Consider the following 56,187-nt stretch of genomic DNA (forward strand, 5'->3'; position numbering starts at 1 on the left):
ATCGGGAGCGCGCGCGGACGCTGATCGCCGACCACGCCGAGCGCTCGAAGATCACCATGCGACGCGCGATGCAGGACACCGCCGCGAGCAAGCGTCCGGCGTTCGTGAGTCCCGGCCGGTTCGCGGGCAAGGTCGTCGTCGTGACCGGCGCCGCCCAGGGCATCGGCGAGTGGGTCGCCCGACGGATCGCCGCCGAGAGCGGCACACTCGTCCTCGCCGACCGGTCCGAACTCGTCGAGTCCTTCGCGCAGGAGCTCTCCGCGGAGACCACCGCGACGGGTGTGATGGCCGACCTCGAGACCTGGGACGGCGCTGCGAAGGTCGTCGACGCGGCGATCGCCGAGCACGGTCGGGTGGACGTCGCCATCCACGTCGTCGGCGGCACCATCTGGGCCAAGCCGTTCGCCGAGTACCCGCCCGAACAGATCGAGAAGGAGCTGTCTCGGTCGCTCTACCCGACGCTGTGGTCGTGCCGCGCCGTCATCGGACCGATGATCGAGCAGGGCTCGGGCACCATCGTGAACGTCTCCTCGGTCGCGACGCGGGGCGTCCATCGGGTGCCCTACGCCGCCGCGAAGGGTGGCGTCAACGCGATCACGTCGGCGCTCGCCCTCGAAGGGGCTCCCCACGGGGTGCGCGTCGTCGCGACCGCACCCGGCGGGACCGACGCCCCACCGCGGCGCATCCCCCGGGGTCCGGCGCCGCAGACAGATAAGGAGAAGGCCTGGTATCAGGCCCTCGTCGACCAGACGGTCGAGTCGTCCCTGTTGAAGCGCTACGGCACGCTCGACGAGCAAGCCGCTGCGATCTGCTTCCTCGCTTCGGACGAGGCGTCCTACATCACCGGCACGGTGCTGCCGGTCGCCGGCGGGGACCTCGGCTGACCCGCTCGCTCATCCGGCAGACCCCGCGAGGCGGGCTGACTACCCTCGCCGTCATGGACGCGAGGTCGACGCCGGTGGGCCTCGACGGTCCGCTCACCGCCCTGCGGGAGCGACTGGCCACAGCTCGCGCACGGTCGACGTGCGTCGTGGTCGATGCCGACGCCGGCGTCGGACTCACCACGCTCCTGCGGGCGTTCGTCGACGGTCTCGGCGGTGACGACGGCGTCCACACCGCCCGCGGGCTGGCGTGGGAGACCTCGGTGACCGAAGCTGTCCTGCACCAGCTCGTCAGGGGTGACGTGGACGGCCACGACGACCTCGTCGGCCGGCTCGGGTGCCGTTCGCGCCAGGTCACCGCGGTCGTCGTCGACGACGCCCACCTCGCGGACGCGTCGTCGCTGCGACACCTGGCCGGGGCGGTCCGGCACGACCCCGACGCGCATCTCCTCCTCGTCCTCGGGCGCCATCGGCTGCCCGACGCCGACCCCGTGGTGCTGACCGTGCTCGACGCCGCGGGAGACACCGTCGTGGACCTGCCACCGCTGTCCCCCGACGACGTCGCGGAACTGGCAGGCAGGCACGGGGTCGCGCTGCGCCCGTCCACCGCCGCCCACCTCACGCGCCACACCCGCGGAGCTCCCCGCGCGGTGGTCGCGCTGCTCCGCGAACTCCCCCGCGAGACGTGGGCACAGTCGACGGGACCGCTGCCTGCGCCGCGCCACATTCGGGCCGTGGTCCAGGCAACGCTCGACGCGGCTGACGCCCCGACCCGGCGTCTCGTCGAGACAGTCGCCGTCCTCGGCGAGCCGACACCTCTTCCCGTCGTCGCCGAGATCCTCGGGCTCTCGGATCCGCTCGCCGTGGTCGACGCCGCGGCCGGCGCCGGGCTGATCACCGCGCGCGACGGTCCCGGCGGCACCGACCTCGACGCAGCCGACCCGATGGCGCGGGCCGCAGTGCTCGAGGGCATGACGCGAACGGCCGTCGCCGCGGCACACACGACGATCGCCGAGGCGGTCGCCGCGTCCGACCCGTCGCGGGCATTGGCGCACCGGGCTCGGGCGACACCACTGCCCGATCCGAATCTCGCCGCGCGCCTGACGTCGGCGGCCGACCACAGTGGCGCCACCGGCGCATGGTCGACCGCAGCCACGCTGTTCGGTCTCGCGAGCCGTCTGACCACCGACATCCAGGACCGCGAGTCGACGTTCCTGCGGGCCGTCGACGCACAGATCAGCGCCGGCGACATCGCCTCGGCCGCCGACCATCTCGCCGCCGTCGAGAGTCTCCGCGAGACTCCACTGCGGAACTCGGTGCTGGGGTATCTCGCCATCCTGCGCGGCCGACCGGAGGAGGCGTCGGCGCGTCTGCGGCGAGCGTGGGAGATGGTGCGGCCCGCGCATGACCCCGAGTCGGCCGCGACCGTCTGTCACCGGCAGGTCCTGCACAGCCTCGCGCGGTGCGACGGGCGGCGACTGGTGCGATGGGCCGACGAGGCGGTGACGCTGGTCGGCGCCGACCACCCGGTGGCCGTCGAGGTGGGGGCGATCCGCGGCCTCGGACTCGGGGCCACCGGCCGCATGCGCGAGGCACTCGTCGGCTACGAGAACCTCTGGGACCACAACCGTGTCGGACCGGTCGGTCAGCGCGTCCAGATGGGGGCGGGATGGCTGCATCTCGCCGCCGACGACGTCGCGCGGGCCCGGACCGAACTGGAGACCGCGATCCCCACCGACCATCTCGGCGGGTCGACCCGCATCGCGTTGTGGGCCCACTCGTGGCTGGCGCGAACGTGTTTCGTCACCGGGGACTGGCCGGCCGCGATGCGTGCGGCGCAGGCCGGTCTGGCCCTCGCCGACCGGACCGGTACCCGGCTGATGGTGCCGCTGCTGTCGTGGACGGTCGCCCAGATCGGCGCACTGCGCGGCGACTGGGAGACGGCCGAGAGGGCACTCCGCCAGGGTGATTCGGGTTCCCAGGACTACGAGATCATGCGCGTGCCGGCGGCTCTGGCCCGCGCAGCGGTGGCCGAGGCCCGCGCCGACTACGCGGCGGTGCTGCGCGCCCTGTCACCGCTGACGGAGAGCTGGGCGCCCGAGGACATCGTCGAGCCGGGGTTCTGGCCGTGGCCCGACGTGTACGGCAACGCGCTCGTGATGGAGGGCCGCCTCGACGACGCGGAGACGTTCCTCTCCCCGCACGAACGACGGGCGCGGGATCGCGGTCACCGGTCGGCGCAGGCGCGCCTGGCCTACGTCCGTGGCCGGCTGCTGGGCGCGCGCGGCGAGATCGACGCCGCCGTCGACGTCTTCGACGACGCGCTCGCCACCCTCGTCGACCTCCCCCTGCTCCACGATCGGGCCCGCGTCGCGTTCGCCTACGGGCAGACACTGCGGCGTGCGGGTCGGCGGCGTGACGCCGACGTGGTGATCACCGAGGCACGCGATCACTTCCGCGCACTCGGTGCGATCACCTACGTCGCCCGCTGCGACCGGGAGCTGAAAGCCGGTGGGGTGCGCGCGGTCATCGCCGACCGACCACACGACGCGCTGACACCGCAGGAGGACGCCGTCGCCGCCCTCGTCGCCACCGGGATGACCAACCGCGAGGTCGCCGCCGAGCTGTTCCTGTCGGTGAAGACCGTGCAGTACCACCTCACCCGCGTCTACGCGAAGCTGGGCATCCGCTCCCGTGCCGAGCTCGCCGCGCGCCGCGCGCAGGACGGCACGACGGAGCCCGTCACCGTCGAGCCTGGATAGGCTCCGGCGCATGGCCGACGAGTTCGTGCAGTCCCTCGCCCGCGGGTTGTCGGTGATCACCGCCTTCGACGCCGAGCATCCCGCGATGACGCTGAGTGCCGTCGCCGCGCGGGCAGGGTTGACCCGGGCCACCGCGCGTCGATTGCTGCACACGCTCGTCGAGCTGGGCTACGTCCGCGTCGACGGCACCGACTTCGCCCTGACCCCCCAGGTGCTGCGCCTCGGGACCGCCTATCTCGCGGGGCTCGGTCTGCCGGAGGTCGCGCAACCGCACCTCGCGGAACTGTCCGCACGGGTCGGTGAGTCGACGTCGGCGGCGATCCTCGACGGCGACGACATCGTCTACATCGCGCGCGTCGCGTCGAGCCACCGGCTGATGCGGGTCGGGATCACCGTCGGCACACGGTTCCCCGCGTGGGCGACGTCGATGGGACGCGTCCTGCTCGCCGACCGGCCCGGCGACCCCCTCGCCGACGTCGAGCTGCGGCCTCTCACGCCCCGCACCGTGACCGATCCAGATCGGCTGCGCGGCATCCTCGCCGACGTCCACACGCACGGGTACGCCGTCGTCGACGAGGAACTCGAGGTCGGACTGCGGTCGATCGCGGTCCCCGTCCGCACCGCAGACGGTGTCGTCGCCGCGGTGAACATCTCGCTCAACGCCGGGTCGCAGGATCCGGAGACTCACCTCGACGACCTCCGCGCCACCGCGACGGCGATCTCCGACGACCTCGCGGCCCTGGCGCGATGAGCCGGCCGTTTGCTACCGTGTTCGCATAGCGTACGTGCGTTCGCACAGCGAACACGAGACCAGTGAGGTGCCGATGACCGACGCCTTCCTCCACACCGCGGTCCGGACACCGTTCGGTCGCTTCGGCGGTGCGCTGTCCGGCTCCCGCCCCGACGATCTCGCGGCAGGCGTCGTGCGTGCCGTCGTGGATCGCACCAACGGCCTCGACGGCGCCGACGTCGACGAGGTCGTCCTCGGGTGCGCCAACCAGGCCGGTGAGGACAACCGCAACGTCGCACGGATGGCAGTGCTGCTCGCCGATCTCCCGACGTCGGTGCCGGCGACGACCGTCAACCGCCTCTGCGGATCGAGCCTCGACGCCGCGATCCTCGCGTCCCGTGCCATCGAGACCGGCGATGCGTCGGTCGTCGTCGCGGGCGGTGTCGAGTCCATGACGCGCGCACCGTGGGTGCTGCCGAAGCCGTCGCGCGCCTTCCCCGCCGGGGACGTCACCGCCGTGTCGACGACGCTGGGGTGGCGCCTGGTGAACAGCCGCATGCCCGCCGAGTGGACCGCCTCGCTCGGCGAGTGCAACGAGCAACTCGCCGAGCGGTTCTCCATCTCCCGGGACCGGCAGGACGCGTTCGCGGCCCGCTCGCACCTACTCTCTGCGCAGGCGTGGGACGAGGGGTTCTACGACGACCTCGTCGTGGCCGTCGAGGGCGTGGACCTCGACCGCGACGAGTGCATCCGCCCCGACACCACCGTCGACACCCTCGCCGGCCTGCGGACGGCGTTCCGCCGCGACGGCACCATCACCGCCGGCAACGCCAGCCCGCTCAACGACGGCGCCTCGGCCGTCGTGCTCGCCGCCGAGGGCGCACTCCCCGGCGATCCGCTGGCGCGTGTCGCCGGTCGCGCCGCGCACGCGCTCACCCCGCAGGACTTCGGCATCGCGCCGATCGACGCCGCCGAGAAGGCGTTGTCGCGCGCCGGGATCGGCTGGTCGGACGTGGGAGCGGTCGAGCTCAACGAGGCCTTCGCCGTCCAGTCCCTGGCCTGTGTGGACGCCTGGGGCATCGACCCGGAGATCGTCAACACCCGCGGTGGCGCCATCGCGATCGGGCATCCACTCGGCGCGTCCGGCACCCGCATCCTCGGCACGCTCGCACACCGCCTGCGTGACGAGAAGCAGCGGTGGGGTGTGGCCGCCATCTGCATCGGCGTCGGCCAGGCCCTAGCCGTCGTCCTCGAGAACGCCACCTACACGGGGAGGCCCGCATGAGCATCACCGAGATCTGCGCCGACACCGCCGAGGCGGTCGCCGGCATCACCGACGGCTCCACGGTCCTCGTCGGCGGCTTCGGGATGGCCGGCATGCCCGTCGCCTTGATCGATGCACTGATCGACCAGGGCGCCTCCGACCTGACCGTCGTCTCCAACAACGCCGGCAACGGTGACACGGGGCTCTCGGCGCTGCTGGCGAAACGTCGTGTCCGCAAGGTCATCTGCTCGTTCCCGCGCCAGTCCGACTCGTGGGTGTTCGACGGCCTGTACCGCGACGGCGCCATCGAGCTCGAGGTGGTACCCCAGGGCACACTCGCCGAACGGATGCGCGCGGCCGGCGCCGGCATCGGCGCCTTCTTCTGCCCCACCGGTGTCGGCACGCTGCTCGCCGAGGGCAAGGAGACCCGCGAGATCGACGGCCGCACACACGTCCTCGAGTACCCGATCCGCGGCGACGTCGCCCTCATCCGGGCGCACACCGCCGACCGCATGGGCAACCTCGTCTACCGCAAGACGGCGCGCAACTTCGGTCCGGTGATGGCCACCGCCGCTGCCCGGACCATCGTCGAGGTCACCGACATCGTCGAGACCGGTTCCCTCGATCCCGAATCCGTCGTCACCCCGTCGATCTACGTCGACCGCATCGTGGAGGTGCCCCGATGACCGACAGTCCCCGCACGAAGGACGAGATCGCCGCGGCGATCGCCGCCGACATCCCGCGCGGTTCGTTCGTCAACCTCGGCATCGGTCAACCGACGCTGGTCGCCGACCATCTCTCCGCCGACTCGGGCATCGTGCTGCACACCGAGAACGGGATGCTCAACATGGGACCGGCCGCCAGCGGGGACGACGTCGACCCCGACCTCACCAACGCGGGCAAGATCCCCGTCACCGAGCTGCCCGGCGCCTCGTATTTCCACCACGCCGACTCGTTCGCCATGATGCGCGGCGGCCACCTCGATGTCTGCGTGCTCGGCGCGTTCCAGGTGTCGACGAGCGGCGACCTCGCGAACTGGCACACCGGGAAACCGGACGCGATCCCCGCCGTCGGTGGGGCGATGGACCTCGCGATCGGGGCCAAGCAGGTGTTCGTGATGATGACCCTGCTCGCCAAGGACGGCTCCTCGAAGCTGGTGCGCGAGTGCAGCTATCCGCTCACCGGCGTCGGCTGTGTCACCCGCGTCTACACCGACGTCGCCACCTTCGACGTCGGGCCGGACGGTGCGCATGTCCGAGACCTGCACGGGATGACGCTCGACGAGCTGCGAGACGCGGTCGGACTCGAGCTGGAGCTCGCGTCGTGACCGGGACGGACGGAGGCGCGATCATTTCGCCCAGTGGAATCACCCGCTCGCCCCGCGGGTCGTCGGTGCCTAGGTTCCCCTCATGACCACAGCAGCAGAGTCGCCCTCGGTGTCGACGCCGGGATCGCCGGACCGTCTGACGCAGAAGCACATCGACGGCGAGATCGCCGCGCTCGCCGGGGACACCTCGGGGCCGCAGCCGCGCCTGGACTACGCGCCCTACCGCAGCAGCCTCCTGCGCCACCCGCGCGTCGCACCGGTCGACGTCGACCCGGAGGGCGTGGAGCTGTGGGCGCCGGTGTTCGGACACCGGGACGTGTCGCCGCTCGAGAGCGACCTCACGATCGCCCACCGCGGTGAGCCGATCGGTGAGCGGATGGTCGTCACCGGTCGCGTGATCGACGGTGACGGCCGACCGGTCGCGGGCCAGCTGGTCGAGGTCTGGCAGGCCAACGCCGCCGGCCGCTACGTCCACCAGCGTGACCAGCACCCGGCCCCGCTGGACCCCAACTTCACCGGGACCGGCCGCTGCCTCACCGACGCCGACGGCACCTACCGCTTCGTCACCATCAAGCCCGGGCCCTACCCCTGGCGCAACCACGAGAACGCCTGGCGGCCGGCACACATCCACTTCTCGCTGTTCGGCACCGACTTCACCCAGCGGCTGATCACCCAGATGTACTTCCCCGGCGACCCGCTGATCGCGCTCGACCCGATCTGCCAGGCCATCACCGACCCCGCCGCGCGGGACCGACTGGTCGCCACCTACGACCACGACGTGACACGCCCCGAACTGAGCACGGGGTACCGGTGGGACATCGTCCTGACCGGGTCGGCCCGGACGGTCTTCGAGGAGGACGAGCAGTGAGCGCACCGACCCCGGGCCAGACCGTCGGACCCTTCTTCGGCTACGCACTCCCCTACGCCGGCGGCGAGCACCTCGTGCCGGTCGGTCGCGCGGACGCGATCCGCCTGACCGGCCGCGTCCTCGACGGCCACGGCGAGCCCGTCCCCGACGCCCTCGTCGAGATCTGGCAGCGCGATGCGGACGGGTCGACGCCACAGGTCGAGGGCTCGCTCGCGCGGGACGGCTGGACCTTCACCGGTTTCGGTCGCGCGCCGACCGACGCGACCGGCCGGTTCACCTTCACCACGCTGCGCCCCGGGCGGCCGACCACCGGGGGTGCGTCGTTCATCGCGGTCGCGGTGATGGCGCGCGGCCTCCTCGATCGCCTGCTCACCCGCGTCTACCTCCCCGACGACCCCGCCCTCGACGACGACCCCCTGCTGTCCTCGCTGCCCGCCGAACGGCGCGCGACACTGATCGCCACGGCGGACGACGCGGGGTACGTCTTCGACATCCGACTCCAGGGCGCGGACGAGACAGTGTTCCTGCACCACGGCGCCGCGCACTGATGACCGGTCTCCTGTGGCCGGGTGACCACCGCGCCGGAGACGCTTTCTCCGACGCATCCGTGGTCGCCGCCGCGGTGCGCGTCGAGTCGGTGTGGCTGTCCGCGCTCGGTGAGATCGGCGTCGCCCCACGGTTCGCCGACGGGATCGTCGACGAGGCGGGTGCAGCTCTCGCCGACGATGCCGAGATCGCGGCACTCGCGGCCGCGGGCGAGAACGCGGGCAACCCGATCGTCCCGCTGCTCTCCCGCCTCCGGGACCTTCTCGCCGACCGCGATCCCGACGCGGCACGGTGGCTGCACGCAGGCCTGACGAGTCAGGACGTCCTCGACACCGCACTGATGATCGTCACCCGCGACACCGTCCGCGCGATCCGCGCGGAACTCGATGGCGTGATCACCGCGCTCGCCGGCCACCTCGACCGCCACCGATCCACACCCATGATCGGCCGCACACTGACCCAGCCCGCCGTCGAGATCACCGCCGGGGTCAAGATCGCCGCCTGGTGCGACGGCGTCCTCGACGCCGACGACGATCTCACCGCCCTGCGCTTCCCGGCCTCGCTCTCCGGCGCAGCCGGCTCACGGTCGGGAACAGTCGCCCTCGGCGTCGCGGCACCTCGCGACCTCGCGGACACCGTCGCGGCCGGACTCGGCCTGGCCACCACACATCCCTGGCACACGACCCGCGCGCCGATCACCCGCGCCGCCGACGCGCTCCAGGGCTGCACCGCGGCCCTCGGTCGCATCGCCACCGACGTCATCACGGGGTCGCGACCGGAGATCGGCGAGTTCACCGAACCCACCGCCGCGGGCCGGGGCGGATCGTCGGCGATGCCACAGAAGGTGAACCCCGTCCTGTCGGTGCTCATCCGACGGACGGCACTGACCGCTCCCGCGCTCGCGGCACTGATTCACACCGCCGCCGCCGACGCCGGCGACGAACGCCCACCCGGCGCATGGCACGTCGAATGGGAACCCCTGCAGTCGCTGGCCCGGCACACCCTGGCCGCCGCCCGACAGGCCGCCGAACTCACCGCCGGATTGCAGATCCACGCCGACGCGATGGCCGGTCGGGTCGCGCGACACCGCGACGACATCGACGCCGAACATCGCACGCTCGGTCGACTCGTCGGTCGCGACGACATCGACGCCCGTGGCGACGCCGACGCCATCGTCGACGCCACCCTGACCCGCATCCGACAGCGAGAGGATCACCCGTGACCGCACTGCGTCTGAGCACCGTCGATCTGAGCGATCACCAGCCAGGGCGGCCGATCGTCGTCCTCGGACCGTCGCTCGGGACGTCGGTCACCGCACTCTGGGGCACCTGCGCCGCACTGCTCGCCGACCACGCGGACGTCGTCGGCTGGGACCTGCCCGGCCACGGCACCGGGACACCGGTCGACGCCGCGTTCTCCGTCGAGGACCTCGCCGACGCGGTGGCCGCGATCGTTGACGACCTGCGCGACACCCGCGGCCACGTGCCGATCCACTACGCCGGCGACTCGGTCGGGGGCGCTGTCGGACTCGCTCTCGCACTGCGTCATCCGCACCTGCTCTCCACCGCGACGCTGGCGTGCACCGGCGCGCGGATCGGCACCGAGGAGAGCTGGAGGGACCGGGCGGCCACCGTCCGGTCGGGAGGTGTCGAGGCCGTCGTCGAGGGGTCCCTCGAGCGGTGGTTCGGGCCGGGGTTCCGCGACCGCGAACCCGCCGCGGTCGCGGATCTCATCGCGGCCCTGCGCGCCTGCGACGCGGAGAGCTACGCGCGGGTGTGCGAGGCGCTCGGCGCCTTCGACATCCGGGAGTCCCTGCCCCGCATCGTGACCCCGATCCGCCTGATCGCCGGCCGCGACGACGTCGCCACCCCGGTCGACGGCATGGAATTCGTCGCCGAGCGCGTCCCGAGCGGACGTCTGCGGGTGCTCGACGGCGTCGGTCATCTCGCGCCGATCGAGGCGCCGCAGATCGTCGCCGACGAGATCGTCGCCGGACTCGACGCCGCGGGCTCGGCGACCGCGGCGCAGACGTACGCGCGCGGGATGAGCGTCCGACGGCAGGTGGCCGGCGAGGACTGGGTCGACCGGGCCGTCGCGGCGACGACGCCGTTCACCGCGGACTTCCAGGACTTCATCACGCGCTACGCGTGGGGATCGGTCTGGACCCGCCCCGGCCTCGACCGTCGCAGCCGCTCGATGATCACCATCACCGCCCTCGTCGCGCGGGGTCACCAGCACGAGCTGGCCATGCACATCCGGGCCGGCCTCACCAACGGGTTGTCGCGGGAAGAAATCCGCGAGGTGCTGATGAACGCCGCGATCTACTGCGGCGTGCCCGACGCCAACACCGCGTTCCGCATCGCGCAGTCGGTGTTCGACGAGCTCGACGCCACCTGAGGCGCGACTTCCACTCAGCGGAAGCCGCGGGTGGACTCAGGCCGACCCGACAGGTGTGATCCAGGTCATGCTCCCCGTGTTGACGCCCTCGCAGAACCAGCTCGGCCGCGACGTCGCCCGATTCGTGCCCGCGGCGTCCGAGGTGCCGGGGATGCAGGAGTTGCCGCCCGCGCACCGGGAGATCTGGGAGCGCGCAGTGCCCTACCTCGACACCCGCGGCAACGACGGCCACACCATCTACGCCTACGGCCTGGCGCGCGCGCTGGTCGACCTGCATCCTGACGCCGATCCCGAGGTCGTGCTGCCGGCGATCCTGCTCCACGACACCGGGTGGTCCCAGGTCCCGTCCGACGACGTCCTCTCCGCCATCGAACCCGGCGCCGGACGGCCCGACCTGGTGATCCTCCACGAGAAGGAGGGGGCCCGGATCGCGACCGACATCCTCACCGAGCTGGGACATGACGCGGACCGGACCGCGCGAATCGTCGAGATCATCGACGGTCACGACTCCCGACGGACCGCCTTGTCGCTCGACGACTCGCTGATGAAGGACGCCGACAAGCTGTGGCGCCTCACGCCACACGGCGTCGACCTCGTCATGGACTGGTTCGGCCTCGACCGGAACGCCGCACACCGTCTCATCGGCTCCCGAGTGCACGAGCACCTCTTCACCGACGCCGCCCGGACGATGGCTCGCGGGTTCGCCGCGATCGCCTCGATCGACACCCTCGACCAGCGCGTCGCGCTCGGCCGCTGACGTGCGGACATCGGAACCCGGGCGCAGCGTCGCCGGTCGTGTCCTGAGCCTCCTCGAGGCGTTCGAGACGCGCGGGTCGGCCCTCACCCTCACCCAGCTGGCCGAGGCCGCGGGACTGCCCGCGTCGACGGCGCATCGCCTCGTCGGCGAACTCGTCGAGTGGGGGGCGCTCACCCGCGACGAACAGGGGCGCTACCACGTCGGGATGCGGCTGTGGGAGCTGTCTCAGAGCGCCGACCGGCGGTTGCGCGACACCGCGCGTCCCTTCCTGCAGGACCTGTTCTCGCTCACCGGCGAGACCGCTCACCTCGCGGTGCGCGTCGAGAACGACGCGTTGTACGTCGACCGGGTCTACGGGTCGCGCCGGGTCCCCCGCGCGTCGCGGATCGGCGGGCGACTCCCGTTGCACGCGACCGCCGTCGGGAAAGTACTGCTCGCCGGCGAGGAGCCGTGGTTTTGCGACGCCTACCTCGCGCGGGCGCTCGAGGCACCCACCCGCCGCACCCACGTCGACCCTGCCGGGCTGAGCAGCGAGCTGCGCCGCATCGCCGACGCGGGCCACGCGATCACGGCCGAGGAGGTGCGCGTCGGAGCGTCGTCGATCGCGGTGCCCGTGGTCGTCGGCGGCGTCGTCGTCGCGGCCATCGGCCTGGTCGTCGGGTCCCACGACTCGTCGCGGATGACGCGCCACCTGCCGACGTTGCACGGCGTCGCCGACCGCGTCGGGACGGCTCTGTCTCACCTCCCCGCGGGCTACACGCGCCCCGCAGCTCACTTCCGCTGAACGGAAAGCGGCCGTTGTGACCGCAGCCACACCCTTCGACACTCGACGAGTCAGATCACAGAAGCGAACTGGAGTTCTCGTGACCGCACAGACGATGGGATGCCCGGCCCACCACGGGTACGAACCGTTCCGTCAGGACGACCCGTTCCCCTCGTACGCCGCCCTGCGCCGCGACGAGCCGGTGATGTACGACGAGCGCATCGGGTACTGGGTGGTCACCCGCTACGACGACGTCAAGGCCGTGTTCGGTGACTGGGACACCTTCAGCAGCGAGAACGCGCAGGCACCCGTCCGCAAGCGCGGCCCCGAGGCCACCCGGATCATGACCGAGGGCGGCTTCACCGCGTACTCCGGACTGTCGGCTCGCATCCCGCCGGACCACACCCGGATCCGCAAGATCGCGCAGAAGGCCTTCACCCCGCGGCGCTACCGGGTCCTCGAGCCCAGCATCCGCGCGCACGTCGTCTCCCAGGTCGAGGCCATGCTCGCCCGCGCGACACCCGGCGGCGACATCGTCCGCGACCTCGCCTACGACGTCCCCACCGTCACGATCCTCACGCTGCTCGGCGCGGACGTGACCCAGGTGGAGCAGTTCAAGCGGTGGTCCGACTCGCGCGCCGCGATGACGTGGGGTGACCTGTCCGACGAGGAGCAGATCCCGCACGCGCACAACCTCGTCGAGTACTGGGCCGAGTGCCGACGCCTCGTGGCGCAGGCACACGAGACCGGTCCCGACAGCCTCATCGGCGATCTCGTCCGCGCACAACAGGCCGGCGACGAGATCACCGACCACGAGATCGCCTCGCTCGCCTACAGCATGCTGTTCGCCGGCCACGAGACGACGACGACGCTGATCGCCAACTCGGTCCGGGAACTGCTGTCGCACCCCGATGAATGGGCGGAGGTCGTCGCCGATCCCGACCGCATCCCCGGCGCCGTCGACGAGGTGCTCCGCCACAGCGGGTCGATCGTCGCCTGGCGGCGAAAAGCGCTGCGCGACGCCCAGATCGGTGGCGTCGACATCCCGGAGGGTGCCGAGATCCTGCTGGTGATGGGGTCGGCGAACCGGGACGAGGACCGGTTCGAGGACGGCGAGACCTTCGACATCACCCGCGCGAACGCCCGCGAGCACCTGTCGTTCGGCTTCGGCATCCACTTCTGCCTCGGCAACCTGCTGGCCAAGCTGCAGGCGAAGGTCGCCCTCGAGGAACTCGTCCGGCTCGCACCGGATCTCCGTCTCACCGATGACGCCGACATCCGCTTCGGCGACAACCTGTCCTTCCGGGCCCCGACGACGGTCCCGGTCACATGGGAGGCACGGTCATGACCGTCCACATCCAGTTCTTCGACGCCGGACTGCCCGGTGACATCGACCTGCTCGGCGGCAAGTGCGCCTCCCTGGTCACCATGACCGCCGCCGGGATGCCCGTCCCACCCGGGTTCGCCGTCACGACAGCGGCCTACGACGCGTTCGTCACCGGATCAGGGCTACGCGCCATCATCGACGACGAGCTCACCGGCCTCGACCCCGCCGACGTCGCGGGCGTCGACGCGGTCTCGTCCCGCATCCGCGACGCGATCTGCGCGGCGGAGGTGCCCGCCGACCTCCGCGCCGCGACGATCGCGGCCTACGAGGACCTGCAGAGCCGCTTCGCGACCACGGTGCCGGTGGCGGTGCGGTCGTCGGCCACCGCCGAGGATCTCCCCGACGCGAGCTTCGCCGGCCAGCAGGACACCTATCTGTGGCTGACCGACCTCGACAGCGTCCTGCACCACATCCGGCGCTGCTGGGCGTCGCTCTACACCAGTCGCGCCATCACCTACCGGCTGAAGAACGGTATCACCGAGGACGGCCTCTCGATGGCCGTCGCCGTCCAGAAGATGGTGTCGGCGAGGACCGCCGGCGTGGCCATGACGCTGAACCCGACGACCGGCGACCGCTCCAAGATCGCCATCGACGCCTCCTGGGGCGTGGGCGAATCCGTCGTCTCCGGCACCGTGACCCCCGACAACCTCCTGCTGGACAAGGTGATGCTGTCCGTCGTCACCGAGCGCATCGGCGACAAGCACGTCGAGCTCGTCCCCGACGTCGACGCCGGACGGCTCGTCGAACGCGAGGTCGAGCCGGACCGCCGGAGCGTCCGGTGTCTGTCCGACGAGCAGGTCACCGCGGTGGCGGCGATGGCCAAGCGCGCCGAGAAGCACTACGGCTGCCCGCAGGACATCGAGTGGGCGTTCGACCGCGACCTCCCTGCCGGGGAGGACCTCGTGTTGCTGCAGTCCCGACCGGAGACCGTGCACTCCTGTGCGGCCGCCGTGGCACCGGCGCATTCGGCCCCGGCCGGCACCGGCTTCTCCTTCTCCGGGTTGTCGACCGGCCTGTTCGGCCGACCCACGACCTGACCTGTTCCGCACCAGCCCACTCACACACCACGACAGGACACCTGATGACCACCACGCAACCCGCCCAGGCCGCGATGAAGTCGTTCCCGCGCCCCTCCTCACTGCCCGTCCCCGAGGGGGCGGAGGGGTGGGAGAAGCTGTACCCCTACAACCTGGCGTTCCAGAACGTCGACGGCCCCGACGACGAGAAGTTCTGGTTCTGCGACAGCCAGCACTGGCCGACGGTGTACAAGCCGTTCGAGACCATCGGCGGCGAGTTCGCGGTGAAGTGCTTGGGGCAGTACAACACCCGCCACCTGATGATCCCGCCGGCCAACGGCATCGAGTTCAAGATCCACCTCGGCTACCTCTACATGAGCCCGGTCGCCGTGCCCGAGGACCAGATCGCCGCGCGTGTCCCCGAGTTCGAGAAGCGCGTCGGACACTACTTCCAGAACTGGGACAGCCTCCTCGAGCAGTGGAAGATCAAGGTGCGCGCCACCATCGACGAGATGGAGGCGCTGACCTTCGCCCCGCTGCCCGACATGGTGCCGTTCGACGACATCGTCTCCGGCAAGGCCAAGGACGGCTCCGAGGTCCTCATGGAGAACTACGACCGCCTGATCCAGCTCTGTTATCAGAACTGGCAGTACCACTTCGAGTTCCTCAACCTCGGGTACATCGCCTACCTCGACTTCTTCACCTTCGCCAAGCAGGTGTTCCCCGACATCCCCGACCTCGCCGTCGCGAAGATGGTGCAGGGCGTCGACATGGAGCTGTTCCGTCCCGACGACGAGCTGAAGAAGCTCGCGGCCCTCGCCGTCCGGATCGGCCTGCACGACGAGTTCGACGACACCGATGACGTGGCGGGGACGCTGGCGCGCATCGCATCCCACGCCCAGGGGCAGCAGTGGATCGACGCCTGGACCGCGGCCCAGGACCCGTGGTTCAACTTCACCGTCGGCAACGGCTTCTACGGCCACGACAAGTACTGGATCGAGCACCTGGAGATCCCGCTCGGGTTCATCAAGGACTACATCCGTCGGCTCGAGGACGGACAGGACATCATGCGTCCCGTCGAGACCCTCGTCGCCGAGCGCGAGCGCATCGTCGAGGAGTACCGATCGATGCTCGACGGTGAGAACCTCGCCGCATTCGACGCCAAGCGCGGCCTCGCCGCCACCGCCTACCCGTACGTCGAGAACCACAACTTCTACATCGAGCACTGGACGATGGGTGTGTTCTGGCGGAAGGTCCGTGAGCTGTCACGGGTGTTCGTCGCCGACCGGTTCTGGGCCGACGAGAACGACATGCTGTTCCTCACCCGCAGCGAGGTGCGCGACGCGCTGTTCGACCTCGTCACCGGGTGGGCGGTCGGTGTCACCCCGACGGGTCCGAGTTACTGGCCGAAGGAGATCGAGCGGCGACGCGGCATCGTCGACGCCCTGTCCACGCAGCGGCCGCAGCCCGCGCTGAACACACCGCCGGCGCAGATCACCGAGCCGTTCACCCAGATGCTCTGGGGCATCACCACCGAACAGGTGCAGCAGTGGCTCGCCGACGACGAGGACTCCGACGGTGCCATCACCGGCATGGCGGCCTCCCCCGGTGTCGTGGAGGGACGGGCCCGGGTCGTGTACCACGCGGACCAGCTGAGCGAGGTGCAGGCCGGCGAGATCCTCGTCGCCACCATCACCGCCCCGTCGTGGGGTCCGGTGTTCGGGAAGATCACCGCGACCGTCACCGACATCGGCGGGATGATGAGCCACGCGGCCATCGTGTGCCGCGAGTACGGCCTCCCCGCGGTGACCGGGACCGGCAACGGTTCCACCACCATCACCACCGGTCAGCTCATCCGCGTCGACGGCACCCGCGGCCGCGTCGAGATCCTCGAGGACTGAGCGGTGGTCGATCCCGAGGGGCCCGACCCCCGCCCGACCGGCCGGCGCACGGTCCTCGTGACCGGCGCCGCCGGCGGTCTCGGCCGCGCCTTCGCGCTGGGGTTCGCCGCCCGCGGTCACGCGGTCGCGGTGGCCGACACCAACGTCGACGGCGTCGCAGAGACCGCACGGCTCGTGGCCGATCACGGTGTCCCGTCCTGGCACGGACGGGTCGACGTCACCGACAGCGAGTCGACGCGCGAGGTCGCCGCGGCGGTCGCCGAGTTCGGCGGCGGCCACATCGACGTCGTGGTGAACAACGCAGCGCTCTACGCCGGCGTCACCCGCGCCCCGCTCGAGGAGATCGACGGCGACGAGTGGGACCGTGTCATGGCGGTGAACACCAAGGGCCCCTGGCTGATGACGCGGGCCGCGAGCCCACACCTCTCCGACGGTGCCCGCGTGGTGAACCTGTCGTCGGCGACGGTCTTCTCGGGGTCCGAGCAGTGGGCCCACTACGTCGCGTCGAAAGGCGCTGTCATCGCACTGACCCGCGTGATGGCCAAGGAACTCGGACGCCGGTCGATCACCGTCAACGCGATCGCGCCCGGCTTCACCCTGACCGAGGCCAGCTACGGGCTCATGAAGGACGCCGAGACCTACGGCGTCGACCGGGGCGCACTGCGCCGTGCCGGTCACCCCGACGACATCGTCGGTGCCGCACTGTTCCTCGCCGGCCCCGACGCCGCCTACATCAGCGGCCAGACGCTCGTCGTCGACGGCGGCCGCCAGTTCATCTGAGGAGACCTCATGCCCACGATCACCTTCACCGACCCCGACGGCACCGCCAGCTCCATCGACGCCACCCCCGGCGACTCGGTCATGGAGACCGCCGTGCGCAACGGCGTCACCGGGATCGTCGCCGAGTGCGGCGGATCCCTGTCCTGCGCCACGTGCCACGTGTTCGTCGACCCCTCCGACGCCGCAGATCTCCCCCCGATGGAGGAGATGGAGGACGAGATGCTCTGGGGCACCGCCGTCGACCGCGGCGACACCTCGCGTCTCTCGTGCCAGATCCGCGTCACCGACGGCATGGACCTGCACGTCGCCCTCCCCGAGACCCAGGTGTGACGCCGTGTCCGCCCCAGGGATGCTCATCGTCGGCTCGTCGCAGGCGGGCGTGCAGCTCGCCGTGTCGCTGCGCGCACTCGGCTACGCCGACCCCGTGACGCTTCTCGGCGACGAGGACCACCGCCCCTACCAACGGCCCGCGCTGTCCAAGGAGTTCCTCCAGGACGCCGTCGGCAAGGAGTCGCTCATCTTCCGCTCGGCGGAGTACTGGCGTGACAACGGGATCGACGTCGTCAAGGGACACCGGATCGACACCGTCGCCACCCGCGCCGACGGCTCCGGTCTCGCGACCGCCCGGGACGGACGTGAGTTCTCCTTCGACCGGCTCGCGCTGACCGTCGGTGCCCGGGCGCGGCGCCTCTCGGTTCCCGGTGCCGACCTCGACGGCGTGCTGTACCTCCGCACCGCCGACGACGCGCTGGCGCTCAAGGCGCGGGTCCCCGAGGTGCGACGTGCGGTGGTGATCGGCGGCGGGTTCATCGGCCTCGAGACCGCCGCCAGCCTGCACACCCTGGGTATCGAGGTCACGGTCATCGAGTTCGCGGACCGGCTCGTCGCGCGGGCCGTCGGCGCGGCGACGTCGGACTTCCTGTTCCGTCATCACACCGACGCCGGCATCGACATCCGTCTCGGCACGGCCGTCGAACAGGTCGTCGGGCGGGACGGGCAGGTGAGCGGGGTGATCGCCGGCGGTGTCGAGATCCCTGCCGACGTCGTGCTCGTCGGCATCGGGGTCATCCCGAACACCGCGCTCGCCGAGCAGATGGGACTCGCGGTCGACGACGGAATCGTCGTCGACGACCACGCCGTCACCTCCGACGGACACACCCTGGCCGTCGGTGACTGCGCGAACCTGCCCGACCCGTCGCCCGGTGCGCCGGCGGGACGACGTGTGCGGTTCGAGAGCGTGAACCACGCGATCGAGCAGGCCAAGGTCGCCGCGTACGCGGCGGTCGGACGGTCGCAGGAGTACGCGTCCGTGCCCTGGTTCTGGTCGACCCAGGGTGTACTCAAGCTGCAGATCGCCGGCGTGTCCGGCGGCCACGACACCGTCGTCGACCGCAGCGCCCCGGACCCCCGCAAGCACTCTGTCCTCTACTACCGCGGTGACCGGCTCGTCGCCGCCGAGTGCGTGAACACGCCGCTGGACTTCATCGCCGTGAAGAAGGCGCTCGCCCAGCAGATCTCGCTGCCACCGGCGACCGTGACCGACCCGGCCACGCCCCTGTCCGCGGTCCTGGCTGCCGCCTCCGGAAGGAAAGCATCATGACCGTCGAGCTCACCGCGACGACACATCCGCTGCCCCCGACACCCATCCCGGCCGACGGGCCGGTGGACACGTCGCCGATCTGTGGCACACCGTCGCTGCAGACCGACCTCGATCCCGTGTGGGCGGCGGTGGTCGCGTGCACCCGGGTGCGGGGCAACGACATCCACCTGCCCATCTCGCTCGCGTTCGCCGAGCGCCTCGTCGCCGCCCACCCGGAGGCGAACGCGATGCTGGTGCGGGTGGCCATCCTCCTCCACGACACGGGCTGGGCTCGGGTCGACGAGAGCAAGATCATCTCCGAGGGCTTCTCCGGCGACTGGCGCAAGGCGGAGATCCGCTTCGAGCACGAGCGCAAGGGGTGCGAGATCGCCCGAGAGGTGTTGCCGCCACTGGGATACGACGCGCGGTTCGTCGACGAGGTGGTCGCGATCATCGACGGCCATGACACGCGGGCCGAGGCGCACTCCCTCGAGGACGCCCTCGTCCGTGACGCCGACCGTCTGTGGCGTTTCGACCACGCAGGCATCGCCCTCGCGTCGGGCTGGTTCGGTCTCGACCCGGCGACCTACTGCGATCGCCTGCGCGCGGAGATCATCCCCGAACTGCTCACCGAAGCGGGCACCGCGATGGGTCTTGCGCACCTCGACCGCTCGGTGGCGCTGTTGAAGACGGCGGTGCTGCGATGACCGAGTGGACCCACGTCGACGACCTGTTCGTCGACGGTCGGTGGACCCCTGTTCTCGGAACCGACCGCCTCGAGGTCACCGATCCCGCACGCGGTGACGTGTGGGGCAGTGTGCCGCAGGCGAACCCCGCCGATCTGGACGTCGTCGTCGGCGCAGCCCGCGCCGCCTTCGACACCGGGCCATGGCCACGGATGCGCGCAGCCGACCGTGCCGAGATCCTCCTGCGCGCCGCCGACGAGATCGAGAAGCGCTCCGCCGAGATCTCGACCACCGTGACCCGCGAGAACGGCTCCCCGATCGCCGAGACCTCCGGCGCCGCCGCGAACGCCGCGGGACTGTTCCGGGCTGTCGCCGGCCTGGCCGAGCACCTCGACCGCGAGGACGTCCGCCCGTTCCCGTCGGGCGAGAACGAGACCCTGGTGCGCCGCGACCCCGTGGGGGTGTGTGCGCTCATCGCGCCGTGGAACTTCCCGATCAACCTCGTCGCGGTGAAGCTCGCGCCCGCCCTGCTGGCCGGGTGCACCGCGGTGATCAAGCCGGCGGAGTCGACGCCGCTGTCGATCCGGCACGTCGTCGAGGCGCTCGATGCCGCCGGCGTCCCGCCCGGGGTCGTCGGCCTCGTCACGGGAGACGGCGCGGTCGGTGACGCATTGGTTCGTCACCCGGGCGTCGACAAGGTGGCGTTCACCGGGTCCACCGGTGTGGGCCGGAAGATCGCCGCAGCCTGCGGCGAACTCCTGCGGCCCGTCACGCTGGAACTCGGCGGCAAGTCGGCGGCGATCGTCCTCGACGACGCCGATCTCGACCATCTCGCGTCCGTCCTCATCCGGTCCTGCATGCGCAACACCGGTCAGACCTGCTACATCTCCACCCGCGTCCTCGCACCGCGGTCGCGCTACGAGGAGATCGTCGATGTCATCGCACGCACCATCTCCGCTGCACCCGTCGGCGACCCCACCGACCCGGCGACGGTGTTCGGGCCCGTCGCGTCCGAACGCCAGCGGGACATCGTCGCCGGCTACCTCGAGAGCGCCCGCGCCGAGGGCGCGAGGGTCGTCGTCGGCGGTTCGGTCCTCGACGAACGACCCGGGTCGTTCGTCGAGCCCACCGTCCTCGCCGACGTGACCGAGTCGATGACCGTCGCCCGCGAGGAGGTCTTCGGCCCGGTCCTCGTCGTGATGCCCTACGAGGACGTCGACGACGCGATACGCATCGCGAACGCCACCCCGTTCGGGTTGGGCGGCATCGTGTTCGGCACCGACACCACCCGCGCCCAGGAGGTCGCCGAGCGCATCGACACCGGCTCGGTGGGCATCAACTTCTTCGCGTCGAACCATGCGGCACCGTTCGGCGGGCGCCACGACTCCGGGCTCGGTGTGGAGTACGGGGTGGAGGGACTCGAGCAGTACGTGACGTTCAAGTCCATCCACCGGCGGCGAGTCGACTGAACTCGGCCGCACGGGCCAGTTCACGACCGATGCCCTGGGCCGCGACCGTCGCGGCGGCTGAGAGCCGCGTCCGTTCCCGGTCGAGGGACGGGACCACGACGCCGAGCGCGGCGACCACGTCCCCGTCGGGTCCGTGGACGGGCACCGCGAGAGAGCAGGCCCCCAGGCTCATCTCCTCCACCGTCGTCGCGTAGCCCTCCCGGCGGACACGCGCGAGCTGCGTCGTCAGCATCGCGGGAGCGGTGATCGTGTGGGGAGTCTGCCGCGTGAGGTGGCGCAGGACATGGTGGTGCACCTCGTCCGGCGCCCACGCCAACAACACCTTGCCGACCCCGGTGCAGTGCAACGGGAGTCGACTGCCGACCTTGCTCACCACCGGCACCGACCGGCGTCCCGCGAGTCGCTCCAGGTACAGCGTCTCGTGGCCCTCACGCACGGCGAGGTGGACGGTCGCGCGCGTCGCCGCCTGCAGGTCCTGGAGATATGGCGCGCAGATGTCCCGGAGGTCGGTCTGCACCGGCGCGAGCAACCCGAGCCGCCAGACCCGTCGACCCACCACATAGGCGCCGTCGTCGGTGCGTTCGAGGACCTCGCCCTCCACGAGCTGCCGGATCAGACGCAGGGCTGTCGGCGCGGGAAGGTCGGCGCGCGTGGCGATCTCGCTCAGTGTCAGCACCCGGTGCCGCTCGTCGAACGCGCCCAGGACCGACAACGCGCGCGCCACCACCGAGACCCCCGCCGGGGACCGTCCCGCCATCGTCGTCGCCTCGTCTCACGTTTTCGCTCAGTGAAACATAGCCGATGACCTCGGCCTGTCGCGTGGTTACCGTCACACCATCGACAGAGAGGCCAGACATGAGTGTTCCCAGCACCTCCACGACCCGCGTCGCGATCGTCGGCGGCGGCCCCGCCGGCCTGATGCTGTCGCATCTGCTGCACATCGCAGGGATCGAGAGCGTCGTCCTGGAGCGGCGTGCCCGCCGCGACATCGAGACCACGCACCGGGCCGGCATCCTCGAGCGCGACAGCGTGCGACTCCTCGTCGACAGCGGCGTGAGCGACCGCGTCCTGACCGACGGTGACCGCCACGGCGGCATCTACCTGCGCTTCGGCGGGGAGAGCCACCACATCGACTTCGACGCGCTGACCGGCGCCACTGTGTGGCTGTACCCCCAGACCGACGTGTTCACCGACCTCGCCGACGCGCGGGACCGCGACGGCGGTGACGTGCGCTTCGGGGTGAGTGACCTCGAGGTGCGCGACGTCCTCGACACGCCGACCGTGGCCTTCACCGACTCCGACGGGGTCGCGCAGGAGATCACCGCCGAGATCGTGGTCGGCGCCGACGGGTCACGCAGTATCTGCCGGGACCTCGTCGCCGACCGCCGGCAGTACTTCCGCGAGTACCCCTTCGCCTGGTTCGGCATCCTGTGCGAGGCGCCGAAGAGCTCCCCGGAGCTCATCTACGCACGATCCGACCGCGGGTTCGCCCTCATCAGTCAGCGCACGGAATCGGTGCAGCGCATGTACTTCCAGTGCGATCCGACCACGGACCCGTCGGCCTGGTCGGACGCGCAGATCTGGGAGGAACTCCAGACCCGACTCGCCGGTCGGGACGACTTCTCCCTCGTGGAGGGCACCGTGATCGACAAGTCCGTGCTCCCCTTCCGCAGCTTCGTGCAGACCCCGATGCGGCACGGGCAGTTGCTGCTCGCCGGCGACGCCGGCCACACCGTCCCCCCGACCGGCGCCAAAGGCCTCAACCTGGCGCTCGCCGACGTGCGGGTGCTCGCGGAGGTGCTCGAGCAGGCTCTGGGCAAGAACGACCCCGACGCCCTCGACACGTACAGCGACCGCGTCCTGGACCGGGTGTGGCGCGCGCAGAACTTCTCGTACTGGATGACGACGATGCTGCACCGCTCGGCCGACAGCTCGGATTTCGACGAACGGCGCCAGCTCGGCGAGTTGGCAACCCTCGTCGCCTCCGACGCCGGGAAGACCTACCTCGCCGAGGGGTACACCGGCTGGCCGGCCTGACGCCTGCTACGCGTCGTCGGTGCCGGCGTGTTCCTCGACACCGGCGGTGAGGAAGGCGACGATCATGTCGCCCAACATCGTCCGGTGGGTTGCGCGCGCCTGCGTCGACGCGAGATCGCGCCCGAACAACGACTTCCACGTGTAGCGGTTGGCGACCCGGAAGAAGCAGAAGCTGCTGATCGCCAGGTGGACGTCCAGCGCGTCGACGTCATCGCGGAACACCCCTCGCGCGCGACCGGCGGCGAGGATGCTGCCCAGCACGTCGACGGCGGGGCTCCCCATGCTCTGCACCGCGGTCGAGTTCTTGATGTGCGCACCCTTGAGGATGTTCTCCCCGGCCACGATCCGGATGAAGTCGGGGTTGCGGGCGTGGTGGTCGAAGGTGACCTCGGCGAGCGCGCGGACCGCGGCGATCGGGTCGTCGTCGATGTGCGCGACCTTCTGCTCCAGGCTGCGGATCTTCCCGTACGACGCCTCGAGAACCGCCTGGTAGAGGCCCTCCTTGTCGCCGTAGTAGTAGTAGATCATCCGCTTGGTGGTGTGCGTCTTGGCGGTGATCTCGTCCACCCGCGCACCGGCGAACCCCTTGTCGGCGAACTCCTTCGTGGCGACCGCGATGATGTCGGCGCGCGTGCGATCGCTGTCGCGTCGACGAGTGGGTCCGGTCACGACGTCGACTGTAACGGGCGACGTCGCCACCTCCGGGGTCACGCGGAACGCAGCGCCGGCGCGTCCTCGGCCGCGACGAGCTCGCCCACGTGGGCCAGCATCCGTGCGGCGTCGGCGTCGACTCCGCAGAACAACCCGAAGGCGTCGACGGCCTGGAACGCCGCCATCCCGTCCCCGGTCAGGGTCCTGGCGCCGAGTTGCCGTGCGGTGCGGACGAGTTCGGTGACGACCGGACGGTAGACGATGTCGGCGACCCACAGGTCGCGACGGAGCCACGACCGGTCGACGGCCATGCCCGGGTGGTCGGCCATGCCGAGGGGTGTCGCGTTGACCAGTCCGTCGGCGGCCGCGACACGCCCTGCGGCGCCGCGCAGATCGTCGGCGGTCACGGTGACGGGTCCGTTCGCCATGGCGCGCACGGCGTCGGCGAGGGCCTCCGCCCGCCCGCGGTCGACGTCGACGAGATGCAGCGTCGACACCCCCCGGGTCACCAACGCGTACGCGGTGGCCGCGCCCGCGCCACCCGCACCGACCTGCACGACGCTGTCCATCGCGACGTCGGATCCGAAGCCACGGTCGAGGTTTCGCGCGAATCCCGACCAGTCCGTGTTGTGCCCGCGCGCACCGTCCTCGTCGAACAGCACAGTGTTGACCGCGCCGAGTCGCGCAGCGTCCGGGGAGAGGTCGTCGAGGTGGGCGATGACGGCCTGCTTGAACGGATGGGTGACGTTCAGCCCGCGGATCCCCGCCGCCCGCGCGCCGTCGAGAAGTGCTCCGAGGTCGAGGTCGGTCACCCTGTCCATCGCGACGTCGAGGGTGAGGTAGCGGTAGGCGATCCCGTGGGCCGCGCCCTCCCGTTCGTGCAGTGCCGGCGTCAGGGACTGCGAGATGCCCTGCCCCACCAGGGCGCACACCTGCGTCCCTCCGGCGGCGAGCGCCTGGGCGGTCGCCAGTTCGGTGGAGAACATGTCGGGTTCCTCGGTTCGGGACGGTCGGTCGGGCGGGCCTGCGTTCACGCGGGGACCGTGGTCATCGGGGTGGTGGTCGGTGCCGACGCGGTCGCCGAGCGCTTCTCGCCGAGATCCATGGTCCCGGTCCGGTGCGTCTCCCGCGCGGTGCCGGCGGCGAGTGCGGCCGCCAGCGAGAACGCCGCCACCACGATGGCGATCGGGATCCAGCCGAGGGTGCCGTCGCCGAGGATCGCCGAGGCGATCAGGGGCAGGAAACCGGAGATCATGAAGCCGAGCTGGGTGCCGATCGCGACGCCGGAGTACCGCACGCGGGCCGGGAACATCTCGGCGTAGAACGAGGGCCAGATGGCGTTGGCGGCGGCGTAGACGACCGACTGGATGACGAGCGTGGCCGGGAGGATCGCCCAGAACGAGCCGGTGGTGATGATGGCGAGGTACGGGAAGGCCAGGACGGCGCAGCCCACCGCTCCGCCGATGAAGATCGGCTTGCGACCGATGCGGTCGGCGGCCATGCCCCACAGCGGCTGCGTGAACAGCATCGTCAGGTTGGCGAGCACGCTCACGAGGAGCATCGAACTCTTCGACACCTCGAAGTCGCTGGTGGCGTACTTCAGCGCGAAGGTCGAGAACAGGGTGCTCATCACCGAGACGGTGGCGCAGAGGATCACGCGGACCAGGGACCGCCAGTGGTGGCGGATCAGCACGACGAGGGGCACGTCGGAGACGGTGTCCTTGACCTGCTCGAAGACCGGCGTCTCGGGCAGGCTGCGGCGGATCAGGTAGGCGACGATCATCACGACGGCGCTGAACCAGAACGGCACGCGCCAGCCCCAGCTGAGCAGGTCGTCCTCGGGCAGGGCGGCGACCGGGATGAACGCCAGGGTGCCGACGAGCAGACCGGCCTGGGTGCCGTTGAGCGTCCAGCTCGCATAGAAGGCGCGCTTGGTGTCCTCGGAGTGCTCGACGGTCAGCGAGCTCGCGCCCGACTGCTCCCCCGACGCGGACAGCCCCTGCAGCAACCGAAGGGCCACCAGGGCGATCGGGGCGGCGATGCCGATCGTGGCGTAGTCGGGGAGGCAGCCGATCAGGAAGGTGGACACACCCATCAGCACGAGGGTGAACACGAGGACACGCTGACGTCCGATGCGATCGCCGTAGTGTCCGAGCACCACCGCCCCGAACGGGCGCGCCACGTAGGCGACGCCGAAGGTCGCGAAGGCGGCCAGCGTCCCGGCGCCCGAGCTGATCTCCGGGAAGAAAACCTTGTTGAACACCAGTGCCGAGGCGGTACCGAAGATGAAGAAGTCGTAGTACTCGACCAGGCTGCCCATGAAGCTGGCGAGGGCGGCCTTGCGCGGTTGCGACGCGGGCCTGCCCTCGGTCGTCGTGGTGGTCATCGTTGTCCTCCGGGCGGGGTCTGAGAGTGAGCGGCACCACATCGTCCGTGGTGTGTGGGTCACACTACAAACCGCGGACGGATCACACAAGCACACTCACTAGATAGTTCATAAATTTGACGTTAATGCAGCTGAGAGCATATTCGTCGACGTGCGACGGTCTCGGACAATCGCTCTCTTATGCACCAACTGGTACATTTCTCATCACCGTGTCCTGCGTCACAGGAGAGCTCATGGCCGCCCCGTCACCCATCGTCCGCCCCGCCGTCACCCCGGTGCGGACCTCGATCGCCACCGTCTGCCTGGCGGGGACGCTGCCGGAGAAACTCGACGCCGCCGCGGCCGCGGGGTTCGCCGGCATCGAGGTGTTCGAGCCCGACCTCGTCGCGTCGTCCCTGCGCCCGCGGGAGATCGCGGCCGCGGCCGCCGACCGCGGACTGATCGTCGACATGTATCAACCCTTCCGCGATCTCGACAGCAGCGACCCGATGCGCTTCTCCCGCAACCTCGTCCGTCTGCAGCGCAAGTTCGACGTCATGGACGACCTCGACACCGATCTCCTCCTGGTGTGTTCGTCGCCCTCCCCCGACGCGGTCGCCGACGACGCCCTCCTCGTCGACCAGCTCGGCGCCGCCGCCGACCTCGCCGCCGCCCGCGGCAAGCGCCTGGCCTATGAGGCTCTCGCCTGGGGACGGCACGTCCACGACTACCGTCTCGCGGCACGGCTCGTCTCGACCGTCGACCACCCCGCGCTGGGGACGTGCATCGACAGCTTCCACATCCTCTCGCGCGGACTGCCGCCGGAACCGATCGCCGACCTCGACCCGGACTCGATCTTCTTCCTGCAGCTCGCCGACGCCCCGCTGATGGTCATGGACGTGTTGCAGTGGAGTCGCCACCACCGGTGCCTGCCCGGCCAGGGCGGGTTCGACCTCCCGCGGTTCATGCGCGCCGTCGACGCCTCCGGCTACGCGGGGCCGTGGTCGCTCGAGGTCTTCAACGACGTGTTCCGCCACGCCGACCCGACCAGGATCGCCCGCGACGCGCGACGCTCACTGCGGTACCTCGCGGAGACGACGCGCCACGAGCTGGCGGTGCCCGACGACGAGATCCTCAGCGGCGGTGAGGTCACCGCGGGCGACGTGGTGTCCATCCGGATCGCCGCGGGGCCGACGAAGGCCCCGCAGGTCGAGCGGATGCTGTCGCAGATCGGCTTCGACCTGCAGGGCGTCGACAGCGCGACGGGCCTGCGCCTGCACCGCGACGCCGACGTCGCGGTCGTCGTCGACCCGTCCGCCGGCACCGTGTGGACGGCACCGGGCTCGGAGGTCGCGACCATCGCCCAGATCGCACTGCGCACAGGCGATCCCGCCGCGTGGGCGCGTCGCGCGGAGTCCTTCGACGTCCCGGTCGCGCCCGTGCCCGTGCCCGGCGGGGACCCGGACGCCGCAGGCGACGCCGTTGTGCGTCTCGACGTCACCGACGTGCTGTCGGTGGATCTCCGCGGCCCAGTGAGCCGCTCGCTGTGGCGGGACCGGTTCGACCTGGTCCCCCGTGACCGGCACGAGCCGGCCGCGCTCTTCGACGGCGTCGACCACATCGGCGTGGGGGTGTCCCCCGCGGACTGGGAGACCGCGATGCTGTTGCTGCGCTCGGTCTTCGGGATGCGCGTGGAGGAGGGGATGGACATCCCGGACGCCGTCGGCACGCTGCGCAGTCAGGCGCTCACGGTCCGGACCGACACGGGCGGGACCCTGCGGATCGTGGCCTCGCTGCTGCCCGACCGGATGGCGGGCACCGGCCCGGTGCGCCGCCGGGGCGGGCTGACCCACGCCGCCTTCGCATGCTCCGACATCTTCGCCGCCGCCGCGGCCTGCCGGGAGCGCGGACTGCGACCGGTCGTCATCCCGGACAACTACTACGACGACCTCGCGTCCCGCGTCGACCTGCCCGCCGACGTCGTCGAGCGGATGCGGCGCGAGCACATCCTCTACGACGCGGACGGGACGGGCGGCGAGTTCTGGCACTTCGTCACACCGACGATCGGGGACGACCTGTTCTTCGAGGTGGCCTGTCGGACCGGGGGGTATCGCGGCTACGGGGAGGTCAACTCGGCGGTACGGGTCGCGGCGGTGCTGGCCGCCGACACCTGACCCGGGACACCGATCGCGGCCGTCACCCCCGATGGCCCAGCCATGCGGTCGCCGCGACGACCAGCGCCTCGGTACCCGTCGTCAGCGTGGGCTGCAGGACCGGCGCGAACGCGGCGGAGTGGTTGACCGGGATGTCGTCGGCGACACGGCCCGCGTCCTCGGCAGCGCGGTAGGTGTCGGGGTCGATCCCCCCGATTCCCCAGTAGGACGACGGGACCCCGAACGCCCGCGGCAGGTCGGAGAAGTCCTCACTCGCGCTCTGCTGCGGGAGCGTGATCGCGGCGTCGCCGAAATGATCCGTGAACGCCTGCGCGACACGGTCGGTCGTCGCGGCGTCGTTGTCGGTGAGCGGGTAGCGGTCGTACAGCTCGAACTCCGGGTCGCGCGGGCACCGTGACGCCTCGCACTCGGCGCGCACGATGCGCTCGATGGCGTCGAGGACGGTCGAGCGCACCGACTCGTCGAAGGTCTTGGTGCCCGCCTGGATGCTGCCGACGGTCACCACCGCCGTGTCGCCGAGGGCGACCTCCCGCGCGACGATGCCCTGCAGGCGCATCACGATGCTCGCGGCCAACACCACCGGGTCCACCGCGGCCTGCGGCATGGAACCGTGGGCGCCACGGCCGTGCAGGGTGATCGTCATGCTGTCGGCCGCCGACAGCACGGGTCCGGTCCGGGTCCCGACCGTCCCCGCGGGGAACGGCAGCACGTGTTGGGCCGGCGCGACGTCGACGTGGCCCACGAGGTCGACCAGACCGTCGTCGATCATCACGCGGGCGCCGTCTGCGGTCTCCTCCGCACGTCGTGCCCGCAGGCGTGCATCACTGGGGCGCCGTCGTCCGTCGTCGCGGTGCTCGCGTACTCCAGTCCGGTGTCCTCACGCACGGGCAACGCGTCCGTGTCCGCGCGTAGCAGGACCGACGGCCCGTCTCCGTTGCGCAGGATCCCGACGACACCCGTCGCACCGATCCCTGTCGTCACCTCGCATCCGGACCCCTCGAGCCGGCGTGCGACGAGCTCCGCGGTGCGCTGCTCGGCGTGGGACAGCTCGGGGTGCGCGTGGATGTCGCGGTAGAGGTCCTCCTGCCACTCGCGCACGTCGGCCACGGCTTCGCTCAGGTCGGTCATCGCTCCATCAGGCGCCGACCCCGAGACACGACAACGCTCCGCACGGGGGTGCGGAGCGTTGTCGGAAGATCTCTGCGCGCAGAAGATACGCGCGGACCGTCAGCGACGGTCGAGGTCGATGATGCCCATCTGGACGGCCTTCACCAGGCGGCGCGGGACACGCTGGCTGACGCCACCGGCCTTGACCTCCTGCAGAGCCGGGTTCTCGGCCTTCCACTGCGCGCGACGACTCCGCGAGTTCGCCCGAGACATCCGCCGCTTCGGTACCGCCATGATCCAGCCCTTCCGTTCACTTCACGATTCTCATCCGTCGATGTCGTCCTGCGACCTCGCGCCGGACGACGGCCGTGCCCGGCGCCCGTACCGGCGCTCGAACTTCTGCACTCGTCCTGCGGTGTCCATCACGCGGTGCGCACCAGTCCAGAACGGATGCGAGTCGGACGTGACATCGACAACCACAAGAGGGTACCGGTTCCCGTCCTCCCATTCCAAAGTGACGTCGGAGGTCACCGTGGAGCGGGTGAGGAACTCCTTGCCGGTCGACGAGTCGCGGAACACGACGGGGTGGTAGTCGGGGTGGATGCCGGGTTTCATCGGTTCTCCTCTGTGTCGGTGTCGACGAGCGATCCGCTCGTCTCCTCGGATGTCTCGCACGGGTCGGCGTGAAACGTGCCGAACGGGTCGTCCCACGTCGACCACACGTCCTGACCTGCGGCCATCTCTGCGTCGGTGAGGCAGGCGGCACGCAGGGCGGTACGGATGACGTCGGGGTCGGCACGCCAGACCAGGACGACGAGGCTGGTGTGCCGGTCGCCAAAGTCGGGGTCCCACCGGGCCGCGGCGAGCGCCACCCGTTCGGGGTCCGCGGCGGCGACCTCGTCGTCCGACATCGCGGCGAGCCACGGCCCGCCGGTGGCGACCCGTAATCCCCCACCGGCACTCTCGATCCACAGCGCCTCGTCGGGCTGCGTCGCGAGCCACAGCCGGCCGCGCGAGCAGACGACGCCGTCGAGCAGGTGGTCGAGCGCGTCGTGCAGCCGCCCGGGGTGGAACGGCCGCGCGACGGTGAACTCGACGAGTTGCACGCCGCAGTCCGGCTCGAGCGGCGGTGTACCCGCCAACAGCGGGTCGAACGGGCCCACCGAGCGATCGCGTCGGACGCCGAGCGGCATGGCGGCCACGAGAAGCGCGACCAGGCGTCCGTCGAGTGGTCGACCGGGCGCCTCCATCACGATCGGGACGCCCGGGGCGAGCCGTCGGACGACGGCGCCGAACACCGCGGCGTCCCAGTTCGCGACCGGTGCACCGTGCACGACCAGCGCGTCGGCGACCGCGACGTGTCCGACGGCCACCTGGGCGAGCGTCCGCTCGTCGGCGGGGTCGCCCGAGTCGAACCCGGCCTCGGCCATCGTCAGGTCACCGGTCGCCTCGTCGAGCCACGTGCCCGCGGCGACGCACCCGATGACCGCCTCGACGCGGACGTCCCGCGCCGCCGGGCCGTCGACCTGACCGGGCACACCGATCACGTCGACGTTGTCGATCGCCCAACACAGCGGCTCGGGTTCGACGAGCGGGTCGAGCGCGACGACGATCCGATCGACCGCCGATCGACGGTGCAGTGCCCGCAGTGTCGGCAACAGGTCATGGCGGAGTGCGCACGACACGCAGCCGTGGTCGAGATCGATGCGCGTCACCCACGTGCGCGTGAGCCCGTCGGCGTCGGTCTGCCGCACGGTGCGCGTGATGATCCCCAGCGACACCTCGACGAGGTCGTGGTGCACCACCGCCGTGCCCGGTACCGCGAGACCCGTCGCGACCGTGTCGACGACGACCGGGTCGAGCCCGGCCACCACGAACACCGGTGTCCTCTGCACGAGACCTCCTCTTGTTGGCAATCGTTGTCGACAAGCGCTACCGTAGTCCGTATCGACAACGATTTCCATTTGCATGAGGAGGGCACGTGTCCGCACGCTGCCAGGTGACCGGGCGGGAGCCCGGCTTCGGCAAGCAGGTGTCGCACTCCCACGTCCGCACGTCGCGACGGTGGGATCCGAACCTGCAGCGCAAGCGCTATTTCCTGCCCAGTGAGGGCCGCACGGTGACGCTGCGCGTCTCGGCGAAGGGCATCAAGACGATCGATCGCGACGGCATCGAGGCGGTCGTCGCACGGATCCGTGCCCGAGGGGAGAAGGTCTGATGGCCGGCAAGAGCACCGACATCCGCCCGGTCGTGAAGCTCAAGTCCACCGCGGGGACGGGATACACGTACGTGACGCGCAAGAACCGTCGCAACGACCCGGACCGCCTGGTGATCCGCAAGTACGACCCGGTCGTCCGGCGTCACGTCGACTTCCGCGAGGAGCGCTGAGATGGCGAAGAAGTCGAAGATCAACCGCGACCTGCAGCGCCGCGAGGTCGTCGCCCGGTACGCCGAGCGTCGCGCGGCGCTGAAGGCGATCATCCGCGACCCGGACGCCGACGACGACGCCCGCGCCGACGCGCAGCTCGCCCTGCAGCGTCTCCCCCGCGACGCGAGCCCGACGCGCCTGCGCAACCGCGACGTCGTCGACGGACGCCCGCGCGGCTACATCGGCAAGGCGGGGGTCTCCCGCGTCCGGTTCCGCGCAATGGCACACAACGGCGAGCTGCCCGGCATCACGAAATCGAGTTGGTGACACCCATGTCGAGAAAGCCCCCGCGTCGGCGGTCGGAGTCGACGAAACCCGCTGCGGCCAAACGGAACCTCCTGAACGACCGCGGTGTCACCGAGGTCGACTACAAGGACGTCGCCACCCTGCGACTGTTCCTGTCCGACCGCGGCAAGATCCGCAGCCGCCGGGTCACCGGTCTGACGCCGCAGCAGCAGCGTCAGGTCGCGACGGCGATCCGGAACGCCCGCGAGATGGCGCTGCTGCCGTTCGTGTCGAGCCGCTAGGCCCCCGCGAGCGCTTCCCGCGCGACGTCGTCGTAGGCGGTGGTCTCGTCGCCGAGGAGGAACCGGTCGACCTTGGCGCGCCGCCAGTACAGATGCGCGTCGTGGTCCCAGGTGAACCCGATGCCCCCGTGCACCTGGATGAGCGTCTCGGTGGCCTGTTGGGCGGCGGTGGCAGCGAACGCCTTGGCCGCGGCCGAGGCGAGCGGCAGCTCGTCGGGCGACGCGTCGGCGGCCCAGGCCGCCCACCACACCAGCGACCGCAACTGCTCGACGGCGACGTAGACGTCGACGAGTGCGTGCTTGACGGCCTGGTAGGACCCGATGGCCCGGCCGAACGCCACGCGGTCCTTGGCGTACTCGACCCCGATCTCCAGTGCCCGCGAGGCGGTTCCGAGCCCCTCCGCCGCGAGGATGACGCGACCGATCGCGGTCGCGCGCTCCCATCGGTCCCGGGCACCCGATGCGACGACCTCGGTGTCGCCGAGCGTGACGCGGCCCAGACCGCGGGTCGGGTCGATCGGATCCGGCGTCTGGACCGTGCCGGTGCCGACGACGATGTCGTCGCCGTCGAGCGCCAGGAACGACGAGGCCCCGACCGCGTCGAGGGTCGGCTCCCCCGCGTCGAGCACCGCGAACGCCGTCGAGCCGTCCGCGAGGGCGGACAGGCGCGCGTCGTCGCCGTCGAGGAGGACGGCGGCGCGGGCGTAGGTCACCAGCGACGGTGACGAGAGGACGCGGCCCGCCTGTTCGGCGACGACGGCGAGGTCGAGCACGGACCCACCCCCGCCGCCGGCCGCGTCGGGAACCGTGATCGCGGCGAAACCGCTCTGCACCAACTGCTCCCGGCCTGGTCCGAGCGCACTATGGTCGCCGTCGAGCGCGGCACGGATGGTGTCGGTGGAGGTCACAGACCGCAGGAAGTCGCCCGCGGCCGCCGCGAGATCGCGCTGCTGGTCGTCGAGATCGAAGTTCATGCGCGCTGCGTCTCCTTCTGGGCGGGGGCCTCGGAGCCGCCGGCGGCGACGGCGATGCTCTCGCGGAACGTGACGTTCTTGTCGGCGCGCGGTTCCGGCGGGAGTCCCAGCACCCGCTCGCCGATCACGTTGCGCAGCACCTCGTTCGTGCCGCCCGCGATGGCCAGTCCGGGCAGGCTCGCCTGGATCGCCTGCCACTGGCCGTCGCCGTCGCCCTCGGACGCGAACGCGCCGTCGCCGCCGAGGAGTTCGACGGCGATGTCGGCGAGTTCGCGAGCCGTCGCCGTCCCCGAGAGCTTTCCCGCGGACGCCTCGGGCCCCGGCATGTCGCCACGGCTGATCGCCGACAGCTGGCGGTAGCCGGTGTAGCGGGTCGCGAGCGCCTCGGCGAACGCGCGGCCGAACCGCTGCCGGACCACACCCTGGCGCGCCTCGGGCAGCGTCGGCAGGTGCGTCGCGACGTGCGCGGCGACCGCGTCGGGGGAGATCCCGAGCTCGCCCCCGCCACCGCCGAGCGAGAACCGTTCGGCCATCAGGGTCGTGATGGCCACCGACCATCCTGCGCCGACGTCACCGAGGCGTTCGGAGTCCGGGATGACGACGTCGTCGAAGAACACCTCGTTGAACTCCGCGCCACCGCTCATCTGCCGGAGCGGGCGGGCGGTCACGCCGTCCGCCTTCATGTCGACGACGAACATCGTCAGACCCTTGTGCTTGGCGACGTCCGGATCGGTACGGGTGAGCAGGATCCCGTAGTCGGCGAGGTGTGCGAGCGTCGTCCACACCTTCTGGCCGGTGATCACCCAGTTGCCGTCGTCGGTGCGGACCGCGCGGGTGCGCAGCGCGGCGAGGTCGCTGCCGGAGGCGGGCTCGCTGAAGAGCTGGCACCAGATGTCGTCGGCACGGAGCAGGCGCTTGAGGTAGCGGTCCTTCTGGTCCTGGGTGCCGTGCGCGATGACGGTCGGTCCGCACATGCCGATGCCGATGAAGTTGACGAGCCCCGGCGCGCCCGCCCGCGCGAGTTCCTGGTCGACGATGGCCTGCTGCATCGGGGTGCCGCCCTGCCCGCCGGCCTCCGTCGGCCATGTCACGCCGACGAGACCGCCGTCGTAGAGCACCGCCTCGCGCTGCCGGGACCGCACGTCGTCGTGACCGCGGTCGCTGCGGTCGCCGAGTTCGTCGCGGTGCTCGGTGATGAAGGCGCGGACCTTCGCGCGCCAGGCCGCCTCGTCGGGGGTGTCCTCGAAATCCATCACGCCCTTCCGCGGCCGCCGGCACGGCCTCAGCGCCACTGTACGAGTCGCCCAGTGAACCGGGTCACAGCATGCGTCAGGAGGGTTGGCCCGCGACCGAGAGGCGATGGTCCGCCAACGCGAGCGGATCGTTGACCGGATACAGCCGGTCAGTCATGTCCTCGATCTCAGCCGCGTGTCTGCGCTTGACGACGATCGTCAGCGAGCTCCGTCTCCCACTTCTCGTCGACGGGCGTTCGGTGCAATGCCCCGACGACGGATTCCGGTCTGACGCCTCTGGCGGCCTCGTCGTGTAGGTGTGGCATTTCTCGAAAGTAGCCGAACCCGATGTCCGAAATGCGCGTCCCCAGCGGACCTCGTGGTCAATATGTCCACGGCCGCCGCCCACGACGCGGATTTCAACAACGTGACCCCGGCCGACGTCCGGAGTCGCGGCTCCGGGGGCGGTGCGACGCGCACGTAGGATCCCCCCGGTGTCCGGAGTGGTCCAGGGGTTCACCGTCATCTTCATCCTGATCGGGGTGGGATACGTGCTCGGTCGGACCCAGACCCTGGGGCCGGACGCCCACCAGACGTTGTCGCGGCTGGTGTTCTTCGTCTTCACCCCGGCCCTGCTGCTGCACTCGCTGTCGACGACGGACGTCGCACAGATCTTCTCCACCACGCTGCTGATCGCCGGCGGCAGCGCGTTCGCCGTCGGAGCGGTGTACTTCGTCCTCGCCCGGACCGTGCTCCGGCGCGAGGTCCCCGAGGCCGTGATCGGAGCGCTGTCGTCGAGCTACGTGAACAGCGCGAACCTGGGCATCCCGATCGCGATCTTCGTGCTCAAGGACGCCACCTTCGTCGCGCCGCTGCTGCTGTTCCAGATCGTCATCTACTCCCCCATCGCGCTCACGATGCTCGACCTCACGGCACTGCGCAGTGGCGCCGGGCGGATCACCCTGCGTGACACGGTGATCGCACCGGTGACGAACCCGATCGTGATCGGCGGCATCGTCGGACTGGTCATCTCACTGACCGGGGTGACGCTGCCGCACGCGGTGGAGGAGCCCATCGGGATGCTCGGTGACGCCTCTGTTCCCGGCGCACTGCTGGCATTCGGGTTGTCGCTCACGGGGGTCAGCGTGCTCCGCAAGGGCGAGAGTCCGCGCCGCGACGTCGCACTCGCGTCGGTGATGAAGATGGTGGTACAGCCGATCCTGGTGTTCGCGCTCGCGTACTTCCTGTTCGACGAACGTGGACACGCACTGTTCGCCCAGGTGGTGATCGCCGCGCTACCGACCGCGCAGAACGTCCTCGTCTACGCCACCCGGTACCAGCGCGGGGTGGTGCTCGCCCGGGACAGCGCCCTGGTCACCACGCTCGTCTCGATCCCGGTCATCGGCGTCATCGCCGCGCTCCTCGCTTGACCGCTCACCGAGTTTCACCGCCACCACGCCGAGTAGGATCAGCGCGCCTCCCCCGAACTGGACCGGACGGGGCAGTTCGGCCAGCAGAGCCCAGCTCCACACGACACCGGCGAGTGCCTCGGACAGGCCGACGAAGGACGCCACGCGCGGACCGAGTCGCCGGGCCCCGAGCACGCCGGTCACATACGCCGTCGCCGCGGTGACGACACCGAGGACGGGGACAGCGACCCACGGCGACATCGTGACGCCGGCGTAGGCGACGTCACCCGTCCCGATGCGCATCGGCATCGCGCCGACGACGCCGAGCAGCCCGAGCACCATCGCCCCGACGACCAGTCCCGCGGTCGCGAGCGCGAGCGGCGGCAGCCCGGAATCGTCGTCGGCGCTGATGAGGAAGTACGCGGCTGCGCCGATCATCGCGCCGAACGCCCAGGCCACACCCGTCCCCGACACGGTCGTCGACGACGACATCAGATCGAGGACCAGGACGAGTCCGACCGCGCAGATCGCCACGCCGACACCCGTGAGCCCCGACGGCCGCTGTGACCGACGCACCCACAGCCACAGCACCACGGCAGCCGGCGAGGTGAACTCGATGAGCAAGGCCGGGGCCACCTGCATCGACCGCACCGCGGAGAAATAGCAGAACTGCGCGGCGGCCACCGCGAGCAGGCCATAGACGACGACCGTCGGCGCGTTCCGGGCCAGCAGCGACCACCGTCCTCGGAGCGAGGCCACACCCCAGGGCAGCACGACCACCACTCCGATCGCGATGCGCAGGGTGACGACGGCACCCGGCGACCACCCGGTCTCCAGCATCGGCCGCGCGATCGCCCCCGACAGGCCGAAGGAGAGGGCGGAGACGAGCGCGAACGCCAGCCCCACCCCGAGACGCCTGTCATCACCCATCGACCTCATGGGTCATGACGCTAAGCGGCCTCGCGGTAATGTGTCAACGTGGTTTTCACCGATGACACTGAGCTGTCGCTGCAGGCGGCTGTCGCGCTGGCGAACACCGCGGTGGACCCGGACACCCTCACGACCGTCGACGACCTCGCGGAGTTCGTGACCGAGCAGGGGTTCACCGGGCGCATCGACGGCGATCTCGCCGAGCTCGACGAGGTCCGCGCCGTCCGGCCCCGGCTGCGGGCGCTGTTCACCGCGTCGACCGGCGACGCCGTCGGGCTCGTCAACGACATCCTCGCCGAGTACCGGGCGACGCCGCGACTGGTCCGCCATGACGACCAGGACTGGCACATCCATGCCGTCGACGACGACGCGCCGCTGGTGACCCGGATGCTCGTCGAGGCGGCCATGGCCATGGTCGACGTCATCCGCGCCGACGAGATGTCGCGGTTCTCGGTCTGCGCCGACAACTCCTGCGAGGCTCTGGTGATCGACCTGTCTCGCAACCGATCTCGCCGATACTGCTCGACGACGTGCGGCAACCGGAACGCGGTCGCGGCCTATCGATCGCGTCAGCGCGGCGACGGGACCGCGTCGGATCGCTAGGGTCGGCGCATGACCGATCTGCCCGCCGATCGCCCCGACGACCGGCCCGCGGTCCGTGTGTCCGACGCCGACCGCGGTCGCGTGCACGACATCCTGGCCGCCGCGATGGCGCAGGGTTACCTGAGTCCGGCTGAGTACGAGACGCGCGCCGGCAAGGCCGTCGAGGCACGCACGACGGACGACCTGTCCCCGCTGACCGCCGACCTGCCGGTCGATGCGATCGCGGGGTCGGTGTCGTCGACGGCGCCGCCCGGGAAGGCGCCGGTGCAGCGGCTCATCGCCGTGATGAGCGGATCGGAGCTCGCCGGTGACGTCGCGGTCGGCGGGTCGCTGACCGCCCTGGCGTTCTGGGGCGGTGTCAGCATCGATCTGCGACGGGCGCGGTTCACCACCGGCACGCTCGAGATCAGCGCGACCGCGGTGATGGGCGGCATCGAGATCGTCGTCCCGCCCGATGTCGAGGTCGACATCCGCGGCGTCGGGATCATGGGCGGTTTCGACCGCCGCGCATCGGGTCCGGGAAGGCGCCCGAACGGGCCGCGGGTGACGATCACCGGTGTCGCCCTGATGGGCGGGGTGTCGGTGGAGCGCAAGGGGTCCGCGGGCGACGAGCGCGAACGCCTCAGCTGAGGCGGTCGAGGAGTCCCCGCGCGTCGAACGGCGCGTGCACCTTCACGTCGTTGTCGAAGTAGACGTGGATGTCGCCGGTGTGCCGTCGGAGTGTGGTCGCCCAGTTGTCGAGCGACTTGTCGGAATAGCCGCTCACATACAGTTTCTCGTCGCCGTGCAGGCGGCAGTACGTGAAGTCGGCAGTCTGCTCGTCCATCACCGGATAGCGACGCGCCGCGTCGGCGAGGACCAGGGCGACGTTCTGGTCACGGAGCAACCCGACCAGTTCGGGCGTCTCGAACGACGGGTGACGCACCTCGACGGCGTGCCGCAGCGGGCGGTCCTCGTCGATCTCCAGCCAGTCGCGACCGTCGAGACGCTGGTCGTGCCGCCGCGCGAGATCGGCTGCGGCAGCGGTGGTCCGCGGCAGGGAGTCGAGGAACGGGCCGAGCCGGTCGGGGTCGAACCGCATCGCCGGCGGCAGCTGCCACAGGATCGGGCCCAGCTTCGGGCCGAGCGCCAGCACCCCGGACGCGAGGAAGTTCGCGACCGGGGTGTCGACGTCGCGCAGCTTCTTCATGTGCGTGACGAATCGCGGACCCTTCACCGCGAACACGAAGTCGTCGGGCGTCTCCGACGCCCAGCGTCGGAAGCTGTCCGGCTTCTGCAACGAGTAGAACGTGCCGTTGATCTCCACCGAGTTCAGCGTCGACGACAGGTACTCCAACTCCCGCCGGTGGACGAGGCCCTTCGGGTAGAAGGTGCCCCGCCACGGCGGATAGAACCATCCCGACGTGCCCACACGAACCGTTCTCGTCACGGTCGCAGGACTACCCCCGACGACCCCGTCGTGAACCCAGGTAGTCCCCGACCACCGCGGCGCCGAGCCCGTCGATGTCGGGTGCGACGACGCGGCCACCGATACGACGGGCGATCTGGTCGACGAAACGCTCCAGGCTGGGATCGTCGCCCAGTCGGAAGATCGTCACCTGTGCGCCGAGCCGGGCGACCGCGTCGAGTTCACGGACGGTCATGGCCAGGGTCGCCGGATGCGGCGGGTAGTAGAAGAACGGTTCGCCGTCGGGTTCGAGGTGGGCGGTCGGCTCACCGTCGGTGACGATGAGGACGACGGGCTGCGCGTTCGGGTGCCGTCGCAGGTGCCGTCCGGCCAGCATGAGCGCGTGGTGCAGGTTGGTGCCCTGCTCCATGCGGGGCTGCAAGCCGGTGAGCTCGGCGATGTCGATGGTGCGGGCGTGGCGCCCGAAGGCGATCAGCGACAACTCGTCGTTGCGGAACCTGGTCGAGATCAGGTGGTTCAGCGCGACGGCGGTCCGCTTCATGGGCAGCCACCGTCCCTCCATCTCCATGGAGAAGGAGGTGTCGACGAGGAGCACGACAGCCGCCTTCGAGCGCGCCTCGGTCTCGGCGACCTCGACGTCACGGACGTCGATGCGGACACCCTCGCGAGCGAGGTCACCGGCGGCCTCCAGCCCACCCGGCGCCTCGGTGACGGTGCGCCGCACCGCGTTCCCGACGGTCGCGGTGACGTCCCACGGCTCGGTGTCGCCGAACTCCCACTCGCGGGTGGCCCCGGTCGGCTCACCCGACGCACCGGTGCGGCGGGTGGCGCGGTCACCCTTGCGGCCCGAGAGTTGTTCGGCGACATCGCGGAAGATCGACTGCCCGAGCTGCCGCATGGCCTTCGGCGACAACTGCAGGTTGCCGTCGGCGTCACGGTGGAAGATGTTCTGTTCCTTGAGCGCCTTCTCCAGCTCGGCGAGGGTGCGTGCGTCGGCGGACGCCTCGGGACCGAGCTGTCGCGCGAGTGCGTCGAGGTCGATGTCGTCCATCTGCGCGCCGGCGTACTGCTGCGACAGCTGTTCCGAGAGGGCCTCCAGCTCGGCGAGGTCGGACAGTGCGCCCGCGCCCTGCCCCATGCCCATCCCCTGCTCGCCGGTGAAATCTGCCGAGTCACCCCACCCCATGTCGGGGCGGGCCTGGCGCAGTTGCGAATCCATCTGCGCCAGTTGGTTCATCAGTTCCGGAGAGCCGAACGCCTGCTGCGCGAGCTGGTCGAGCTCGGCGCGCTGCTCGGGTGACAGGGAGTTGTAGAACGCCTGCGCCGCAGCAGCCCGCTTCGCCAGCGCCTCGACGAGTTCGTCCGTCGACTGCGGGTTGTCCGGGAAGTACTGCCCGTGCTTGCCCATGAACTCGTCGAACTGCTCGGTCGTGTCCTCACCACGGTTGTGCGCGGCGAGCAGCTCGTTGAGGTCGGTGAGCATCTCCGAGATCGCCTGACGGTCCGCGTCGGTCGCATTCTCCAGCGCGTCCTTCATGCCCTGGAAACGCTGGTCGAGCATCTCGCGGCCGAGCAGATCGGAGATCTTGTCGTAGTCGGCCTTGGCCTCCGGCGACCGCCACTCGTAGTCGGAGAGCTCCTGCACCGCCTGCGCCGTCGACGGCGGCAGGTTCCCGATCTGCATCTCGGCGAACCGCGCCTCGTCGTCGAGATCCCGTGCGAGCTGCTTGCGCTCGTTGAGGACCGCGCGATCGAGCAGCTCGCGGATCTCGGTGAACGTGCCGTCGAGGTTGTTCTTCTCCAGCAGTTCCTTACGGCGCTTGTTGATCTGCTCACGCAGCTTGTCCAGGCCGCGCATGTCCTGCGTCCCACGACGCAGGTACTCGCGCATCGCGCGCTGCGGCGAGGCGCCGGCCATGATGTCCTCGCCGATCTCGTCGAGCGCGGACCGCAGATCGACCGGCGGGGCGAGCGGATCGGGTCCGCCACGGTATCGCTGATAGGAGGAGCGGTGGAATCTGTTGCGTGCCATCAGGTGATGCTCTCCGTGGTGCTGTGGCGGCCGGGACGCCGAGGGTCAGCCGTACATGGTGACGCCGTGGTCGTCCGCCTCCTTGCTGATGCGCCGGGCGAGGAACAGCCCTTCCAGCGCCAGTTCCAGTGCGCTGGCGCGCTCGCCACCGTCGGCGGCGTCGAGGCGTTCGGCGACGGCGTCGACGACGGGTGTCGTGGTGTCCGGCGACGGGATGCTCTTCAGCAGCTCCGAGGCGGTGACGCGGTCGCCGGTGACGACGGGTTCACCCGACTCGAGCGCGGTGACCAGCGGCGCCATGTCGATGCCGCCGAGGTGGGCGCGGACGGTGTCGGCGGTGGCCTTGCGCAGGAGGTGTTCGAGGATCTCGGTCTCGCGCCCCTCCTCGCCCGACTCGAATTCCACCTTGCCGCGCAGCACCTCGACGACCGACTCGAGGTCGACGACACGCGCGACGGCCGACTCCTCGCCGGTCACGGTCGCGCGGTGCAGAGCGGCGGCACCCACGGTCTCGGCACCGGCGATGGCGAAGCGCGCCGAGACGCCGGAGCGCTGGTCGATCGACGGGTGGTCACGGACGTAGCGGGTGAACCGCGCCAGGATCTCGACGATGAACGTCGGCACGGTGGCGACCAGGTCTGCCTCCTGCTCGATGACCGCGATCTCGTCGTCGAGCTCCAGGGGGTAGTGCGTGCGGATCTCGGCGCCGAAGCGGTCCTTGAGCGGGGTGATGATCCGACCACGGTTGGTGTAGTCCTCGGGGTTCGCGCTGGCGACGAGGAGCACGTCGAGCGGGAGCCGCAGCGAGTAGCCACGGATCTGGATGTCGCGCTCCTCCATCACGTTGAGCATCGACACCTGGATGCGCTCGGCGAGGTCAGGGAGCTCGTTGATCGCGACGATGCCGCGGTGCGCGCGGGGGATCAGGCCGAAGTGGATGGTCTCGGGGTCGCCGAGGTTGCGGCCGGCGGCGACCTTCATCGGGTCGACGTCGCCCACGAGGTCACCGACGGACGTGTCCGGTGTCGCGAGCTTCTCCGAGTAGCGCTCGGAGCGGTGCCGCCAGACGATCGGCAGGTCGTCGAGGAGGTTCGCGGCCTTGCGGATGGCGGCCGGGGTGATCGGTTCGTAGGGGTGCTCGTCGAGCTCGGAGCCCTCGATGACGGGCGTCCACTCGTCGAGCAGGCCGGCGAGGGTGCGGAGCAGGCGGGTCTTGCCCTGGCCGCGCTCGCCGAGCATGACCACGTCGTGGCCGGCCAGGAGGGCGCGTTCGAGCTGCGGGACGACCGTCGACTCGAAGCCGACGATGCCGGGCCAGGGGTCGTCACCGGCCCGGAGCTTGGTGAGGAGGTTGTTGCGGATCTCGTCCTTGACCGACCGCTGGACATGGCCGGAGGCGCGGAGTTCGCCGAGAGTACGAGCAGAGGGATGACCGGTTGAGGCTGACGTCACGTATCCACGCTACGAGTGTTTCGTCGGTCCTGCACTGACCCCGCCTGCCTCCACCCGCGTTCTCGCTCTCAGCGAACGGCGGGTCGGGTTCCCGCGACCGTTGCCGCCACCCGCGACCGTCGCGGCGGTCGCGGGAGGCGGATGTGGTCGCGCGAGCCGCTCAGCGGACGGCGAGCCAGACCGCGAGACCGAGGCCGGCGAGACCGATGACGACGCGCAGGGGTCCGGCCGGGAGGCGGGCGACGATCGGCGGGCCGGCCCACCCGCCGGCGAGGCAACCGACGCCCATAGCGACGGCCGCGACCCAGTGCACCGGACCGGTGATCGCGAAGAGGACGGCGGCGGACAGGTTCGACAGGCCGAGCAGGGCTGACTTGAGCAGGGCCGCACGCCAGAGCGGTTGCGCCGAGGTGACCAGGGCCAGGGCCAGGAAGATCACGCCCGCGCCGGCACCGAAGTAACCCCCGTAGACGGCCACGGCGAACGACGAGACCGCGAAGACCGTCGGCATCTCGCGGTGCCCGGCGGCGTGTCGCAGGACCGGCTGTATCAACACGGCCACCGCGGCGATCGCGACGAGGAAGGGGACGATCGCCTCGAACGAGCCCGCCGGAGAGACCAGCAGGACACCTGCCCCGATCAGTCCTCCGACGACGGCGATCGCCCCGAGCATCGTGAGCCGTCGACGATCGTCGAGCAACGACGACCCCGCCTGGGCGGTGCTGCCGACCCCGACCGACACCAACGCGACGGTGTTGGTGACGTTGGCCGCGAGCGGTGACAGACCGGCGAGCAGCAACGCGGGATAGCTCACCAGCGACGCCAGACCCGTGATGTAGCCGACCAGTCCGGCGCCGAAACCGGCCACGACCAACAGGACCAGGGTGGAGAGTGTCATCGCGATCATCATCGCCTGCCCCGCGGTCGGACGTCATGCGGCCTGGTCTGCGTCCCGCGCGGGTGCGCGGGATCGGTGTTGCTGGCCGGTGGGCGTTCGGATCAGCGCCTCATGGGTGCCGTCGTCGTCGATGGCGGTGGTTACCGCCCAGCCGGGGTTCTGCTTCTGTCGGTTGTGGGTGCGGCACAGGCCGTTGCCGTTGACACTGTCCGTCGCCCCGCCGTCGACATGGGGCTGGGCGTGGTCGATCTCGGCGATCGGCGCGTCGCAGTACGGCATCCGGCACGACACGTCGCGGCGGACGATGAACCGCCGCAGGCCGGACGGGAAAATCCGCGCCTTCGATTCCATCGCGACCAGCGCACCGGAGCCCGGTGCGGCGAACAGCCGCCGCAGCGTGACGAGCGCGTCAGCGTCGAGCGCGTCGGATATCAGGCTCCGCGCCGTGTCGGCCGGGATCACTCCGTAGCCGGGAACATCCGCCGCGGCGTCGGAAAGCCCGACGAGCGCGCCGGCAGAGACAACGACGTCGACCGACACCGCGACGTCCTCCGGTGCCGCCGTGCCGGTGAGCCGTTCGAGGAGGGTGTCGGCCATGACCTGCGCGTGGGTGCGATCGCCATCCCCGACGAGCCCGTCCGCATGCTGTTTGAGCGCGGCGTACGCCGCGATTCCGGCCGTCATCGGTAGCAGCGCCGAGAGCTGCACCATCGCATCGGGTTTCGGCCGCATCGTCACGCGGCGGTCCTTCGGCGCACTGGCGTTCCGGTCGACGAGCGCCTGCGGGTCCCGCTCGTAGGCGATGCGCTTGGCCACCGCTTCGAGCGCCCGGTCGCCGACACCGTCGAGGGTCGCCGGGTCCGCGCACAACGCGTGGTCGATCACGCGTCGATCTTCGACCTGCAGGTAGCCGGTCTCACGGACAAGGATGGTCGCCCGCCACTCCGACAACGACCCCTCCCGCAATCGGGCGAAGGTGTTCGGCATCTCGCCCATCGCCCGAGCGAACCCCAGATGGCGGCCACCTGCGTTGCCCGACACCCGCCGAGCCAACGCCACCTCCGCAGACAAACCCCGACACCGCCGCTCGACCGGCACACCGGCCTCGGCTTCCGCGGCGAACCGCAGGTCCTGAAGACGAAGCGTGTCGGCGGCCTGCCCGGCCGCGCAGGCGGACTTGATCGACTCCATCAGCGAGATCCGGTCGATCGCCTCTGCCTCGTCGCCCGCAGCGGGAAGCGCTGCCAGCACAGCCATCACATCGCTCAGCGCCTTTCGCGCGTCGATGGTGCCCGTGCTCTCCATACGTACATGTGTACACGATCGGTCCGACATGATTTTCCGATCAAAGAGCCCTGTGCACAGCATGATTCAGCGTTCCAACCTCCCCAACGAACGGTTCCAGCCGCCCAACGAACGGTTCCTGGTGCCCAACGAGCGGGGTGGGGGTGGTTACTACGCCGGGGTAACGGTTTTCGCAGGTCACAGCACATGCGCATCCCGATCACCGCACCCGAATCACCGTGATCGCAACGCTGGGTGCCGACGCAACCCACCGTGATGATCCTCGCGTGATCGAGATCCAAGGACTGACCAAGACGTTCGGGCACGGCCCGAACGCCGTCACCGTCCTCGACGACATCGACTTCGCGGTCGCGGCAGGGGAGATCTTCGCCGTGGTCGGGCCGTCGGGGGCCGGTAAATCGACGCTCGCGCAGTGCATCAACCTGCTGGAACGACCCACCTCCGGGTCGGTCGTCGTCAACGGCGAACGCCTCACCGACCTCGACGAGGCCGGTCTGCGCGCGGCTCGCCGTCGCATCGGCACCGTGTTCCAGTCGGCGAACCTGTTGAGCCGTCGCACAGCCGCCCAGAACGTCGCCCTCCCCCTGCAGTACCTGGGTGTCACCAAGACGCAGACACAGGAGCGCGTCGCCGAACTCCTCGACCGCGTGGGACTCACCGCGCAGGCCGACCGGTACCCCCACCAGCTGTCGGGCGGGCAGCGACAGCGCGTCGGCATCGCCCGCGCACTCGCCCTGCGTCCGTCGGTGCTGCTGTCCGACGAGGCCACCTCCGGACTCGACCCCGCGACGACGGACTCGTTCCTCGAGCTGCTCACCGAGGTGCGCGACGACCTGCAGATCGCTGTCGTGTTCATCACCCACGAGATGGACACGATCGTGAAGGTCGCCGACCGCGTCGGGCGCCTCGACCAGGGCCGCATCGTCGAGCAGGGCGCGGTTGTCGACCTCCTCCTCGACCCCGAGTCAGCGCTCGGGTCCGCGCTCCGGCCCCGTGCCGCGACGACGGCTCCCGCGCCCGGTGTACGCGCCGTCCGCATCACACACACGTCGCCCGCGGTGCCCGGCGACTGGATCACCCGCATCTCCGCGACGACGGGCGTCACCCTGACCGTCCTCGGTGGTCACGTGCAGGACGTCGGCGGGGTCCCCGTGGGCGAGTGGACGATCGGGGTGCCCGAGGCCGACGTCGACGCGGTGGTCACCGCTGCGGGACCGCTCGGTCTCGCCGCCCGTCCCCTCGACCCGTCGTCGACGGCGGTGGCGGCATGAGCGCATCGACGAGTGTCCTCGCGGCCATCACCGTCCCGACGAACGAGATCCCCGGACTGCTGATCCCGGCGTTTCAGGACACCGTGATCATGGTCGGCATCGTGATGGTGATCGTCGCGGTCGTCGGCGTCCCGCTCGGTGCCATCGTCCACAACCTTGCTCCCGGTGGACTGTTCGAGAACCGCGCCCTGCACACACCGCTCTCCTGGGTCATCAGCATCGGCCGGTCGCTGCCGTTCCTGGTGCTGATGACCGCGATCATCCCGTTCACCCGACTGATCACCGACACCAACATCGGCATCCCCGCCGCGGTGGTGCCCATGTCGATCGCGGGCATCGCGTTCTTCACCCGCATCGTCGAGAACTCGCTGCGCGGCGTGCCCTCGTCGGTGGTCGCCGCCGCCACGGCCGCGGGCGGGTCGAAGGTCCAGATCATCCGTACCGCACAGATCTCCGAGGCGTTGCCGTCGATCGTCGGCGGGCTGACGATCAACACCATCGCGATGATCGAGTATTCGGCCATCGCGGGCACCATCGGCGCCGGCGGTCTCGGCTACATCGCGGTCACCTACGGCTATCAGCGATTCGACCACCAGGTGATGATCGCGACGATCATCACCCTCGTCATCACCGTCGCGGTGATCCAGGTCGTCGGCGATGCCCTCGTCCGGTTCCTCTCCCCCGAGCAGTCGGTCCGGTCGGCCCGGCTGCCCTCGAAGGTCTGATCACACAGCAGGTCTGACACCCACACCGCATCTCACCATCGCACGGACACGCACAGGGCGTGGCCGTGACCCTCTGCGCACCGAAGGAGACACCCATGACGCAGACCAGCCCCCCGCCCACCACCGACGACACCGCCGGTTTCGACGTGAAGAAGCGTCGACGCGGACCGATCATCGCGGGCGTCGTCATCGTCGTCGTCGCGGTGATCGCCGGTCTAGTCGCCTGGCGCTTCCTCGGGTCCGACTCGACGTCCCCGAACGAGAAGGCCGGGGCCACACTGACCGTCGTCACCGCGGAGGGCAACGCGAACGAGCAGGCTCTCGTCGACTACATCGCGAAGAACGTCGCCCCGAAGTACGGCATCAAGGTCGCCTTCAAGGGCCTCGCCGACAGCACCACGCTGAACCGCGCGGTCAGCGACGGTGAGGTCGCGGGCACCATCTACCAGCACAAGCGGTGGCTGTCGCAGGTGCTCGACGCGAACCCCGACTTCAAGGAGGTCGCGGCGACGCCGGTGTTCCGCTGGGGATTCGGCATATGGTCGGACAAGTACACCGACGTGTCGCAGCTCCCGAACGGCGCGAAGGTCTCGCTCTACTCCGACCCCGCCAACGAGGCGCAGGGACTGTGGCTCCTCGAGCGCGCCGGCCTGATCACCCTCAAGCCGGGGATCGACAAGTCGCGGGCGACCCAGAACGACATCGCGACCAATCCGAAGAACATCCAGTTCACCCTGCTCGACTTCGCCGCCCAGTCGCGGGCGCTCCCCGACCTCGACGCGACCGTCGGGTACACCGAGTACTACCTCGCCGCGGGCGTCCCGCTGAGCAAGCAGATCTTCGCTCCGGCGGCGCCGGACGAGTTCGCGGGTCAGCTGACCATCGGCACGCGGTGGCAGAACACCGACAACATCAAGAAGCTCGTCGCCGTGTTCAAGGACCCGGCTGTGCAGGAGTACCTCCGCACCGACCCCCAGGTGAAGAACATCCTGCTGCCGCTGCAGTCCTGATCGACTCCGCGACAGCGTGATCCGCGAGCCGCTGACCCACCCGGGTCAGCGGCTCGCGACGTTCGCAGGTCAGTTCGGGGCTGTCGCCTGCGCGAGCGGGGCGACCCCGCCGCTGATGTCGGTGATGGTCCACTTCTTGTTCCTGTCGACCGTGATCGGGTACAGCGCAGTGGTCTTCACCCCACCCGGCGACTGCACGTTGGTCACCTGGACGTCGACGAAGACCTGCACCACATAGACACCGTTGTTCTGGCTCTTGATGTCGCTGCCGACGAGGTCGCCTTTGGACACCCACTGCAACTGTCCGAGCAGCTGCCGCAGCACCGACTCGCTGCTCGTGAACTGCTGCCGCATCTTGTCGTCGACGTTGGTCCGCAGCGCCGCGAACCACGGGTCGAAGTCGCGATAGTCGATCAGCGCCGCCTTCACGGCGTAGTCGCTCGCCACGTCCTCGGCCCGCTGGGCGTCGGAGTTCGCGTCGCGCAGCGTCGTGTAGTCCGACCGGTAGGACGACGCGTAGTAGACCGCGACGCCGGCGACCACCGCCAGGATCACGACGAGGCCGGCCAGCACACCGACGAGCAGTCGAGGCCGACGCGAGGACGCCGGGTCGGTCGTCGTGGCGGGCTTCTCCCCGGCCGTCCCCGTGGTCGCGGTGTCGGACGTCTCCGTCGTCGCGGTGTCGGACGTCTCCGTCGGCGTGGAGGCGGTGTCGTCCCCGCCGTCCTTCTGGTCGTCCGTCGCCATCGATCGCATCCTCCGTCGTCGTCGTGCGCCCCGCGTCGTCGCGCGGGACCCTCTCACCCTCGTGCCGCTACCGCGTGCTCACGCGGAAGCGCACCACACCGTTCTCGTCGACGATGCGCAGACCCCTGCGGACGACCGATCCGACATCGATCGACGTCGCCGGCGCGACCGTGGACAGCAGCGGCAACAGCACGCCGATGGGCGGGGTGATCTTCGGCAGCAACCGCGTCAGGTAGCCGTCGAGGGTCTGCAGGAACGGCGCGATCACCTGCGTCCAGGCCACGGCGCCGTTCGTGGCGCGGGCGAGACCCGGGAAGAGTCCCCACAGTTCGGTGAACGTGGGTTGGTTCAGCAACAGCTGTCGGGAACCCTCCGAGAGCGTCGGACCGATCCCGTCGATCTTTCGGACGAACGCCTGCGCCGTGTCGAACAGGTCGGAGAACTCGGTGCGTCGGGTGGTGATGGTGCGCGACAGGTAGCGGGAGAACTCGCCGATCCGGGTGATGTCGTCGTCGCGGCCGATCCAGCCGGCGTTGATGGTGTTGGCGATGCTGTCGATGCGGCCGGGGTCGATCTGCCCGACGAGCCGCTGCAGGTTGGTGAGCGTCTCCCCCACCGTCGACCGTGCGTCGATGTTCTTCTCCAGCACCGCACCGTTCGCGATGAACGGACCGTCGGCGGTCGTCGACGAGAAGTTCAGGTACTGCTCGCCCACGAGCGACAGGTTCTCCACCGTGACCGACGCCGACGCGGGGATGTGGTAGTCCGCGTCGAGGGACAGTGTCGCGCGGAGACCGTCCGGGCGGATGTCGATGGACCGGACGGTGCCGACCTCGATCCCGTTCCAGAGCACCCGCGACCGCGGCAGCAGTCCGCCCGACGACGCCATGTCGACCGTGACCGTCGAGGTGGACTCGAAGGGCCGCACCTTGAGGATCCCCACGGCGAGGTACGCCGCGAGGCCGAGCGACACGACCACCAGCAGCGCGAGCGACGTCTTGACGCCGATCTTCATGACATGCCCCCGCTCACCTCATCGCCCCGATCATCCGCAGCGTCGCCGCGATCGTCCGCAGCTGGTCGCCGGACGCCGTCGGCGTCGACAGCCCGCGCGGAGAGGACATGTCGACGATGTTCACGCGCGGCGCGGCGAGGAACGGGAGTATGCGGTCGTTCACGAGATCGCCGAGCCTCTGCAGGTCGCCCGGGAGCGTCGAGTCCAGTTCGACGGCGAGGTCGACCAGCGGGTCGACCGTCCGGATGAGCGTGGACAGCGGTTGCGCGCGTGTCGTGAACAGTTGGTCGACGGGGACGAGCTCGAACCCCAACGTGCCCAACACCTTGGTGAAGCTGGCGAACGAGACGAGCGCCCCGCCTATGCGTTCGGGGCCCACGTCGAGGGTGAACGCGAGGTCGGGCCCGCGGACCGCGGCCGACCGCGCGAGCACCGCGAGCGCGTCGAGCAGCTCGCCGACCGGTCCCTGGTTCTGCGCCAACCGGGCGACGAGCTCCCGGGACACCTCGATCGCCTTGTCCCGCTGCGCCGTGTCCTCCGGGAACGCGGTGTTCGCACGGTCGATGGTGCGCTGCAGCTTCTCTAGGGTGCCGCCGTTCGCGAGCGAGGCGATCCCGCCGAGCAGTTCCTCGACGGCCGGTGTCACGGTGGTCCGCGACATCGGGATGGTCGCGCCGTCGCTTAATGGGGGGCCGTCGGCGTCCTGTGACGGCGGCGTCAGCGAGATGTAGATGTCCCCGAGGAGGGTCGACTGCTCGAGCGATGCACGGGTGTCATGGGGGATGCGTACCGCCGCCTCGACGTCGACGGTGGCGACGGCCACCGGGGCGCCCGGGGTACCACCGATACCGACCTCGCGGAGGACACCGATCTTCGTACCGTTCATGAGGACCTTGCTGCGCGCCGGCAGGTTCAGGACGTTCGAGAACTCGATGCGCAGTTCACGACTCGCGCCCGAGACCCGCGTGCCCGGCAGCGGGAGATCGGCGACCTGGACGCCGCACCCGGCGAGCAGGGTCGTGACGACCACGAACAGGGCCGTCGCCGCGGCACGGGCCCGGGTCCGGGTCATCGCCGCCCCGCCGATCCCAGCACGAGCTCCAGCAGTCTCGTGTCGACGCGGTCCGGCGCACCGGCGACGGGTCGGCAGGACCCGGCGAGCAGGCGGTTGACCACGGCACACGACGCGGCCGACGCCGACATCGGCGCGCGCACACGGACAGTCGGCGCCGCCACCGACACCGCGAGACCCGGCTGGGTGTCCTGTGCCTGCGCCCGGATCGCCGACATCACGGGCGGCAGCAGCCTGAGCAGCGCCACGATCTGGTCGGTGGGCAGGAGCTCGACGAGTGGGGTGATCAGTTCCAGCACCTTCAGCAGGATCGGCCCGTACCGCTGGACGGTGGTCGCGAGCTGCGGCACCACCCTCGTCACCCGTTCGAGGGCGGGGTTGAGCTCCCGGGTCAGCTCGCCGAGCGCGATGGAGAACTTCCCGACGTTGTCGATGGCGGACTGCACGTCCGGCCAGCGGTCGACGAAGAACTGGGCGAGCTGCTGCCCGTCGACGATCAGTGATCGCAGCTGCGAATCCCGCAGGGCCGGGTCGCCCAGCGCCCGCGACAACCCCTGGACGGCCCGGTTGAAGTCCTCGGCCGATCCCCTGAGTGCGTCGTCGACGTCGGCGAGAGCGTTCCCGACCGCCTGCTGCTGCCCGGGGGTGCGGCCGGCGACGTCGGTCAACTGCGAGGAGAGCCTGTTGAAGGCGTCGAACGCCTGGCTGAGGCTCTTCGGGGTGCGTGTCCGGTCGAGTGGGATGCACCGGCTCGTGTCCCAGGTGGGCCCACCGGTGTACGGCGTCGGGATCTCGAGACGGCGGTCGGTCACGATGGAGTCCGACGTCGTGACCGCGGAGACGGTCGCCGGGAGACGGACCCCGCCGTCGACGTCGAAATCGACACGGACGGCGCCGTTGTCGGGACCGACCCTCGTGACGTGTCCGATCGTGACCCCGAGCAGCGTGAGGTTGCTGCCCGGGTAGAGGCCGATCGAGTCGCTCATGATCGCGCACCCCGACCCGCTCGGCGACGAGTCCGTGGTGCGGACCGCGGCGACGACCATCGCGATGACGGCCACGATCGCCGCGACGATCACCGTCCGCGCTGCGACGGTCCGCCACCGGGACGAGGTCGGTGGCGCTGTGGTGTCGGTCATCTCAGCACCCCCGATCGGGGGTCGGGATGCAGAGGGTCGGGGCGTCGACCCGGGACCTCGACAGGTCGACCTCGACGGTCGACCCGTCGGTGCTGAGGATGCCGCCGATCTCGTTCGCCAGCTGCGTGAGCTTGTCGATGATCGGGTTCGCGCGACCGAGTTTGTCGCGCAGCGCCAGGACGATCTCCTTGACCTTGTCGACCTCGGGGTCGATCGTCCCCCGCACCGCGCTGATCGGCGGCTCGAGGAACGCGAACAACGCGTCGACGCCGCGGATGGTCTCCAGCGCGTCGGCGCGGAACTGGTAGAAGCGGTAGCCGATCAGTCCGACGAGGCGGAGCAGGTTGACCAGTTGCGCGCGGCCGTCGTTCAGCGCGCCCACGTACTCCTGCGTGATGGCGATCGCGCGGTCGAGGTCGTCGTCGCGGTCGCCCAGTGTGGTGGTGACCGCGGAGATCTGGGAGATGATGTCGCGCGCGGCGTCGGGACGTCCGGCGAGCGCCTGGGTCACCTGCGCGAAGGTCTGGCGGGTGGTGACGGCGTCGACCTTGTCGACGACCTGCCCGGAGTCCCGGATGACGTCGGTGAGCTCGTACGGCGTGGAGGTCTGCTCCCGCGGGATGTGGCCCCGCAGCGGTTCCGAGCCCTGCGGGGTGACGGCGAGGTAGTGCCCACCGATGGCCGTGGTGAGCCGGATGTCGGCGCCGGTGCGGTCGCCGAGGTGGACGGAGTCGTCGAGACCGAAACGGATCTCGACGTGGTCACCGACGACCGCGACGTCGCGCACCTCCCCGACCCGGATGCCCGCTACACGCACCTCGTCGCCCGACCGCAGTTGACCGCTGGAGGTGAAGTCCGCGGTGTACTCGTCCTCACCCATCGGCATGACATAGAGCAACCCACACACCAGCGCGATGACCGCGATGACCGCGACCCCGCCCAGGCCGTACAGCACCTCTCTGCGACGACGGGTCATCGGCAGATCACCACCGGCGCGCCTGCGAGCAGGACGGTGGTCAGCGGACCCGGGATCGACTGTCCCGCACGACAGGTGAGTGACGCCGACCGTGCGGCCTGGGTCGATGCGACGAGGGAGTCGAGGACGCCGGGGATGCCCGCGAGGATCTGTGAGGCGGTGTTCGTGAGCGGGATGTACTTGCGCAGCAGACGGTCGACGTCGGCGTAGTTGCCGTAGTAGACCTCGTTCAGGCTCTGCAGCACCAGCCGCAGCGGCTTCAGCGCCCGTGCCGACAGCTTCAGGGACCTCTCGGTCGCGTCGATGTTGTCGGCGAGCGCACCGATGGCGTCCCCGGTGCGGGCGATGAGCTCGTTGAGACGCGGTGACTTGTACTGGATCTGCCGTGCCACCGATCCGAGACCGGTGACGAACGCCGCGATGGTCTCCGACCGGTCGGCCGCGAACCGGGTGATCTGGTTGAGCTGGTCGAGGATCGAACCCAGGTCGGGCCCGCGCCCCTGCACGACGGCGAGCACGTTGCCGACGAACTCGTTGATCTGGGCGGGGTCGAGCACACGGAACACCGGACGCAGCCCGTTGAAGAGGACGGTGATGTCGAACGACGGCACGGTGCGGGATCGGGGGATCATCTGCGGTCCCGTCACGCGGGCCCCGGCCGGACCGTCGGTGTAGACGTCGAGATACCGCTCGCCCACGAGGTTCAGGTAACGGACGGCGACGGTGGTGTTGTCGAACAGCGGGACTTTCCGGTCCAGGGAGAAGGTCACCCGCGCGACGCCGTCGTGCAGCGCCACCGTCTCGACCTTGCCGACCCGCACACCGATCTCCCGCACGTCGTTGCCCGCCGACAACCCCGAGACGTCGGAGAACTCGGCGGTCACGCTGCGTTGCGGCCCCTCCACGGGCGGGGCGAGGGCTCCGACGATCACCCACCCGGCGGCGATCATGGCGACGACGAACAGCGCGAGCCCGATCATCGACCCGGTCCGGGGTCTCATCGCCCACCGCCGCGTCCGGCCGGTGCCGCGAGCAGGACCGAGGTCAGTTGCGGCAGGTTCGCGAGCGTCGCTCCGACCTGGAGCGTGACCTTCCCGTCCTGCGTCGGCAGTGCCTTCGTCAACCGGCGCACCAGCTCCCGCGTGTCGTCGTAGGCGGGCGGGATCGAGCGCAACGTCTGCCCCAGCGGGGATCCGACGGTGAGGACGAAATCGAGGAGCGTGCTGAGAGAGCCGAGGTTGTCCCCGACGAGCCCGCCGATGGTGCCGACGGTCTGCACGAGCCCCGACAACGTGTCGCGGACGCCGCTCACGACCTTCGGGTCGGTGTACGCGGCCGTCGTCTTCGTGAGGTTGATCAGGACGGTGTCGAAGGGCCCTTCGAGGTCGGCCAGTCCCCGCGACGCCGGTCCGAGGATCTGCAGGAACTGCGCGAGCGGCATCTGCTGGCGCGCGGCGGCCAGGTTGAGCAGGTCGGCCCCGGACCGCAGCAGCGGCTGCACGGCGTCGACGACGCGCGAGAGCACGTCGATGCTCTGTGACACGGTCCTGCCGGTGACCGTCGTCGAGATCTCTCCGACCTGACGCAGCAAATCGGCGACGGACACGTTCGTCGAGTCCGACCCGATCCGCAGGGTCTCCCCGTCCCGCAGGCGGCCGGCCCCCGGCCCCACCGTGGTGTTCGACCGCAGCTCGATGCCGGTGACGCCCAAGATGTTCGACGGCGCGTACGCGGCACTCACCCGGTCGGGGATGTTCGCGGCCTGGTCCCGGTCGATCGAGAGGGTGATCTGCTGTTCGGTGCCGTCGGTGACGCGCACGGAGTCGACCCGTCCGACGATGAGGCCGCGGAACTTCACGTCCCCGCCGGCGGCCAGGCCGTCGCCGACCGCGTCGGTGACGGCGACCACCCGCACGCGGTCGTCGAAACCCCCACGGGCGTAGATCGTGAGCGGGACGGCGGCCACGACGAGCGCGACGAGGGTGGCCGCGCCGAGGGTCAGCAGCGTCCGTCGCGACGGTCCTCTCCCGGACGAGTCCTCGTACATCATCCGGAGAACCGGAACCCGACGTCGGATCCCCAGAACACCAGGGTCAGGATCATGTCGAGCACGACGATCATGACGAAACTGCTCTTGATCGCCCGCCCGGAGGCGATGCCGACGCCCTCTGGCCCACCGGCGGCGTAGAACCCCTGATAGCAGTGGATCAGGATCACGGCGACGACGAAGACGACCGCCTTGAGCACCGCGAACAGCATGTCGACCGGGGACAGGAACGCGGTGAAGTAGTGGTAGTAGGTGCCCGACGACTGCCCGTTGACCGTGTTCACGACGAACGCGCACGAGAGGTAGCTCAGGATCAGCGTGATGAGGAACAGCGGGATGATCGTGACCACGCCCGCGATGACCCGGGTGGACACCACGAACGGCACCGGCCGGATGGCCTGCGCCTCGAGGGCGTCGATCTCCTCGGCGATGCGCATCGACCCGATCTCCGCGGTCATCCGACAGCCCGCCTGCGCGGCGAAGCCGATGGCCACGACGATCGGCCCCAGTTCGCGCGTGTTGACGTAGGCCGAGAGGAACCCGGTCAGCGGCCCGATCCCGAACAGCCTCAGGGTCGCGAACGACTCGATGCCGATGGACCCGCCGACGGACAGTCCCAGGACGACGAGCACCGCGACCGACCCGCCGCCGACGACGATGCCGGTCGACCCCCACATGAGGTCGGACAGCACCGCACCGGTCTGTGAGCGGTACACCCGCAGCGCGTGCGGGGTCGACCGAAGGACGTCGTAGGCGAAGTGCACCTGGTGCCCGAGGCGTTCGACCGCGTTCACCGGCACCGCCGCCGCCCGGCTCGTGACGGTCGTCCACCGGTGGGTGCGGGAGTAGGTCGAGAAACCCGTCATGACGTCATCCGACCTTCTGCTTGACGAACATCGACAGGATCTGCGTGACCGCGAGGTTCACCAGGAACGAGGAGACGACACCCAGGACGACGGCGGCGTTCACGGCGTCGGCCACGCCGCGCGGCCCGCCGCGTGCCTCGAGCCCCCGCTGGCAGGCGATGGCCACGACGACGACGCCGAAGAGGACGGACTTGCCCAGCGCGACGACGAGATCGCTGACGCCGGCGAACTGGCCGAAGCCGCCGAGGTAGCTGCCCGGGGCGCCTCCCTGGAACGAGACGTTGATGACGTATCCGGCGGCGACGCCGACCGCGATGATCTCCATGCAGATGAGCGGGGCGACGACGATCACCGCCAGGATCCGCGGCGCGACGACCCGTCGGGCCGGGTCGATGCCCATCGTGCGCATGGCGTCGATCTCGTCGCGGACCGTGCGCGCACCGAGGTCGGCGGCGATCGCCGAGCCGACCGCACCGCCGATGAGCAGCGCGGCGCCGATGGGCGCACCCTGCTGCAGGATCGCCAGCGCTCCGGCCGCGCCGGACAGCGACGACGCCCCCAGCTGCTGGGTGAGTCCGCCGACCTGCACCGACAGGATCACCCCGAACGGGATGGCGACGAGGACCGCGGGGACACCCGCGACCCCGGCGAAGAAGCTGGTCTGGGTGAGGACC

Annotated in this window: 55 protein-coding genes and 2 pseudogenes (2 of these 57 running past the window's edge); 32 read left to right on the forward strand and 25 right to left on the reverse strand. The window is 70.4% G+C overall.

From position 1 onward, the window contains the following. The 20 genes from benC to LX12_RS09135 form a co-directional block, all read left to right on the forward strand. Positions 1-884, forward strand: partial view of a benzoate 1,2-dioxygenase electron transfer component BenC gene (gene benC, locus LX12_RS09040; protein WP_253654202.1) — the final stretch only. The gene continues 1,840 nt to the left of window position 1, outside the view; only the last 884 of its 2,724 coding nucleotides appear in the window; the start codon falls outside the window, past its left edge; the stop codon is at positions 882-884. A gap of 53 nt (positions 885-937) precedes the next feature. Next, complete coding sequence (locus tag LX12_RS09045) at positions 938-3,643, forward strand: helix-turn-helix transcriptional regulator (protein WP_253654203.1); 2,706 nt, start codon at positions 938-940, stop codon at positions 3,641-3,643. 10 nt (positions 3,644-3,653) lie between these two features. Further along, positions 3,654-4,394: an IclR family transcriptional regulator domain-containing protein gene (locus tag LX12_RS09050; RefSeq protein WP_253654204.1), complete on the forward strand. Its 741-nt coding sequence runs from the start codon at positions 3,654-3,656 to the stop codon at positions 4,392-4,394. Positions 4,395-4,467: 73 nt separating this feature from the next. After that, positions 4,468-5,658: a thiolase family protein gene (locus LX12_RS09055; RefSeq protein ID WP_253654205.1), complete on the forward strand. Its 1,191-nt coding sequence runs from the start codon at positions 4,468-4,470 to the stop codon at positions 5,656-5,658. Beyond that, the gene (locus LX12_RS09060; protein ID WP_253654206.1) at positions 5,655-6,323 is read left to right on the forward strand and encodes a 3-oxoacid CoA-transferase subunit A; all 669 of its coding nucleotides are present in this window, start codon (positions 5,655-5,657) and stop codon (positions 6,321-6,323) included. The genes LX12_RS09055 and LX12_RS09060 overlap by 4 nt, the downstream gene beginning before the upstream one ends. Continuing rightward, entirely contained in the window at positions 6,320-6,964 is a 645-nt protein-coding gene (locus LX12_RS09065) for a 3-oxoacid CoA-transferase subunit B (protein ID WP_253654207.1), read from the forward strand. Before LX12_RS09060 ends, LX12_RS09065 begins: the two co-directional genes overlap by 4 nt. Positions 6,965-7,046: 82 nt before the next feature. Beyond that, positions 7,047-7,832, forward strand: coding sequence for a protocatechuate 3,4-dioxygenase subunit beta (gene pcaH / locus LX12_RS09070; protein WP_253654208.1), 786 nt, complete (start codon positions 7,047-7,049; stop codon positions 7,830-7,832). Further along, positions 7,829-8,380, forward strand: a complete 552-nt coding sequence (gene pcaG, locus LX12_RS09075) for a protocatechuate 3,4-dioxygenase subunit alpha (RefSeq protein ID WP_253654209.1) — start codon at positions 7,829-7,831, stop codon at positions 8,378-8,380. Before pcaH ends, pcaG begins: the two co-directional genes overlap by 4 nt. Next, entirely contained in the window at positions 8,380-9,600 is a 1,221-nt protein-coding gene (locus LX12_RS09080; RefSeq protein WP_253654210.1) for a lyase family protein, read from the forward strand. Before pcaG ends, LX12_RS09080 begins: the two co-directional genes overlap by 1 nt. Further along, positions 9,597-10,775 carry a bifunctional 3-oxoadipate enol-lactonase/4-carboxymuconolactone decarboxylase PcaDC gene (gene pcaDC / locus LX12_RS09085; RefSeq protein ID WP_308213989.1) on the forward strand — a complete coding sequence of 393 codons (1,179 nt, stop codon included), beginning with the start codon at positions 9,597-9,599 and terminating at the stop codon, positions 10,773-10,775. The genes LX12_RS09080 and pcaDC overlap by 4 nt, the downstream gene beginning before the upstream one ends. 67 nt (positions 10,776-10,842) lie before the next feature. Further along, on the forward strand, positions 10,843-11,532 hold the full coding sequence (locus tag LX12_RS09090; RefSeq protein WP_253654211.1) for an HD domain-containing protein: 690 nt from the start codon (positions 10,843-10,845) through the stop codon (positions 11,530-11,532). Position 11,533: 1 nt separating this feature from the next. Then, a complete protein-coding gene (locus LX12_RS09095) occupies positions 11,534-12,316 on the forward strand; it encodes an IclR family transcriptional regulator (RefSeq protein ID WP_253654212.1) in 783 nt (260 codons plus the stop codon). A 94-nt stretch (positions 12,317-12,410) separates the two neighbouring features. Next, on the forward strand, positions 12,411-13,643 hold the full coding sequence (locus LX12_RS09100; protein ID WP_253654589.1) for a cytochrome P450: 1,233 nt from the start codon (positions 12,411-12,413) through the stop codon (positions 13,641-13,643). Continuing rightward, positions 13,625-14,719, forward strand: coding sequence for a PEP/pyruvate-binding domain-containing protein (locus LX12_RS09105; RefSeq protein WP_253654213.1), 1,095 nt, complete (start codon positions 13,625-13,627; stop codon positions 14,717-14,719). The genes LX12_RS09100 and LX12_RS09105 overlap by 19 nt, the downstream gene beginning before the upstream one ends. Positions 14,720-14,763: 44 nt before the next feature. Beyond that, complete coding sequence (locus LX12_RS09110; protein ID WP_253654214.1) at positions 14,764-16,599, forward strand: PEP-utilizing enzyme; 1,836 nt, start codon at positions 14,764-14,766, stop codon at positions 16,597-16,599. 3 nt (positions 16,600-16,602) lie between these two features. Beyond that, a complete protein-coding gene (locus tag LX12_RS09115; protein WP_253654215.1) occupies positions 16,603-17,379 on the forward strand; it encodes an SDR family NAD(P)-dependent oxidoreductase in 777 nt (258 codons plus the stop codon). A gap of 9 nt (positions 17,380-17,388) precedes the next feature. Then, positions 17,389-17,709, forward strand: coding sequence for a 2Fe-2S iron-sulfur cluster-binding protein (locus LX12_RS09120; protein WP_253654216.1), 321 nt, complete (start codon positions 17,389-17,391; stop codon positions 17,707-17,709). Positions 17,710-17,728: 19 nt separating this feature from the next. Further along, the gene (locus LX12_RS09125) at positions 17,729-18,979 is read left to right on the forward strand and encodes an NAD(P)/FAD-dependent oxidoreductase (protein ID WP_301284426.1); all 1,251 of its coding nucleotides are present in this window, start codon (positions 17,729-17,731) and stop codon (positions 18,977-18,979) included. Further along, positions 18,976-19,665, forward strand: a complete 690-nt coding sequence (locus LX12_RS09130; RefSeq protein ID WP_253654218.1) for an HD domain-containing protein — start codon at positions 18,976-18,978, stop codon at positions 19,663-19,665. The genes LX12_RS09125 and LX12_RS09130 overlap by 4 nt, the downstream gene beginning before the upstream one ends. Then, complete coding sequence (locus LX12_RS09135; protein WP_253654219.1) at positions 19,662-21,113, forward strand: aldehyde dehydrogenase family protein; 1,452 nt, start codon at positions 19,662-19,664, stop codon at positions 21,111-21,113. The genes LX12_RS09130 and LX12_RS09135 overlap by 4 nt, the downstream gene beginning before the upstream one ends. Here LX12_RS09135 and LX12_RS09140 read toward each other — a convergent pair. Then, positions 21,082-21,870 carry an IclR family transcriptional regulator gene (locus LX12_RS09140; RefSeq protein WP_253654220.1) on the reverse strand — a complete coding sequence of 263 codons (789 nt, stop codon included), beginning with the start codon at positions 21,868-21,870 and terminating at the stop codon, positions 21,082-21,084. The two genes, LX12_RS09135 and LX12_RS09140, sit on opposite strands and share 32 nt — an antisense overlap. Positions 21,871-21,968: 98 nt before the next feature. Between LX12_RS09140 and LX12_RS09145 the strand changes: the two genes are divergently transcribed. Next, complete coding sequence (locus tag LX12_RS09145; protein WP_253654221.1) at positions 21,969-23,150, forward strand: 4-hydroxybenzoate 3-monooxygenase; 1,182 nt, start codon at positions 21,969-21,971, stop codon at positions 23,148-23,150. 6 nt (positions 23,151-23,156) lie between these two features. On the opposite strand, the gene LX12_RS09150 is transcribed toward LX12_RS09145, so the two are convergent. The 3 genes from LX12_RS09150 to LX12_RS09160 are packed head-to-tail and all read right to left on the reverse strand — an operon-like array spanning position 23,157 to position 26,187. Beyond that, complete coding sequence (locus tag LX12_RS09150) at positions 23,157-23,819, reverse strand: TetR/AcrR family transcriptional regulator (protein ID WP_253654222.1); 663 nt, start codon at positions 23,817-23,819, stop codon at positions 23,157-23,159. Positions 23,820-23,857: 38 nt separating this feature from the next. After that, positions 23,858-24,787, reverse strand: a complete 930-nt coding sequence (locus LX12_RS09155) for a shikimate dehydrogenase (protein WP_253654590.1) — start codon at positions 24,785-24,787, stop codon at positions 23,858-23,860. Between the two features lie 44 nt (positions 24,788-24,831). Further along, positions 24,832-26,187, reverse strand: a complete 1,356-nt coding sequence (locus LX12_RS09160) for an MFS transporter (protein WP_253654223.1) — start codon at positions 26,185-26,187, stop codon at positions 24,832-24,834. Positions 26,188-26,420: 233 nt separating this feature from the next. Here LX12_RS09160 and LX12_RS09165 point away from each other — a divergent pair, with 233 nt between their 5' ends. Beyond that, positions 26,421-28,340, forward strand: a complete 1,920-nt coding sequence (locus LX12_RS09165) for a sugar phosphate isomerase/epimerase and 4-hydroxyphenylpyruvate domain-containing protein (protein ID WP_253654224.1) — start codon at positions 26,421-26,423, stop codon at positions 28,338-28,340. Positions 28,341-28,362: 22 nt separating this feature from the next. Here LX12_RS09165 and LX12_RS09170 read toward each other — a convergent pair. The 4 genes and pseudogenes from LX12_RS09170 to mrf form a co-directional block, all read right to left on the reverse strand. Beyond that, positions 28,363-29,468: pseudogene (locus tag LX12_RS09170) on the reverse strand (peptidase dimerization domain-containing protein). A 99-nt stretch (positions 29,469-29,567) separates the two neighbouring features. After that, complete coding sequence (gene rpmF / locus LX12_RS09175; protein WP_253654225.1) at positions 29,568-29,741, reverse strand: 50S ribosomal protein L32; 174 nt, start codon at positions 29,739-29,741, stop codon at positions 29,568-29,570. 30 nt (positions 29,742-29,771) lie between these two features. Continuing rightward, positions 29,772-30,062, reverse strand: a complete 291-nt coding sequence (locus LX12_RS09180) for a type B 50S ribosomal protein L31 (protein WP_253654226.1) — start codon at positions 30,060-30,062, stop codon at positions 29,772-29,774. Continuing rightward, complete coding sequence (mrf, locus tag LX12_RS09185) at positions 30,059-31,342, reverse strand: ribosome hibernation factor-recruiting GTPase MRF (RefSeq protein WP_253654227.1); 1,284 nt, start codon at positions 31,340-31,342, stop codon at positions 30,059-30,061. The genes LX12_RS09180 and mrf overlap by 4 nt, the downstream gene beginning before the upstream one ends. 86 nt (positions 31,343-31,428) lie before the next feature. On the opposite strand from mrf, the gene rpmB reads away from it, so the two are divergent. Genes rpmB through rpsR form a run of 4 tightly spaced genes read left to right on the forward strand, consistent with a single transcriptional unit; the run spans position 31,429 to position 32,402 of the window. Then, a complete protein-coding gene (gene rpmB / locus LX12_RS09190) occupies positions 31,429-31,665 on the forward strand; it encodes a 50S ribosomal protein L28 (protein ID WP_253654228.1) in 237 nt (78 codons plus the stop codon). After that, positions 31,665-31,835, forward strand: coding sequence for a 50S ribosomal protein L33 (gene rpmG / locus LX12_RS09195; RefSeq protein ID WP_253654229.1), 171 nt, complete (start codon positions 31,665-31,667; stop codon positions 31,833-31,835). Before rpmB ends, rpmG begins: the two co-directional genes overlap by 1 nt. A gap of 1 nt (position 31,836) precedes the next feature. Then, on the forward strand, positions 31,837-32,142 hold the full coding sequence (gene rpsN / locus LX12_RS09200; protein ID WP_253654230.1) for a 30S ribosomal protein S14: 306 nt from the start codon (positions 31,837-31,839) through the stop codon (positions 32,140-32,142). 5 nt (positions 32,143-32,147) lie between these two features. Then, complete coding sequence (rpsR, locus tag LX12_RS09205; RefSeq protein WP_253654231.1) at positions 32,148-32,402, forward strand: 30S ribosomal protein S18; 255 nt, start codon at positions 32,148-32,150, stop codon at positions 32,400-32,402. Here the strand turns inward: rpsR and LX12_RS09210 are convergent. After that, on the reverse strand, positions 32,399-33,376 hold the full coding sequence (locus LX12_RS09210; protein WP_253654232.1) for an acyl-CoA dehydrogenase family protein: 978 nt from the start codon (positions 33,374-33,376) through the stop codon (positions 32,399-32,401). The two genes, rpsR and LX12_RS09210, sit on opposite strands and share 4 nt — an antisense overlap. Beyond that, positions 33,373-34,629, reverse strand: a complete 1,257-nt coding sequence (locus LX12_RS09215; protein WP_253654233.1) for an acyl-CoA dehydrogenase family protein — start codon at positions 34,627-34,629, stop codon at positions 33,373-33,375. Before LX12_RS09215 ends, LX12_RS09210 begins: the two co-directional genes overlap by 4 nt. 473 nt (positions 34,630-35,102) lie before the next feature. Between LX12_RS09215 and LX12_RS09220 the strand changes: the two genes are divergently transcribed. Then, positions 35,103-36,038: an AEC family transporter gene (locus LX12_RS09220; RefSeq protein WP_253654234.1), complete on the forward strand. Its 936-nt coding sequence runs from the start codon at positions 35,103-35,105 to the stop codon at positions 36,036-36,038. A gap of 27 nt (positions 36,039-36,065) precedes the next feature. Here the strand turns inward: LX12_RS09220 and LX12_RS09225 are convergent. Then, positions 36,066-36,956 (reverse strand): annotated as a pseudogene (locus LX12_RS09225) (EamA family transporter); the annotation flags it as partial. A 39-nt stretch (positions 36,957-36,995) separates the two neighbouring features. Between LX12_RS09225 and LX12_RS09230 the strand changes: the two are divergent. Together LX12_RS09230 and LX12_RS09235 are read left to right on the forward strand one after the other, a co-directional pair. After that, positions 36,996-37,550 carry a CGNR zinc finger domain-containing protein gene (locus tag LX12_RS09230; RefSeq protein ID WP_253654235.1) on the forward strand — a complete coding sequence of 185 codons (555 nt, stop codon included), beginning with the start codon at positions 36,996-36,998 and terminating at the stop codon, positions 37,548-37,550. A gap of 9 nt (positions 37,551-37,559) precedes the next feature. Next, positions 37,560-38,180: a DUF1707 SHOCT-like domain-containing protein gene (locus tag LX12_RS09235; RefSeq protein ID WP_253654236.1), complete on the forward strand. Its 621-nt coding sequence runs from the start codon at positions 37,560-37,562 to the stop codon at positions 38,178-38,180. Here LX12_RS09235 and LX12_RS09240 read toward each other — a convergent pair. From LX12_RS09240 to LX12_RS09260, 5 genes are all read right to left on the reverse strand, one after another. Then, a complete protein-coding gene (locus tag LX12_RS09240; RefSeq protein ID WP_253654237.1) occupies positions 38,173-38,979 on the reverse strand; it encodes a DUF72 domain-containing protein in 807 nt (268 codons plus the stop codon). The two genes, LX12_RS09235 and LX12_RS09240, sit on opposite strands and share 8 nt — an antisense overlap. Before the next feature lie 10 nt (positions 38,980-38,989). Beyond that, on the reverse strand, positions 38,990-40,990 hold the full coding sequence (locus tag LX12_RS09245) for a vWA domain-containing protein (protein WP_253654238.1): 2,001 nt from the start codon (positions 40,988-40,990) through the stop codon (positions 38,990-38,992). Between the two features lie 45 nt (positions 40,991-41,035). Continuing rightward, complete coding sequence (locus LX12_RS09250) at positions 41,036-42,442, reverse strand: ATP-binding protein (RefSeq protein ID WP_253654239.1); 1,407 nt, start codon at positions 42,440-42,442, stop codon at positions 41,036-41,038. A 160-nt stretch (positions 42,443-42,602) separates the two neighbouring features. After that, positions 42,603-43,340 carry a sulfite exporter TauE/SafE family protein gene (locus LX12_RS09255; protein ID WP_253654240.1) on the reverse strand — a complete coding sequence of 246 codons (738 nt, stop codon included), beginning with the start codon at positions 43,338-43,340 and terminating at the stop codon, positions 42,603-42,605. A 33-nt stretch (positions 43,341-43,373) separates the two neighbouring features. Next, the gene (locus LX12_RS09260; protein ID WP_253654241.1) at positions 43,374-44,645 is read right to left on the reverse strand and encodes an HNH endonuclease signature motif containing protein; all 1,272 of its coding nucleotides are present in this window, start codon (positions 44,643-44,645) and stop codon (positions 43,374-43,376) included. Between the two features lie 266 nt (positions 44,646-44,911). On the opposite strand from LX12_RS09260, the gene LX12_RS09265 reads away from it, so the two are divergent. From LX12_RS09265 to LX12_RS09275, 3 genes are all read left to right on the forward strand, one after another. Continuing rightward, positions 44,912-45,916, forward strand: a complete 1,005-nt coding sequence (locus LX12_RS09265) for a methionine ABC transporter ATP-binding protein (protein WP_253654242.1) — start codon at positions 44,912-44,914, stop codon at positions 45,914-45,916. Next, a complete protein-coding gene (locus LX12_RS09270) occupies positions 45,913-46,641 on the forward strand; it encodes a methionine ABC transporter permease (protein ID WP_253654243.1) in 729 nt (242 codons plus the stop codon). The genes LX12_RS09265 and LX12_RS09270 overlap by 4 nt, the downstream gene beginning before the upstream one ends. A 95-nt stretch (positions 46,642-46,736) precedes the next feature. Beyond that, on the forward strand, positions 46,737-47,651 hold the full coding sequence (locus LX12_RS09275) for a MetQ/NlpA family ABC transporter substrate-binding protein (RefSeq protein WP_253654244.1): 915 nt from the start codon (positions 46,737-46,739) through the stop codon (positions 47,649-47,651). A gap of 69 nt (positions 47,652-47,720) precedes the next feature. Here the strand turns inward: LX12_RS09275 and LX12_RS09280 are convergent, their stop codons facing one another. The 9 genes from LX12_RS09280 to LX12_RS09320 form a co-directional block, all read right to left on the reverse strand. Then, entirely contained in the window at positions 47,721-48,398 is a 678-nt protein-coding gene (locus tag LX12_RS09280) for a hypothetical protein (RefSeq protein ID WP_253654245.1), read from the reverse strand. 67 nt (positions 48,399-48,465) lie between these two features. Continuing rightward, positions 48,466-49,413: an MlaD family protein gene (locus tag LX12_RS09285; RefSeq protein WP_253654246.1), complete on the reverse strand. Its 948-nt coding sequence runs from the start codon at positions 49,411-49,413 to the stop codon at positions 48,466-48,468. Positions 49,414-49,426: 13 nt separating this feature from the next. Beyond that, positions 49,427-50,485 carry an MlaD family protein gene (locus LX12_RS09290; protein ID WP_253654247.1) on the reverse strand — a complete coding sequence of 353 codons (1,059 nt, stop codon included), beginning with the start codon at positions 50,483-50,485 and terminating at the stop codon, positions 49,427-49,429. Continuing rightward, the gene (locus LX12_RS09295; protein ID WP_253654248.1) at positions 50,482-51,624 is read right to left on the reverse strand and encodes an MlaD family protein; all 1,143 of its coding nucleotides are present in this window, start codon (positions 51,622-51,624) and stop codon (positions 50,482-50,484) included. The genes LX12_RS09290 and LX12_RS09295 overlap by 4 nt, the downstream gene beginning before the upstream one ends. A gap of 1 nt (position 51,625) precedes the next feature. Beyond that, positions 51,626-52,600: an MlaD family protein gene (locus LX12_RS09300; protein ID WP_253654249.1), complete on the reverse strand. Its 975-nt coding sequence runs from the start codon at positions 52,598-52,600 to the stop codon at positions 51,626-51,628. After that, on the reverse strand, positions 52,597-53,601 hold the full coding sequence (locus LX12_RS09305) for an MlaD family protein (RefSeq protein ID WP_253654250.1): 1,005 nt from the start codon (positions 53,599-53,601) through the stop codon (positions 52,597-52,599). The genes LX12_RS09300 and LX12_RS09305 overlap by 4 nt, the downstream gene beginning before the upstream one ends. Next, positions 53,598-54,650: an MlaD family protein gene (locus tag LX12_RS09310; protein ID WP_253654251.1), complete on the reverse strand. Its 1,053-nt coding sequence runs from the start codon at positions 54,648-54,650 to the stop codon at positions 53,598-53,600. Before LX12_RS09310 ends, LX12_RS09305 begins: the two co-directional genes overlap by 4 nt. Then, the gene (locus tag LX12_RS09315; RefSeq protein WP_253654252.1) at positions 54,647-55,513 is read right to left on the reverse strand and encodes an ABC transporter permease; all 867 of its coding nucleotides are present in this window, start codon (positions 55,511-55,513) and stop codon (positions 54,647-54,649) included. The genes LX12_RS09310 and LX12_RS09315 overlap by 4 nt, the downstream gene beginning before the upstream one ends. 4 nt (positions 55,514-55,517) lie before the next feature. Beyond that, a protein-coding gene (locus LX12_RS09320) for an MlaE family ABC transporter permease (protein ID WP_253654253.1) crosses the window boundary here: on the reverse strand, positions 55,518-56,187 show its 3' portion. Its footprint extends 164 nt past the window's final position; only the last 670 of its 834 coding nucleotides appear in the window; its start codon lies beyond the right edge, outside the window; its stop codon occupies positions 55,518-55,520.

The organism is Williamsia serinedens (assembly GCF_024171725.1).
GTDB classification, from domain to species: domain Bacteria; phylum Actinomycetota; class Actinomycetes; order Mycobacteriales; family Mycobacteriaceae; genus Williamsia_A; species Williamsia_A serinedens.

Excerpts from the sequence above, each read along its gene's own strand:
- LX12_RS09045 (WP_253654203.1), top strand. The coding sequence starts at position 938 with ATGGACGCGAGGTCGACGCCGGTGGGCCTCGACGGTCCGCTCACCGCC.
- LX12_RS09050 (WP_253654204.1), top strand. The coding sequence starts at position 3,654 with ATGGCCGACGAGTTCGTGCAGTCCCTCGCCCGCGGGTTGTCGGTGATC.
- LX12_RS09055 (WP_253654205.1), top strand. The coding sequence starts at position 4,468 with ATGACCGACGCCTTCCTCCACACCGCGGTCCGGACACCGTTCGGTCGC.
- LX12_RS09060 (WP_253654206.1), top strand. The coding sequence starts at position 5,655 with ATGAGCATCACCGAGATCTGCGCCGACACCGCCGAGGCGGTCGCCGGC.
- LX12_RS09065 (WP_253654207.1), top strand. The coding sequence starts at position 6,320 with ATGACCGACAGTCCCCGCACGAAGGACGAGATCGCCGCGGCGATCGCC.
- pcaH (WP_253654208.1), top strand. The coding sequence starts at position 7,047 with ATGACCACAGCAGCAGAGTCGCCCTCGGTGTCGACGCCGGGATCGCCG.
- LX12_RS09080 (WP_253654210.1), top strand. The coding sequence starts at position 8,380 with ATGACCGGTCTCCTGTGGCCGGGTGACCACCGCGCCGGAGACGCTTTC.
- LX12_RS09090 (WP_253654211.1), top strand. The coding sequence starts at position 10,843 with ATGCTCCCCGTGTTGACGCCCTCGCAGAACCAGCTCGGCCGCGACGTC.
- LX12_RS09100 (WP_253654589.1), top strand. The coding sequence starts at position 12,411 with ATGGGATGCCCGGCCCACCACGGGTACGAACCGTTCCGTCAGGACGAC.
- LX12_RS09105 (WP_253654213.1), top strand. The coding sequence starts at position 13,625 with ATGGGAGGCACGGTCATGACCGTCCACATCCAGTTCTTCGACGCCGGA.
- LX12_RS09110 (WP_253654214.1), top strand. The coding sequence starts at position 14,764 with ATGACCACCACGCAACCCGCCCAGGCCGCGATGAAGTCGTTCCCGCGC.
- LX12_RS09120 (WP_253654216.1), top strand. The coding sequence starts at position 17,389 with ATGCCCACGATCACCTTCACCGACCCCGACGGCACCGCCAGCTCCATC.
- LX12_RS09125 (WP_301284426.1), top strand. The coding sequence starts at position 17,729 with ATGCTCATCGTCGGCTCGTCGCAGGCGGGCGTGCAGCTCGCCGTGTCG.
- LX12_RS09130 (WP_253654218.1), top strand. The coding sequence starts at position 18,976 with ATGACCGTCGAGCTCACCGCGACGACACATCCGCTGCCCCCGACACCC.
- LX12_RS09135 (WP_253654219.1), top strand. The coding sequence starts at position 19,662 with ATGACCGAGTGGACCCACGTCGACGACCTGTTCGTCGACGGTCGGTGG.
- LX12_RS09140 (WP_253654220.1), bottom strand. The coding sequence starts at position 21,870 with ATGGCGGGACGGTCCCCGGCGGGGGTCTCGGTGGTGGCGCGCGCGTTG.
- LX12_RS09145 (WP_253654221.1), top strand. The coding sequence starts at position 21,969 with ATGAGTGTTCCCAGCACCTCCACGACCCGCGTCGCGATCGTCGGCGGC.
- LX12_RS09155 (WP_253654590.1), bottom strand. The coding sequence starts at position 24,787 with ATGTTCTCCACCGAACTGGCGACCGCCCAGGCGCTCGCCGCCGGAGGG.
- LX12_RS09160 (WP_253654223.1), bottom strand. The coding sequence starts at position 26,187 with ATGACCACCACGACGACCGAGGGCAGGCCCGCGTCGCAACCGCGCAAG.
- LX12_RS09165 (WP_253654224.1), top strand. The coding sequence starts at position 26,421 with ATGGCCGCCCCGTCACCCATCGTCCGCCCCGCCGTCACCCCGGTGCGG.
- rpmF (WP_253654225.1), bottom strand. The coding sequence starts at position 29,741 with ATGGCGGTACCGAAGCGGCGGATGTCTCGGGCGAACTCGCGGAGTCGT.
- LX12_RS09180 (WP_253654226.1), bottom strand. The coding sequence starts at position 30,062 with ATGAAACCCGGCATCCACCCCGACTACCACCCCGTCGTGTTCCGCGAC.
- rpmG (WP_253654229.1), top strand. The coding sequence starts at position 31,665 with ATGGCCGGCAAGAGCACCGACATCCGCCCGGTCGTGAAGCTCAAGTCC.
- rpsN (WP_253654230.1), top strand. The coding sequence starts at position 31,837 with ATGGCGAAGAAGTCGAAGATCAACCGCGACCTGCAGCGCCGCGAGGTC.
- rpsR (WP_253654231.1), top strand. The coding sequence starts at position 32,148 with ATGTCGAGAAAGCCCCCGCGTCGGCGGTCGGAGTCGACGAAACCCGCT.
- LX12_RS09210 (WP_253654232.1), bottom strand. The coding sequence starts at position 33,376 with ATGAACTTCGATCTCGACGACCAGCAGCGCGATCTCGCGGCGGCCGCG.
- LX12_RS09215 (WP_253654233.1), bottom strand. The coding sequence starts at position 34,629 with ATGGATTTCGAGGACACCCCCGACGAGGCGGCCTGGCGCGCGAAGGTC.
- LX12_RS09235 (WP_253654236.1), top strand. The coding sequence starts at position 37,560 with ATGACCGATCTGCCCGCCGATCGCCCCGACGACCGGCCCGCGGTCCGT.
- LX12_RS09245 (WP_253654238.1), bottom strand. The coding sequence starts at position 40,990 with ATGGCACGCAACAGATTCCACCGCTCCTCCTATCAGCGATACCGTGGC.
- LX12_RS09255 (WP_253654240.1), bottom strand. The coding sequence starts at position 43,340 with ATGACACTCTCCACCCTGGTCCTGTTGGTCGTGGCCGGTTTCGGCGCC.
- LX12_RS09260 (WP_253654241.1), bottom strand. The coding sequence starts at position 44,645 with ATGGAGAGCACGGGCACCATCGACGCGCGAAAGGCGCTGAGCGATGTG.
- LX12_RS09270 (WP_253654243.1), top strand. The coding sequence starts at position 45,913 with ATGAGCGCATCGACGAGTGTCCTCGCGGCCATCACCGTCCCGACGAAC.
- LX12_RS09275 (WP_253654244.1), top strand. The coding sequence starts at position 46,737 with ATGACGCAGACCAGCCCCCCGCCCACCACCGACGACACCGCCGGTTTC.
- LX12_RS09280 (WP_253654245.1), bottom strand. The coding sequence starts at position 48,398 with ATGGCGACGGACGACCAGAAGGACGGCGGGGACGACACCGCCTCCACG.
- LX12_RS09285 (WP_253654246.1), bottom strand. The coding sequence starts at position 49,413 with ATGAAGATCGGCGTCAAGACGTCGCTCGCGCTGCTGGTGGTCGTGTCG.
- LX12_RS09290 (WP_253654247.1), bottom strand. The coding sequence starts at position 50,485 with ATGACCCGGACCCGGGCCCGTGCCGCGGCGACGGCCCTGTTCGTGGTC.
- LX12_RS09295 (WP_253654248.1), bottom strand. The coding sequence starts at position 51,624 with ATGACCGACACCACAGCGCCACCGACCTCGTCCCGGTGGCGGACCGTC.
- LX12_RS09300 (WP_253654249.1), bottom strand. The coding sequence starts at position 52,600 with ATGACCCGTCGTCGCAGAGAGGTGCTGTACGGCCTGGGCGGGGTCGCG.
- LX12_RS09305 (WP_253654250.1), bottom strand. The coding sequence starts at position 53,601 with ATGAGACCCCGGACCGGGTCGATGATCGGGCTCGCGCTGTTCGTCGTC.
- LX12_RS09310 (WP_253654251.1), bottom strand. The coding sequence starts at position 54,650 with ATGATGTACGAGGACTCGTCCGGGAGAGGACCGTCGCGACGGACGCTG.
- LX12_RS09315 (WP_253654252.1), bottom strand. The coding sequence starts at position 55,513 with ATGACGGGTTTCTCGACCTACTCCCGCACCCACCGGTGGACGACCGTC.